The 57,671-nt window shown below is 69.0% G+C and carries 40 protein-coding genes, 3 pseudogenes and 1 riboswitch (1 of these 44 running past the window's edge); of the genes and pseudogenes, 20 read left to right on the forward strand and 23 right to left on the reverse strand.

Annotated elements, in window-relative coordinates:
* Window positions 1–774 (forward strand): carbohydrate-binding protein (locus AB0M73_RS35770; protein ID WP_363900497.1); only part of this gene is annotated, 774 nt, incomplete at its 5' end.
* A gap of 88 nt (window positions 775–862) precedes the next feature.
* Here AB0M73_RS35770 and AB0M73_RS35775 read toward each other — a convergent pair.
* Window positions 863–3,829 carry a discoidin domain-containing protein gene (locus AB0M73_RS35775; protein WP_363900500.1) on the reverse strand — a complete coding sequence of 989 codons (2,967 nt, stop codon included), beginning with the start codon at window positions 3,827–3,829 and terminating at the stop codon, window positions 863–865.
* A gap of 485 nt (window positions 3,830–4,314) precedes the next feature.
* Here AB0M73_RS35775 and AB0M73_RS35780 point away from each other — a divergent pair, with 485 nt between their 5' ends.
* On the forward strand, window positions 4,315–5,103 hold the full coding sequence (locus tag AB0M73_RS35780) for a DUF3592 domain-containing protein (protein ID WP_363900503.1): 789 nt from the start codon (window positions 4,315–4,317) through the stop codon (window positions 5,101–5,103).
* 194 nt (window positions 5,104–5,297) lie between these two features.
* Here the strand turns inward: AB0M73_RS35780 and AB0M73_RS35785 are convergent, their stop codons facing one another.
* Window positions 5,298–6,215 carry a hypothetical protein gene (locus tag AB0M73_RS35785; RefSeq protein ID WP_363900506.1) on the reverse strand — a complete coding sequence of 306 codons (918 nt, stop codon included), beginning with the start codon at window positions 6,213–6,215 and terminating at the stop codon, window positions 5,298–5,300.
* A 579-nt stretch (window positions 6,216–6,794) separates the two neighbouring features.
* Between AB0M73_RS35785 and AB0M73_RS35790 the strand changes: the two genes are divergently transcribed.
* Complete coding sequence (locus tag AB0M73_RS35790) at window positions 6,795–10,610, forward strand: Pls/PosA family non-ribosomal peptide synthetase (RefSeq protein ID WP_363900509.1); 3,816 nt, start codon at window positions 6,795–6,797, stop codon at window positions 10,608–10,610.
* Between the two features lie 66 nt (window positions 10,611–10,676).
* Here the strand turns inward: AB0M73_RS35790 and AB0M73_RS35795 are convergent, their stop codons facing one another.
* A complete protein-coding gene (locus tag AB0M73_RS35795; RefSeq protein WP_363900512.1) occupies window positions 10,677–11,882 on the reverse strand; it encodes an SGNH/GDSL hydrolase family protein in 1,206 nt (401 codons plus the stop codon).
* A 678-nt stretch (window positions 11,883–12,560) separates the two neighbouring features.
* Here AB0M73_RS35795 and AB0M73_RS35800 point away from each other — a divergent pair.
* On the forward strand, window positions 12,561–14,444 hold the full coding sequence (locus tag AB0M73_RS35800; protein ID WP_363900515.1) for a right-handed parallel beta-helix repeat-containing protein: 1,884 nt from the start codon (window positions 12,561–12,563) through the stop codon (window positions 14,442–14,444).
* 147 nt (window positions 14,445–14,591) lie between these two features.
* Here the strand turns inward: AB0M73_RS35800 and AB0M73_RS35805 are convergent, their stop codons facing one another.
* Complete coding sequence (locus tag AB0M73_RS35805) at window positions 14,592–16,157, reverse strand: hypothetical protein (protein ID WP_363900518.1); 1,566 nt, start codon at window positions 16,155–16,157, stop codon at window positions 14,592–14,594.
* Window positions 16,158–16,261: 104 nt separating this feature from the next.
* On the opposite strand from AB0M73_RS35805, the gene AB0M73_RS35810 reads away from it, so the two are divergent.
* A complete protein-coding gene (locus tag AB0M73_RS35810) occupies window positions 16,262–16,900 on the forward strand; it encodes an NAD(P)H-dependent oxidoreductase (protein WP_363900621.1) in 639 nt (212 codons plus the stop codon).
* Between the two features lie 89 nt (window positions 16,901–16,989).
* Here the strand turns inward: AB0M73_RS35810 and AB0M73_RS35815 are convergent, their stop codons facing one another.
* Window positions 16,990–17,661, reverse strand: a complete 672-nt coding sequence (locus tag AB0M73_RS35815) for a hypothetical protein (RefSeq protein WP_363900521.1) — start codon at window positions 17,659–17,661, stop codon at window positions 16,990–16,992.
* A gap of 330 nt (window positions 17,662–17,991) precedes the next feature.
* Window positions 17,992–18,160, reverse strand: a pseudogene (locus AB0M73_RS35820) (IS3 family transposase); the annotation flags it as partial.
* Window positions 18,161–18,573: 413 nt separating this feature from the next.
* Here AB0M73_RS35820 and AB0M73_RS35825 point away from each other — a divergent pair.
* The 3 genes from AB0M73_RS35825 to AB0M73_RS35835 all read left to right on the forward strand — a co-directional run bounded on the left by AB0M73_RS35825 (window position 18,574) and on the right by AB0M73_RS35835 (window position 26,276).
* On the forward strand, window positions 18,574–19,338 hold the full coding sequence (locus tag AB0M73_RS35825; RefSeq protein WP_363900524.1) for a GAF and ANTAR domain-containing protein: 765 nt from the start codon (window positions 18,574–18,576) through the stop codon (window positions 19,336–19,338).
* Window positions 19,339–19,404: 66 nt separating this feature from the next.
* A complete protein-coding gene (locus AB0M73_RS35830; RefSeq protein ID WP_363900527.1) occupies window positions 19,405–23,952 on the forward strand; it encodes a HAMP domain-containing protein in 4,548 nt (1,515 codons plus the stop codon).
* 5 nt (window positions 23,953–23,957) lie between these two features.
* Window positions 23,958–26,276 carry a SpoIIE family protein phosphatase gene (locus AB0M73_RS35835; RefSeq protein ID WP_363900530.1) on the forward strand — a complete coding sequence of 773 codons (2,319 nt, stop codon included), beginning with the start codon at window positions 23,958–23,960 and terminating at the stop codon, window positions 26,274–26,276.
* 391 nt (window positions 26,277–26,667) lie between these two features.
* On the opposite strand, the gene AB0M73_RS35840 is transcribed toward AB0M73_RS35835, so the two are convergent.
* Together AB0M73_RS35840 and AB0M73_RS35845 are read right to left on the reverse strand one after the other, a co-directional pair.
* Entirely contained in the window at window positions 26,668–27,414 is a 747-nt protein-coding gene (locus tag AB0M73_RS35840; RefSeq protein ID WP_363900533.1) for a YcnI family protein, read from the reverse strand.
* The gene (locus AB0M73_RS35845) at window positions 27,384–28,001 is read right to left on the reverse strand and encodes a hypothetical protein (RefSeq protein ID WP_363900536.1); all 618 of its coding nucleotides are present in this window, start codon (window positions 27,999–28,001) and stop codon (window positions 27,384–27,386) included. Before AB0M73_RS35845 ends, AB0M73_RS35840 begins: the two co-directional genes overlap by 31 nt.
* A 127-nt stretch (window positions 28,002–28,128) precedes the next feature.
* On the opposite strand from AB0M73_RS35845, the gene AB0M73_RS35850 reads away from it, so the two are divergent.
* Window positions 28,129–28,752 carry a superoxide dismutase gene (locus AB0M73_RS35850; protein ID WP_363900539.1) on the forward strand — a complete coding sequence of 208 codons (624 nt, stop codon included), beginning with the start codon at window positions 28,129–28,131 and terminating at the stop codon, window positions 28,750–28,752.
* Between the two features lie 128 nt (window positions 28,753–28,880).
* Here the strand turns inward: AB0M73_RS35850 and AB0M73_RS35855 are convergent, their stop codons facing one another.
* Complete coding sequence (locus AB0M73_RS35855) at window positions 28,881–29,852, reverse strand: HoxN/HupN/NixA family nickel/cobalt transporter (protein WP_363900624.1); 972 nt, start codon at window positions 29,850–29,852, stop codon at window positions 28,881–28,883.
* A 225-nt stretch (window positions 29,853–30,077) separates the two neighbouring features.
* Window positions 30,078–30,293, reverse strand: a riboswitch (cobalamin riboswitch).
* A 206-nt stretch (window positions 30,294–30,499) separates the two neighbouring features.
* Between AB0M73_RS35855 and AB0M73_RS35860 the strand changes: the two genes are divergently transcribed.
* The 6 genes from AB0M73_RS35860 to AB0M73_RS35885 all read left to right on the forward strand — a co-directional run bounded on the left by AB0M73_RS35860 (window position 30,500) and on the right by AB0M73_RS35885 (window position 34,079).
* Window positions 30,500–30,781, forward strand: coding sequence for a metal-sensitive transcriptional regulator (locus tag AB0M73_RS35860; RefSeq protein ID WP_363900542.1), 282 nt, complete (start codon window positions 30,500–30,502; stop codon window positions 30,779–30,781).
* Window positions 30,782–30,808: 27 nt separating this feature from the next.
* Window positions 30,809–31,015 (forward strand): heavy metal-associated domain-containing protein, encoded by a 207-nt coding sequence (locus AB0M73_RS35865; protein ID WP_363900627.1) that lies wholly within the window; start codon window positions 30,809–30,811, stop codon window positions 31,013–31,015.
* Between the two features lie 22 nt (window positions 31,016–31,037).
* The gene (locus AB0M73_RS35870; protein WP_363900545.1) at window positions 31,038–31,178 is read left to right on the forward strand and encodes a hypothetical protein; all 141 of its coding nucleotides are present in this window, start codon (window positions 31,038–31,040) and stop codon (window positions 31,176–31,178) included.
* A gap of 460 nt (window positions 31,179–31,638) precedes the next feature.
* Window positions 31,639–32,619: a lytic polysaccharide monooxygenase gene (locus AB0M73_RS35875; protein WP_363900549.1), complete on the forward strand. Its 981-nt coding sequence runs from the start codon at window positions 31,639–31,641 to the stop codon at window positions 32,617–32,619.
* On the forward strand, window positions 32,616–33,533 hold the full coding sequence (locus tag AB0M73_RS35880; RefSeq protein WP_363900552.1) for a hypothetical protein: 918 nt from the start codon (window positions 32,616–32,618) through the stop codon (window positions 33,531–33,533). Before AB0M73_RS35875 ends, AB0M73_RS35880 begins: the two co-directional genes overlap by 4 nt.
* 162 nt (window positions 33,534–33,695) lie before the next feature.
* Window positions 33,696–34,079, forward strand: coding sequence for a hypothetical protein (locus AB0M73_RS35885; RefSeq protein WP_363900555.1), 384 nt, complete (start codon window positions 33,696–33,698; stop codon window positions 34,077–34,079).
* Here the strand turns inward: AB0M73_RS35885 and AB0M73_RS35890 are convergent.
* From AB0M73_RS35890 to AB0M73_RS35925, 8 genes and pseudogenes are all read right to left on the reverse strand, one after another.
* Window positions 34,028–35,680, reverse strand: a complete 1,653-nt coding sequence (locus AB0M73_RS35890) for a hypothetical protein (protein WP_363900558.1) — start codon at window positions 35,678–35,680, stop codon at window positions 34,028–34,030. The two genes, AB0M73_RS35885 and AB0M73_RS35890, sit on opposite strands and share 52 nt — an antisense overlap.
* Window positions 35,677–37,026 (reverse strand): glycosyl hydrolase family 79 C-terminal domain-containing protein, encoded by a 1,350-nt coding sequence (locus tag AB0M73_RS35895; protein ID WP_363900561.1) that lies wholly within the window; start codon window positions 37,024–37,026, stop codon window positions 35,677–35,679. Before AB0M73_RS35895 ends, AB0M73_RS35890 begins: the two co-directional genes overlap by 4 nt.
* A 51-nt stretch (window positions 37,027–37,077) precedes the next feature.
* On the reverse strand, window positions 37,078–38,244 hold the full coding sequence (locus AB0M73_RS35900; protein ID WP_363900564.1) for a glycoside hydrolase family 27 protein: 1,167 nt from the start codon (window positions 38,242–38,244) through the stop codon (window positions 37,078–37,080).
* Window positions 38,245–38,538: 294 nt separating this feature from the next.
* Window positions 38,539–39,330 (reverse strand): annotated as a pseudogene (locus tag AB0M73_RS35905) (PHB depolymerase family esterase); the annotation flags it as partial.
* Between the two features lie 88 nt (window positions 39,331–39,418).
* Entirely contained in the window at window positions 39,419–39,553 is a 135-nt protein-coding gene (locus AB0M73_RS35910; protein WP_363900567.1) for a hypothetical protein, read from the reverse strand.
* Window positions 39,554–39,673: 120 nt separating this feature from the next.
* Entirely contained in the window at window positions 39,674–41,017 is a 1,344-nt protein-coding gene (locus AB0M73_RS35915) for a beta-xylosidase (RefSeq protein ID WP_363900570.1), read from the reverse strand.
* Window positions 41,014–41,913: a PHB depolymerase family esterase gene (locus AB0M73_RS35920; RefSeq protein ID WP_363900573.1), complete on the reverse strand. Its 900-nt coding sequence runs from the start codon at window positions 41,911–41,913 to the stop codon at window positions 41,014–41,016. Before AB0M73_RS35920 ends, AB0M73_RS35915 begins: the two co-directional genes overlap by 4 nt.
* 206 nt (window positions 41,914–42,119) lie before the next feature.
* Complete coding sequence (locus AB0M73_RS35925) at window positions 42,120–43,463, reverse strand: ROK family protein (RefSeq protein WP_363900576.1); 1,344 nt, start codon at window positions 43,461–43,463, stop codon at window positions 42,120–42,122.
* A 330-nt stretch (window positions 43,464–43,793) separates the two neighbouring features.
* Between AB0M73_RS35925 and AB0M73_RS35930 the strand changes: the two genes are divergently transcribed.
* The 5 genes and pseudogenes from AB0M73_RS35930 (at window position 43,794) to AB0M73_RS35950 (ending at window position 51,144) form a co-directional block, all read left to right on the forward strand.
* Window positions 43,794–45,209 (forward strand): glycoside hydrolase family 30 beta sandwich domain-containing protein, encoded by a 1,416-nt coding sequence (locus AB0M73_RS35930; RefSeq protein ID WP_363900579.1) that lies wholly within the window; start codon window positions 43,794–43,796, stop codon window positions 45,207–45,209.
* A 16-nt stretch (window positions 45,210–45,225) separates the two neighbouring features.
* The gene (locus AB0M73_RS35935; RefSeq protein ID WP_363900582.1) at window positions 45,226–46,257 is read left to right on the forward strand and encodes an arabinofuranosidase catalytic domain-containing protein; all 1,032 of its coding nucleotides are present in this window, start codon (window positions 45,226–45,228) and stop codon (window positions 46,255–46,257) included.
* A 70-nt stretch (window positions 46,258–46,327) separates the two neighbouring features.
* Window positions 46,328–47,335, forward strand: a pseudogene (locus tag AB0M73_RS35940) (arabinofuranosidase catalytic domain-containing protein); the annotation flags it as partial.
* 78 nt (window positions 47,336–47,413) lie between these two features.
* Entirely contained in the window at window positions 47,414–48,958 is a 1,545-nt protein-coding gene (locus AB0M73_RS35945; protein ID WP_363900585.1) for an alpha-L-fucosidase, read from the forward strand.
* A gap of 38 nt (window positions 48,959–48,996) precedes the next feature.
* Window positions 48,997–51,144, forward strand: a complete 2,148-nt coding sequence (locus AB0M73_RS35950) for a hypothetical protein (RefSeq protein ID WP_363900588.1) — start codon at window positions 48,997–48,999, stop codon at window positions 51,142–51,144.
* Here the strand turns inward: AB0M73_RS35950 and AB0M73_RS35955 are convergent.
* The 6 genes from AB0M73_RS35955 to AB0M73_RS35980 all read right to left on the reverse strand — a co-directional run.
* Window positions 51,128–51,643: a nuclear transport factor 2 family protein gene (locus AB0M73_RS35955; RefSeq protein WP_363900591.1), complete on the reverse strand. Its 516-nt coding sequence runs from the start codon at window positions 51,641–51,643 to the stop codon at window positions 51,128–51,130. The two genes, AB0M73_RS35950 and AB0M73_RS35955, sit on opposite strands and share 17 nt — an antisense overlap.
* Before the next feature lie 57 nt (window positions 51,644–51,700).
* A complete protein-coding gene (locus AB0M73_RS35960) occupies window positions 51,701–53,452 on the reverse strand; it encodes an RICIN domain-containing protein (RefSeq protein WP_363900594.1) in 1,752 nt (583 codons plus the stop codon).
* 10 nt (window positions 53,453–53,462) lie between these two features.
* The gene (locus AB0M73_RS35965) at window positions 53,463–55,553 is read right to left on the reverse strand and encodes a beta-galactosidase (protein ID WP_363900597.1); all 2,091 of its coding nucleotides are present in this window, start codon (window positions 55,551–55,553) and stop codon (window positions 53,463–53,465) included.
* 23 nt (window positions 55,554–55,576) lie between these two features.
* Window positions 55,577–56,395: a carbohydrate ABC transporter permease gene (locus AB0M73_RS35970; protein WP_363900630.1), complete on the reverse strand. Its 819-nt coding sequence runs from the start codon at window positions 56,393–56,395 to the stop codon at window positions 55,577–55,579.
* 92 nt (window positions 56,396–56,487) lie between these two features.
* Window positions 56,488–57,369 (reverse strand): sugar ABC transporter permease, encoded by an 882-nt coding sequence (locus AB0M73_RS35975; RefSeq protein WP_363900600.1) that lies wholly within the window; start codon window positions 57,367–57,369, stop codon window positions 56,488–56,490.
* Window positions 57,366–57,671 carry the end of an extracellular solute-binding protein gene (locus AB0M73_RS35980; protein ID WP_363900603.1) on the reverse strand. Its footprint extends 1,050 nt past the window's final position, so the window shows 306 of its 1,356 coding nt (coding positions 1,051–1,356); its start codon lies beyond the right edge, outside the window — the gene reads right to left on this strand; the stop codon is at window positions 57,366–57,368. The genes AB0M73_RS35975 and AB0M73_RS35980 overlap by 4 nt, the downstream gene beginning before the upstream one ends.

Below are 57,671 nucleotides of genomic sequence, written 5' to 3' on the forward strand. Positions count from 1 at the left end.
CTGCACGCCATCGACTTCGACCTCGAAGAGCCGGAGTACGAGAACGACGCGGCGGTCAACAACGAGCTCGGCGCGGCCAAGACGTTGCAGGCCAACAACCCCGGCCTGTTCGTCTCCGTGACCATGCCCGGCACCGCGGCCGGCACCGGCTGGTTCGGCACCCAGCTGCTGGACAAGTCCAAGGCGTTGGGCTTCTCCCCCAACAACTTCTCCATCATGCCGTTCGACGGCGGCTTCGCCGGCGGCTCCGCGCAGACCTCCGCGCTGGAGGGCCTGCACGGCCTGCTGATGAGCCACATGGGCTGGGACAGCACGACCGCGTACGCCCACGAGGGCTTCTCGGGCATGAACGGCCACTCGGACAACGGCGAGGTGTTCGCCCAGTCCGACTTCCAGACCGTCTACGACTACGCCACCAGCCACGGGCTGGGCCGGTTCACGTTCTGGTCGGTCAACCGGGACCGCCAGTGCGGCTCCAGCACCGACAACGGGATCTGCAGCAACATCACGCAGAACGACTGGGACTTCACGAAGTTCACCACCCGCTTCGCCGGCGCGACCCCGCCGCAGTCCCCGCCGCCCAGCACCACCACCACGACCACGACTCCGGGCGGCGGCGGAACCTGCTCGGCCGCGGCGTGGAACGCCACCACCCCGTACAACGGCGGGGCGATCGTCTCCTACGGCGGCCACCAGTGGACGGCCAAGTGGTGGACGCAGGGCGACACCCCCGGCGGCTCGTCGGGCGTCTGGAAGGACGGCGACGTGTGCTGACGGCCCACCACTGACGCCGCTAGGGTGAGGGCCTGGCTCAACGCGTTTCCGGTTGAGCCAGGCCCTCACCGCCGGCGGCGTCGCTGGTTCACTCGTGAGCCGAGAGCCGGGTCAGGGTCGCGTCGCCCGGCCGCCAGGTCGGCACGTGGACGGCAATGTAGCGGGCGGGCCCCTGGAGAGGAACAGTCGTCGTGCGGCCGGCCGGGCCGGGGTTCGGGACGGCGGCGTAGGTGCGGCCGTCGATGCTGGTTTCCACGGTGGCAACGGGTATCCGCCCGGCCGTCCACGCAAGCTCGACGAACGACACCGCCCGCGGCACACCGAGGTCTACGACCATACGTCCGCCTGCCCCGGGCCGCCACGACGTGTCGGGGTTGTCGTCGACGGCGGCGTTCGGCGCGGACATGCCCGGCGGTAGCGGATCGGTCGGGAACGTCGGGACGCCGAGCGCGAAGTCGGCGAGCGGGTACGGTCGCACCTCCGGTGTTTCGACGTGGCGTGGCACGCCCGGCGCCAGGTCGATGCCGTGGACACGCCCGCCGCTGGGTTCGAGGATCACCGCCAGCGCTTGGACATCGCGGGGCAGAGTAAGTGTCACGTGGGCGGCGTCGCTGACTGTTGCCCGCAGGCCGGCCGGTACCGGACGACCGTCCCGGCGGCGCAGGGTGAAGCGGGGCGGCTCGACGCGACCCGACGTGGCCTCGACCTGGACCGGATGGTCGATACCGGCCGCGGTCACGGTCTGGTCGCCGCGATAGAGCCGGAGCGCGCTGGTGCTCTGCGGGACCGAGATCGTCCCCTGGGCCGCCGACCCTCCGAGGTTGAGCAACACGAGGTGGCCGTCGATCGCGGTGACGTGCAGGTCGAGGGAGCCGTGGAACGTCGGGGTGGCCGCCGCGGCGAGGACGGCGAGATCATTGGTGTGCGGATAGCCCTCGACGATGAGAGAGGCGGCCGGGCCGTCGGAGAGGACGATCTGGTCACCGGTGACGGTGATCGGGTGCGGACCGCGGACGACCAGGCCGGCGCGGTCGTCGACGCCGAGCCAGCCGCCGGTGCTGTGCACGGCCGGTGTCGGATACGCCGCGACCGGACGCCAGGTCGCGGCGTCGTCGGAGACTTCGATCCGGAAGGCGCGCCCGGCCGCGGCCTCCCAGGCGAGCCGTATCCGGTCGAAGGTGGCCGGCCCGCCGAGGTCGACCGCCAGCCAGCTGTCCGCCCGTGACCGGTCCGCCTTGGACACTGCCCACCGGGTGGTGGCGAGGCCGTCGGTGGCCAGCGGGGCACTGAAGCCGGTGTCGGCCGACGATGCGGTGGTCGGTTCGCCCTGGGCGAGATCCGGACCACTCTGTCCATTGCGGACCTCGAATGCGTACACGGAGTACCCGTAGGCCGGGTCTGGCCGCACGCCCAGCATCCGAACGTGGCGCGCGCTGACCGCGCCGAAGACGAGGTCGTCGGTCCGGGCACCCGATGTCGGCGCTGGCTGCGCGGGCACGGTGACCGTGCCCTCGGCCGTCGTGTACACCCGGGTGCCGTCGAGACCGGGCACGCCAGGCATGTTCAGGTTGTGGACGGTCAGTGCTCCCTCGCCGCTCGCGGTGCCGGAACTGGCGTAGACCACGGACCCGGTCGGCAGCGTGGCGAAGGCCGCGGTGCCGGCGTCGAAGCGCAGCACGGTGACGCTGCCGTCGAAACCGTCGCGCACGCGGGTGTAGGTGGTGGCGACCCGCCCACGCACGGCGCCGGCCGTGGACGGCAGGAACATCGGCGTGCTGCCGCCGAGCGCGAACAGCCAGTCGTCGTGCCGCGGCTGCCAGGCGAACTTCACGAACGCCGGTTTGCTGACGGCCGCCGCCCACGCGGCCACCGACTGATGGGCGAGCAAGCCGGGGCCGTCCCCGAAGTCCGAGACCCCGGATGCCGCGGCGAAGAAGTCCTCTTCGGACACCGCGTGCACCCGTCCACCCGGTTGCCGCGCGCGCCATTCGTGCAGCAGGTAGCTGATCGCTAGTTCGGCGCGAGCTTCGGGCTCGTACTTCGGCTCACCGGAGAACTTCGTGATCCGGTCGACCGGCGGATAGGCCTGGTAGGGCTCGAGCCGTCGCGCCAACATCGCTTCGGCCGCAGCGGCGTTGCGGTCGCCGAGCACCTGCGCGCGGAACGCGAGCGGAAGGACGTCTCGGCCGTAGAGGTGTTCACGGTCGTCCACCATGGGCATCAGCGGCTCGCCCGCGTCGCTGGCGACCAGCAACATTGTGCGCCAGAGGCGTTCGCCGTTGGGTTGCGCGGTCAGGACTTCGGGCAGCGGTCGGCCCGCGGTGAGGAAGTGGATCGCGTTGCGGCCGGACGTGCGCCAGAGCTCCTCCTGGTAGTGCGGGCCGAACGAGCCGTGATTCTCCACCAGAAAGGTGTCGTACAGGTTGTGGGCGGTGTTCGCGGCGATCGGCACGCCGTCCACCGCCCGGGGGTTCGCCAGGTCCGCCGCGGGCAGGCCGGTCTCGTTGCGGCTCCACCGCCCGAACCAGTCCCGCCACACCGCGGCGCGGGAGTCGCTGGAGGCCCATGCGAGGGCCGGCGCGATCGACTGTGCGTAGACCCCCATCTCCTCGAGTTTCGTGTCACCTTGGAAGCCGCCGGCCAGGCCATGGGGCGTCCAGCCGCCGGAACGGGGATCGTCACCGGAGCCCAGCGATGTCGTGTACGCGGCCTGCTCGGTGGCGATGCGGTCGAGGCCGGCCCGGCTGGCGGAGTCGAGATCAGCCCACAAGAGGCGTCCCGCAAGCTGGAAGTAGAGCTGGAACGTGGTGTCGAAGAACAGCGTGCGGCCCCATTCGGTGCCGCCGTTGAGGAAGTTGGACGCGGTGAACCGCCGGATCGTCGCGATGGTGTGCTCATGCAGGACGTCATCGCTGACGCCGGCAATATCGGCGTCGTAACCGCCGCGCGTCAGCAGCAGCGCATTCCCCAGCACGACCGCGAAGCCGAAGTCCTTCGCGGAGTAGGCGCCGATCGTCGCGTCGAACTGCTGCTCCGCCCACCTGGTGTGCCGCAACAGAACCCGATGATAGATCTCGGCGACGTCGTCCGGAGGTCCCACCGCTGGCGCGCCCGTACGGCCCGGAGCGGACGTGAGCAGCGTGATCCCACCGGCGCCGAGCAGCTGAAGGGCACGCCTGCGGTTGAGCCGTAGGTTCATGCGCGAAGCCCTGCCTTCCGGCGTCGACAACCTTGTCATCAGTGGCCGCCATTGTTGGTCTCCGTGAACGCCGCGGGCAAGACACGTCCGCGATCTCGTCCGGTTCCTGTCCGGTCCGGTGACGAGCGACAGCGTCGACCACCGCGCTCGACTGTCCACAACGGACACCGTGCCGATAAATATCGACGCACGGCCTGCTCCTGCGCACGCTCGACCCAGGCCGCACGCCTCCGATGAGAATGGGCTTCCCACTTGGACGCACCGATTCCGCTCGCGGTTGCGATATCGCGCTGTGTCCCAGATCGCGGTTCCAGCCGCTGTTCCGGACCTACGCTGAGCAGATGATCCAGGCGGCGGACCGGTTCGACCTCGACGAGCAGACCGAGCGGCTACGTCGGCTGGGCCTCAGGGCTGCGGGCTTCGGGATGATCTGGCTGGCCTGCTTCGCGGCGGGTGTGTTGGTGCTCATCGCCGCGGACAACGCGGCGCAGCGGCTGCTGGACACGGGAACGCGGGTGCCAGGGCAGGTGGTCAGCGTCCAGCGGGGCAAGAACAACGCGATCCAGGTGCGCTATCGACCCGTCGGGAGCAAGGACGTCCGCGTCGTGCGGATCGCCTGGGACTCGTCCCGTGACTACGCGTCCGGCGACGAGGTGACCGTCGTCTACGATCCGGCCGACCAAGCGCGGATAAGGACCACCGGAGAACGCAACCTGGACGACAGGTCGAGTTGGGCGCCGGCCGTCGTCCTGTTCGTCGCGGCGGTTCTGGGCATGCCATTCGTCGCGATGGCCGCGGCCGGATGGCGCCGCCGTTACCGCGCCGTGCGCGCCACCGGTTGGCGCACGGCGATCGCCACCCGGATGGTCTACGAACGGGAACGTTCCCGGAAGTTGATCGCGGTGATCGAAGTCGAGTATCCAGACGGTGGCACGGCCGAGCTCGAGCCCGTCGCCTCGTTGCACGGCGCGCTCGGTCCTGTCGGGAAGGCGTGGCGGGTGTGGGTCGGCGGCCGCGATACCGACATGGTCGTGCTCTACCCGCGCGGCCGGTGGCGGGACAAACCCCTCGCCGTCCCGGTGACGGAGAAGTCCGCGCGGCGAGCGAGGCCGAGGCACCGCTCATGGTGAGCAGCGCCGTGACCATGCCGTGCTGTCGACACCGGTCCGGCTGCCACTCAACCGCGACCGGCGGCCGGCGGACATAGTCAGCCCGTCCCGGTCGTGGAGGGTCCCGCGTCGACCCGCGTTCCGGCCTGTCCGCAGCCGCCTCATTGATCGCGCCGGGCGCAGCGCCGGGTCGAGGCTGAGGCGGTGCTGCTGCGTCAGCTGAGCCTCACGAGCAACACGTTCGGATCGACACGGGTGAAGTACGCCCCGCTCGCCACATATGCGGTTGAGCCTCGGACGGCGACGGAAGTCGGGTTGGACAGCCCGTCGGCCGCGGTGAGCACAGTCTGGTGGGTGCCGTCCGGCCGGACGATGCTGACCTGGCTCACGTAGTTCTGCGCGGCCAGCACCGTGTCGCCGACGCCGAGGAACGCGAAGTCGTCGATGGCGGTGATGCCTTGCGCGACAGTGGTGACCACGCCTGCCGCACCATGCGCGCCGATGGCGACGCGCAGGAGTGTGCCCTGGTCGGTGTTGCTCACCCAGACCGCGCCGTTGTGGACTTTGACGCCGTTGGCCGCGATCCCGACACCGGCGGTCGACTCGAATTCCCTTCCCTGCGCCCACAGTGCCGCCGTGCGGGTCGTGAGCGACACCTTCCACACCGTGCCACTGCTGGAATCCGTCGCGTACAGGGCGTTCCCGCCCCGGTCGAACGCCAGACCGTTGAGGGCCTTCACGTCGGGCAGCGCGACGACCTGCGTGGGAACGCCACCGTCCGGACCGATGCGCCAGATTCCCGAGCGAGCGCCCGAGTTGTAGTTCACGTAGAGATAGCCGTCCGGGCCGCGCACGATGCCGGCCGCGGACGCGGCGCCCGTCGCCGGCGCGGGAAGAGTGGCCAGGACCGTGACCGAGCCGTCCGGGGCGACCCGCGCGACCTGCCTGGCCCGGTTGAAGGTGACGTCCAGGGCTCCGCCGGGCTCAAGCGCGATGTTCTCCGGCTGTTGTTGGGCGGTGACGTCGAAGTGGGCGATCTCCCGCACATCTTTCAGCGGGGCGGTGGCGGCGCTTGACGGAACCGCGAACTGGGTGGCGACGAATCCAGCAAGTGCTATGACGCTCAGCACCACGCCGTGACGGTATCGCAAATACTTCTCCTGTCGCGCTATGACGCCTCGATGGATCCGCCGCGACGGGCGCGGCGCCCGAATGATGCTACTCGACGATCCGCCGCACAGAAGCTTTCAAGATCCTGTGAAATTGCTGGGGGCGGGCATCGTGCGCCGATTCCGCGCCTGCGGCACAGAAAACGATTGCAATGAGACTCAGGGTTCTTCCGCGGTGCGCCCGCCGGGACCAGTGAGCGGAACAAGCAAGCTGGCATCGATTCAGCTTGGTCCGATTTTCATCGATGTTCACGAACCCGCCAGTTGTCTGGTACGTCACGTTCGAGGTTCTGCTTGGTGCGGCGCGATACGGCCCGGGCTACTCACAGCTGGCGTGAACATGTTATCGGCGTATCGCCAATGAGCCGACCTGCATTAAAGGCGACGTTCACAGGTTACGCCTAGATTTCCCAGGTTACGTCCAGGTTTGGGTGTTAACCATTGGTTGACGGTGTGCCGCTTGCCCCGAGCTGGACGCGGCACTCCCGCCATTCGGCCACAACATTGCGCCGCCACTTCCGTTACGGAGGAATTGTGAGCGACATGCCCTGGGGGGCGAACCAGTTAGTCGTTCAGCCGGACATCGGGCACTCCGCGGTGTATCCGTCCAGGTCACCGGCAGCGCCACGCACGCTGCTGGACATCCTGGACGCGACGACCGCGGCCTGCCCGGACGCGCTGGCCCTGGACGACGGCAGGACCGCGCTGTCCTACACCGAGTTGGCTGCCGAGGTCGCCACCGTCGCCGACCGCCTGCGCGCATCCGGCGTCGGCGTCGGAGACCGCGTCGGCGTGCGCATCAGCTCAGGCACCGCGAAGCTGTACGTCACGATCCTCGCGGTGATCAGCGCCGGCGGCTGCTACGTCCCGGTCGACGTGGACGATCCGCCGGAGCGAGCCGAACTCGTGTGGAGCGAGGCGGACGCGACCTGTGTGATCACCGACCGGGACGATCCGATCCTGCGCGGACAGCCCGCCGGCAACGCCGGTGTGCCGACGCCCGACGACGACGCGTGGATCATCTTCACGTCCGGATCCACCGGCGCGCCCAAGGGTGTTGCGGTGACCCACCGCAGCGCGGCCGCCTTCGTGGATGCCGAGGCCCGGCTGTTCCTGACCCGCGACCCGATCGGGCCGGGCGACCGGGTGCTGGCCGGCCTGTCGGTGGCCTTCGACGCCTCCTGTGAGGAGATGTGGCTGGCCTGGCGCAATGGCGCGTGTCTGGTCCCGGCGCCGCGATCGCTGGTCAAGTCCGGCGCCGAGCTGGGCGGCTGGCTACGCGACCACCGGATCAGCATGGTTTCGACCGTGCCCACCCTGGCCGCGCTGTGGCCGACCGAGGCGCTGGCCGGAATCCGCCTGGTGATCCTCGGCGGTGAGGCATGCTCACCGGATCTGGCGGCTCGGCTCGCCGACGGCACGCGTGAGGTGTGGAACACCTACGGCCCGACCGAGGCGACGGTCGTGGCCTGCGCCGCGCGACTTGTCGCGGGCGAGTTGGTTCGGATCGGCCTGCCGCTGGACGGCTGGCAGCTGGCCGTCATCGATGCGAACGGGCGTGCCGTCGCATGGGGCGAGACCGGCGAACTGGTGATCGGCGGGGTCGGTCTGGCCCGCTATCTCGACCAGGGCAAGGACGCGGAGCGATTCGCGCCGATGCCCGAGCTCGGCTGGGACCGCGCCTACCGCAGCGGTGACATGGTTCGTGCCGAACCGGACGGTCTGGTCTTCGTCGGACGCGATGACGACCAGGTGAAACTGGGCGGGCGGCGCATCGAACTCGGCGAGATCGACGCCGCGTTGGCTTCCCTGCCCGGCGTGGCCGTCGCCGCCTGCGCCGTGCAGCGTTCCGAGGCCGGCAACCCGGTGCTTGTCGGCTACGTGGTGCTGGACGAAGGCGTGCACGAAGTCGATCGCGCGTTGCTCACACAGCGGCTGCCCGCGGCGATGGTGCCGACGATCGTCGTGCTCGACGATCTGCCGACCCGCACGTCCGGCAAGGTCGACCGCAAAGCCCTGCCCTGGCCGGTGGATCTGCCCGAGCAGGCGCCGCTGGACGGAACCGCGGGCTGGGTCGCCGAACAGTGGCGTGCGGTGCTGGGCCTGCCCGTGGGCGAGGACGACGATTTCTTCGCCGCCGGCGGGACCAGTCTGGCGGCGACGAAGCTGGTGTCGTTGCTGCGCAACCGATGCCCAGCGCTGTCGGTGAACGACGTCTACCGCTGTCCGACGCTGGGCGCGATGGCCGAGCGCGTCGACGAACTCACCACGACGACGGAGGCCGGGCGGTCGGTCCGCCCGGTGCCCCGCCGTGCCGGGGTCGTACAGATGCTGATCACCGTTGCGCTCCAGACGTTCATGGCCGCGCGCTGGCTGGTCGTGCTGGCCACGCTCAACGACGTCGCGGCGGCACTGTTCGGCCCGGAACCGTGGGCGCCGCAGCTGGCGTGGCCGTTCGTGGTCGCGGGCTGGCTGGTGCTGATCACCCTGCCCGGCCGTCTGCTCGTCACGGTCGCGGCCGTGCGCCTGCTCACAGCGAAGATCACGCCCGGCCGGTACCGCCGAGGCGGAAGTGTCCACTTGCGACTCTGGACGGCCGAGCGGTTGGCCGTGCTGAACGGGATCACGGTTGTCGCGGGCACCCACTGGAGCGTCCGTCTGGCCAAGGCGCTGGGCTGCGAAGTCGGCAAGAACGTCCTGCTGCACACGATGCCGCCACTGACCGGGTTGGCCAGCTTCGGCGACGGCGCGGTGGTCGAGCCCGAGGCCGACATCGCCGGTGTCTGGGTCGACGGCGACGAGGTGGAAGTCGGACGGGTCACCATCGGGGCAGGTGCCCGGATCGGCACCCGCAGCACGCTACTGCCCGGCGTCGTCGTGCCGGCCGGGGCCGAGGTGGCGGCCGGCACCGCCGCGACCGGCACCGTGCCGGCCGCGCCCGAGCCCGACGGTTGGCCGAAACCCCGGTCGCTGCGGGGTGGTTGGCGAAAGCTGCCGTACACGGCCGCTCTCCTCCTGCTCGGCCTGTTGCCGGTCGTCGCCGTCGTTCCCGGTCTCGTGCTCACTGGTGTTTTCGTCGATGGCGCAGGAACCTTGAGCCAAGTTCTGCGCGACGTCCTCGACGCCGTCGTGCCGGCCACGATCGCGAGTCTGCTGTGCTATTCCCTGCTCGTCGCCGGACTGATCAGGCTCGCCGCGCTCGGGCTACGACCGGGAGTTCACCGCGCTGACGGGGTCCAAGCGTGGTGCGCCTGGTTGACCGGGCAGCTGATGGCGACGGCTCGCGCCACCCTGTTCCCGGTCTACGCGAGTCTGTTGACCCCGTCATGGCTGCGGCTGTTGGGGGCCAAGGTGGGACGACGAGTGGAAGCATCCACGGTGCTCACCACGCCGAGCCTGCTCACCGTTGGTGATGCGGCGTTCCTCGCCGATGACGCGTTGCTCGCCCCGTACGAACTGCGCGGTGGCTGGCTGCGTATCGGCAGGACCTCTGTTGGTGGCCGGGCTTTCGTCGGCAACTCCGGAATCGTCCATGGTGGACGGTCCATCGCGGACTCCACGTTGATCGGCGTGCTGGCGACCGCGCCGAGGGTGTCCGCACCGGAGTCGTCGTGGCTGGGGCGCCCGGCCATCCGGTTGCCGCGCACCGCCGAGCAGGGCGACTCCGCCCGGACCTACCAGCCGCCTCGACGGCTCGTGCTCGCCCGCGCGCTCGTCGAATGTGGTCGCCTGATTCCGGTGCTGCTGACGGCCACTCTGCTCGAGCTTGTCGTGCTGGCGCTGGAGATCATCGACGTGGACGCCGGCCCGTTCTGGGCGTTCGCCCTGGGTGGGGTGGTCCTGCTCGCCGCCGGTGTGGTCGCGTGCGCGGTGACCACGGCGTCGAAATGGCTGCTGGTGGGCCGGTTCCGGCCTGGGCAGCATCCCCTGTGGTGCTCCTTCGTCTGGCGCAACGAGCTGTACGCCTGCTTCGTCGAGGAACTGGCGGTGCCATGGCTGATCCGAATGTCCCACGGGACGCCGGTGTTGACGATCTGGTTGCGGTCACTGGGCGCGCGGATCGGGCGCGGCGTCTGGTGCGAGACGCATTGGCTGCCGGAGACCGATCTCGTCCACCTGGACACGGGCTCGACGGTCAATCGGGGCAGTGTGGTCCAGACACACCTGTTCCACGACCGGCTGATGCGGCTGGACGAGGTACACGTCGGCGCGGGGGCTACGGTCGGCCCGCACAGCATCGTGTTGCCTGGTTCCCGGACCGGCGACCGGGCCACGCTGGGGCCGGCGTCGCTGGTGATGCGGGGCGAAGAGATCCCTGCCGGCACACGCTGGTTGGGCAACCCGGTGAGCACCTGGTGAATACCTGAGACGACCGGAGCCGACCGCCGTTTGGCGGCGGTCGGCTCCGAGCGCTGAGTGATCGGCCTACCCGAACAGGTTGAGGTCAACGGCGTTGGCGATCGCCTGCAGCCCGGCCTCGTTCGGGTGCAGGTGATCGCCGCTGTCGTAGGCGGGCAGGTAGCGGGTCGAATTGGCCGGGTCGTGCGTCGCCTTGTCCTGATCGACCACGCCGTCACAGTCGCTGCCCGAGCCACGCACGAAGGCGTTCAACGATTCCCGCGCCGTCTCCCCCTGTTGAGTCCAGTAGGACGCGCCCTGATACGGCGTCAGGGTCGAGCACAGGAACTTCAGGCCCTTCTGGTGCGCGCGCGAGATCAACTGCTGCAACCCCGTGATCAGCTGGTTCGCGGTTGGCGGCGGGCTGGTCGACCCCAGGTCGTTGATCGGATCGTCGGAGGAGATCACCCACCTGACGCCGGGCTGAGCCAGGACGTCCCGGTCGAAGCGGTTCAGCGCGCTCGGACCGGCCCCGTCGACCAACAGCCTGTTGCCACTGATGCCCTGGTTCAGCACGCCGACGCCGCGCCCCGAGTTCGCCAGCCGGACGGCCAGGTCGTCGGGCCAGCGCCGGTTCGAGTTCGTCGCGGACGCGACGCCGTCGGTGATCGAGGCGCCGAGGGTCGCCACGGCCCCGACCGCGGCGGTGTTCTGCACGTCCAGATTCGTCAGGAAGAAGTAGCTGCCGGTGGTCTGCGCGCCCGACAGGCCGGCGTTGCCGCTGACGTCGCCGGACGCGACGTAGTTCGTCGCCGTGCCCTGCTGGTGAAAGGTCGACGCTCCGGTCGACTGCGGCAGGTAGATGCTGACCGCGACATCGGACAGCGCCGGCACGGCGAACGCGATCGCGTCGCTGACGGCCGTCCCGCCCGCCGGAATCGTGGTCGAGGTCTGCCCGCCGAAGGTGACGGTGTGATCGGTGCCGGAAGTGGTTGTCGACCCGGAGGAGCGCCGGGCGACGTGCACGTCGGCGATCGCCAGCGGCTGCGAGCCGAAGACGTTCGACACCTCCACGCGTGCGGACGTGCCGCCGATGCTCGTGTGCACGATCTGGCGCAGTGTCTGACGGTTGAACGACCCGCCACCGCTCTGCGGCGACACCGACCAGGTGCCGATCCACGAACTGGCCGCGACATCGGCCGCCGGGGCACCGCGACCGAGCGCGAGCGCTGGTTGGCCGCCGGCGGCGATCATCGCCGCGCAGACGGCGGCGAGCAGGAGATGGCTTCTCATCATGACCCCATATCGATCGTGGTTGGGCACCGGCGCAGGCCGAGTCGGCGGCCAACCGTGGACGAGGCGGAATTCGCCCAGGCGCCAACGTGATCACGTGTGGCGACCACGCGCCTGGCAGCCGGCGCCGAACGTCGGCGTCGGTCTGAGGCGACGCAGGTCAGGGTCTGGCGCGTCGGCGAAGCGCGACCGCCGGACTGGACACCGCCGCTGTCCGCCGGCGAACGGCACCGCCACCAAGTGGGTGTCGAGCGGACATGAGCCCTCCGTGGACGCATCGGTCCCGCGACGTCACGCCGAACACATCGGATGTGTTCTAGCGCACCTGTCGACGTGATGTCCAGGGTCGTGCCAGTTCCCGGATCGGTCACGCAGGCCGATCCTGATTCATAGGATCTCTGGTTCGCGGCCATTGCCGCAGGTCACGCACTTTCATCACGATGACGAACATTTTCTTAATCCAGTCACAACCTTGCCGTCTTCCTGTCGTGCTCTGTACGGTGGCGCGGCTCGACCGTGCGCTTGTCAGAGGTGGCACCGCCTCGCTGTCGACGCCGGCCAGGAGATCACCCGCGTGACACCGCCGCCTCGGGACGGGTTCCGGCCGCCGACCACGTGAGGGCCTGACAAACGCGGGCCGTGACGTCGCCTGGCCTGCCCGATCCCGAGGAGCATCCGATGCTTTGGATCTCGAAGAACCCACATCGCGTGACCGTCGTCCGGCGCCGCTTGGCGGTGGCCGTTGTCGCCATGGCCGGCATGCTGTGGATTCCCTGTGTGTCAGCCGGTATCGCCCCCGCGGCGAGCACAGCGGGGGCGACGACCCCGTTCAGCAGTTACGAGGCCGAGGCCGGCACGGTGGGCGGGGGCGCCAGCAAGGTGTCACTGACCTCGGCGCCGACCACGCAGTACTCAAGCCCGGCGCTGGAGGCATCCGGACACGCCTACGTCCAGCTCACCGGCGCCGGGCAGTCGGTGCAGTGGACCAACAACACCGGCCGGCCGATCAGCTTCGTCAACGTGCGCGCCAGCATTCCGGACTCCGCCTCGGGCGGCGGCATCACCGCGACGCTCGACCTGTACGTCAACGGCGCGTTCCGGCAGGCGCTGAACCTCAACTCAAGGCAGACCTGGATCTACGAAGGCAAGACCTACAACAGCAGCGACGACCAGCAGCCGGCCGACGGCCGACCCCGGGTGTTCTACGACGAGTCGCACGCCTTCGTCACCGGCGCCGCCATCGCCCCCGGCAGCACCTTCGCGCTGAAGAAGGACACGGCGAACGCCGCCGCGTTCTACGACATCGACGTGATCGACGTGGAGAATCCGCCGGCGCCGATCGCGCAGCCCGCCAACTCGATCTCCATCACCAGCTGCGGCGCGGTGTCCGACAGCGCCCCGACCAACGGCGCGGCCGACAGCAGGTCCGTGGACAGCCGCGCGGCGATCCAGAACTGCGTCAACCAGGCGCAGTCGCAGAAGAAGATCCTCTGGATCCCGCAGGGCACCTTCTACATGAAGGGAACCAGCGGCCTGACCGCCAAGGGCATCACCATCGCCGGCGCCGGGATGTGGTACAGCACCGTCTACCGGGATGTGCCGCTGCCCAACAGCACGTCGTTGGGCGCGCTGTTCCAGGTGACGTCCTGCACCGTGCAGAACTTCCACATCGACGCCAACGCGCCCAGCCGCAACACCATCCTGGGCGGTGACGGCGGCGCGATGGACACCACCGGCGCCAACTGGGTGGCCAACGGCCTGTGGACGCAGCACACCGAGTCCGGCTTCTGGGCCTCCGGCACCGGTGGCATCGTGGAGAACAACCGCCTGACCGACATCTGGGCCGACGGGATCAACCTGAACAACCAGGCGCTGGGCGGCGGGGTCGGGAACAGCCTGACGGCGACCGACAACTTCATCCGCGGCAGCGGGGACGACTCGATGGCCGTCAACTCGGTCGCCTACAACATCAGCGGCAGCGGCACGAAGACCACCTACCCGCCGATGTCCGGGATCACCTTCAGCCACAACACCGCGATCGCCCCCTGGGGCGGCAAGGGCATCGGCGTCTACGGCGGCGGCGGCCACCACGTCACCGACAACTACGTCAGCGACACCTCACGGTTCATCGGCCTGGCCGCCGGCCGGTTCGGCGTCAACGGCAGCGACCTGACGTCCGCGACGGTGTCGAACAACGTCATCGTCCGGTCCGGCGGCAACGCCTACGGTCAGCGCCAGCCCGCGGTCCACATCGGCAACGCCAGCGACGGCCAGCAGGTCGGCGCCGTCGCCAACGTCACCGTGTCGGGCAACACCGTCGCCACCTCGTTCTACGACGCCGTCGGCTTCTCCACGTCGACCAAAACCCTGGTGCAGAACAACACGATCACCTCTCCCGGCGGCAACGGCGTCGTGGTCGCACCGCCGAACTACCCGGCGCCCAGCGGCTCCGCCACGATCACCGGCAACACCCTCACCGGACTGCGCACCGGGAACTCCGCGTTCGTCAACAACTCCACCGGCTTCACCGCGACGGTGACCAACAACAGCTGGCAGCTCTAGCACGGCGACGGCCGTCCTTGGCCGGGAATCCAGCTTGTCCTTGCGGCGCAAAAGCAAGGCGACCTTCGCGCCGAGTTCGGCCAGCCGGTCGGCGATGGCGGCGCCGACACGGCTGGCCTACTCAACACGTCGGCCGCCTCGCGCCGGTCACGATGCGTGGGAGGGCAGTCTTCCTTCCCACGGGGTGAGGAAGCAGGTCTTCGCGACGCCCGCGATCGGGTCGCCGCCGAACGCCGCGGTGGTGCACGGCGTGCTCGTGGTGAAGGACTTGAACGCGAACTGACCATTCGCGCCGTATGCCACGGTCTGGAAACCGGAGAAAGAGCAGGTTCCGTTTTCCGTCGCGCACGGTGTTCCGTACCCGTTCGGGCCACCGACCCGCGCATAGCACGCCTTGGCGACGGTCGCGATCGGGTCACCGCCGAACCCGCTGTTGGCGCAGGGTATCGAGCCGTTCGCGGTCGCGGTGGCGAAGGCGCCGTTCGCGCCATAAGAAATCGTCTGTGAACCGACGACGGTACAGGTGCCGCCCTCGGTGGCGCACTGGCTGAAGCCGCCGGCGGGCGCGCCGCCTGGCGCCGGGTAACAGGACTTCGTGACACCGAAGAGCGGGTCGCCGCCGAACACTGCTGTCGAGCACTCGGTGGTCGAGGACAAGATCCGGTAGGTGAACGCGCCATTGGCGCCGTAGGCCACCATTCGCGTGGAGCCCACCGCGCAGGCGCCGCCCTCTGACGCGCAGGCGGTGTAGCCGCTTGGCCCACCGGTCGGCGCGACGTAGCACGACTTCACCTTCCCGAATGCCGGGTCGCCGCCGAACTGGGACGGCACACAGGAAATGCCGTTCGTCGCGGCGCGATAGACATAACCGCCGGCGCCGTAGGCCACCATCGCGGTCCCGCTGAACGAACACGCGCCGCCTTCGCCTGCGCAGCGGGAGAATCCGGCGGGAACCTCGGTTGCGGGTAGGACGGCCCGCCCGCTGACGCTCACCGAGAACTTGAGGGACCGGTTGGCTTCGGCGGTGAAGCTGGCGCCGGTGTCGCTGCTGTACGCCTGTCCCCCGCCCGGGTAGGGCGCGGAGTCGTTGTGCAGCATGCCGTAGCAGCCGGTGGTGTTGGCCGAGTGGACCACGATGCCGTAGCGAAGGCCCGCCGTGACCGGAATGTTCGGGTGGACGGTGACGTCGCGAGGTGACCAGCCCACGGTCGAGGACGGCACCCGGTTGGCACTGAGCACGGCACCGACCGGCTGGAACGCGTCATTCGCCTGGTAGACGTCGATCTGCAGGTCGGCATCCGGGTTGCCGCTCTTGAAGGTGGTGTACGTGGCTGCGCTGAGCGTGCCGGTGCGGCCGGCGACAAAGGTCTGGATGCGCTCGATCGAGCGGCCGACATCGCAGTACGAGCTGAACCCGCTGACCCCGTCGGACTGGTCGATGTCGACGGGTTGTTGCTGGCTGCCGGCCGAACCGGTGCTCAACTCCAGCGAGAACGACCGCGGACAGGTGATCGGGGAGATCGCGCCACTGGACGTGAAGCTCAACGGTGCCCAGAAGAAGTTGGCCAGCGCCTCGTTGCTCGCGCCGTTGTTCCACAGATCACTGGCATACAGATACGTCGTGCCGTTCGTGGTGGGGATCGCCGAGACGAACGCGGGCTGCCCGCCACAGGAGGCGGTGGTGAGCTTCGTACCGGCGGACCAGGCGCCCAACGGAGACGAGGCCGTGCGGTAGGACGTGCCGGTGCCACCGCAGTAGCCGCAGTTCGGATCGGAGTAGGTGGTGTAGTAGACGCCGTTGCGCTTGAACAGCCCACCTGCTGCACATCGACTCGAGCATCCAGGGCGACCGTTCCGTCAGCCGCAAGCTCACCGCGCGCGCAGCGGACGTCTGGCGCGCCGCGCACCCCGAAAGCACCGTCACCTACCGGGATCTGGGCAGCCACCCCGTGCCGCACCTCGACGCGATCACCGGCCCGGCCCGGCTGCTGCCCGCCGAGCGGCACACCCCGGTCCAGGCCGCCTCGTGGGCACTCACCGAAGAACTGGTCAACGAGATCAAGGCGGCCGACACGGTCCTGTTGGGACTTCCGCTGTACAACTTCGGGCCGCCCAGCAGCGTCAAGGCGTGGGTGGACCATCTCATCGCCTCCGGACTGTCCATCGACGCCGAGACCCACGCCCCTTTGCTCGGCGGCCGCGAGTTCGTCGTGCTCGCCAGCCGGGGCGGGGGCTACAACGAAGGCACGCCCCGCCACGGATGGGACCACGCGGAACCGTGGCTTCCGCATGCCCTGGCGTCGACCGGCCTGCAACCCCGCTTCATCACCGCCCAGCTCACCCTCGCCCACACCACCCCGGCCATGGCGGAGCTGATCCCGCTGGCCGAGCAGAGCCTGGCCGAGGCCGAGCGCGCCGTCGACGAGCTGTGGACCCCGGCAACCGCACTGGTCTGAGGCATCTCCTCAGGTCACCCGCTCTGACGGCCATCAGCGCACCGGGGCCGAGGGGGCTTGGCGGCAGCCGCCGCCAAGCCCCCTGGCGACTACTCGTAGCCGAGGACCTTGAAGTCCGCGCTGACGAAGACGTGGTGCGGCCAGTTGATGCTGATGTTGTGGACCTCGTACTCGCCGTCGCTCAGCCGGACCACACGGTCGACGATGCCGCCGGGGACAACGGCCTGCGCGGCGGCCGTCGCCTTGTCCGCGGTCGTTCCGCTGACGATGGTCCCGTCTCCCTCGGTGTAGTCCGACGGGATCTGACCGACCGACTTCGGCGGTGAGGGCTGGCCCTGCTGGAACGCGATCACCCCGGCCGCCTCGGCGGCCGCCGCCCCGCCATCGCCGCCGGGTTGCACGACAACCTGCGACGCCGTGATGGCCGCGCTGTCGACCAGCCCGAGAACGAACACGCTCTCACCGGTCTTCACGACATTCACCGAGGCGGGATGATTGCCCACCTTGTACTTGGTCGAGGAATCCTCGGTCACGGTGACCTCGACACCCGTAGCCGTGGCAAAGGTGAAGCCGGTAGCGGACTTCGAGTCGATGATGCCCGTCGCACCACCGTCCGCCGGCCCGGCCGCGGGGCCGCCGCCGACGGGCGGTGCGGCGGCCGCGGAAGCCGTGCCGGCGCCGAGCAGCCCGGCCGCCGCACACGTCAGACCCACCGCCGCGATCAACGCGCCGCTCTTCTTCGACAGCAAGCTGATATTCACAACGTCCCTCCACAGTGGATAACTGCTCGCGATCGAGCAACTACCCAGAGCCTGCCCGTAGTTCGTGGGAGGAGGCTGGGCTCACCCTGTGAAGAACTTTTGACTGCCAACACTCACATTCCCGGACAGCCACAAGGGCGGGGCGTACCCCCGGATGTTGGACACGGGTTATGCGACTTCGGGAAGCGTAGCCGATGTTGAGCCGGGCTGTTCTCGTAGGCGATCGGGGACCGCTGCCTGAGGCGAGACGGGTGTTGAAGCGATGCGCGCAGCCGAACGCCGGCAGCCGTGCTTCTCTTGCGGTGCCCAGCTTCCGGCGCCCTGCTGGGTCTCACGTTTGAACGACGCGTTCAGGCTCCCGGCGGCGGCGTTGTCCGCCGAGCTGCCGACAGCGCCCATCGACTGGGCCACCCCCGCCGCCTGACAGGCCTGCGCGAACGTCCGAGACACATACTGCCCCGTGGTCGGAGTGGAAGACCACCCCGGCCAGATTGCCCCGGACGGGTGACCGCTCGGATGCTGCGGGATGGCGCCCGGGGAACTCCGAGCGCCTGCAAGATCCACGACAACGCAAAGGCTGGTCAGCCGGAAGCCGGGCATGGCGCTGCTGCCGTCGCCGGCGCCGTCGCGAGAGGGCCGGTCTGTCTGACGGAGACGAGGACGGCCCCGCCGGCTGCGGATCTGAACCGGCGGGGCCTGGAGGAACCGATCTCTAGAAACCTGGTCCCTCCGCGAGCAGGGATAGCCCGGTTCTGATCTTCCAAAACCCGTTCCGGCTGGACTGTCGGACTGCCTCGGTACTATTCCCGTTCAGGTGCGTTGAGCAAGCAGCGGCCGTCGTAAGAGTCCTTACGATCACCGCTGGTCATGGTGCGCAGCCTGGGCCGGCCAGACCGAGGGAGACCTCGTCCGATGACGGACCAAGCATTGCCCGCCGCCGCTCAGATCGCCGAGATCGCCAGCGCGGTGCAAGAGCTGACCTCTGTGCTCGCGCGGACCACCAACAAGGAGACAATTCTCCAGGCCGTGGCCGAGCAGGTGGTCAGCGTGGTGCCCGGCGCCGACATGGCCTCCATCACCGTCCTGGGCGAAGCCGGGCCCTACACCAGCGCCTCGACCGACCCACGGGCCTGGCACATCGACGACGCGCAGTACGCCGAGAACGACGGTCCCTGCCTGCGCGCCGCACGAACGGGCGCGCTCGTGCGCATTGAGGTGCCGACGGCCGCCGAGTTGTGGCCGACCTTCACGAGTGTGTCCCAGGAGATCGGGGTCGGCAGTTTCCTGGCGGCGCCGCTGACCGTGGAGCGGCACGCGGCCGGCGCGGTGAACTTGTTCAGTTTCGGCACGCACGGTTTCCACGAGATCGACGCCCAGTTCCTCCGGTTGTACACGGTCGTCGCCCAGGCGGCCATGCACTCGGTCGGGCAGGCGCGGGTGGCCGAGGAGGTCGAGCAGTTGCGCGTGGCGATGGCATCTCGGGCCGTGATCGAGCAGGCCAAGGGGATCTTGATGGCGGTGCGCGGGCTCACCGAGGACCAGGCGTTCCAGGCGTTGGTGTCACAGTCGCAGCGGGACAACGTGAAGCTGCGTGTCCTGGCTCGTCGGTTCGTCGCGATGGCCACCGGCGGCGCTGCCGGGTCCGCTGCGGAGGACGGAGATTCCAGTGCCCGGTAGGCCACGGCTTCTGCGGTCCTGCGGGGGTTGCTGTGTTGTCGGCGAGCGAGTGGAACGGGGTTGGCGATGAGTGACACGGCGACGCTGGAGGTCGAACAGGTCGGCGAGCCGCAATTGCGTCAGCTGCTGGCGGGGTTGACGGCGGTGCGCGACGGCGACTTCGGCACACGGCTGCCGGACGACTCGGAGGGCTTGCTGGGCGAGATCGCCGGCGTGTTCAACGGCATGGTCGACCAGCTGTCGCTGTTCACGTCCGAGGTGACCCGGGTGGCCCGCGAGGTCGGCACCGAGGGCCGGCTCGGCGGGCAGGCCAAGGTGCCGAGCGTGTCGGGCACCTGGAAGGACCTGACCGACTCGGTGAACGCGATGGCCGGCAACCTGACCAGTCAGGTCCGTGACATCGCCCAGGTCGCCACCGCGGTGGCTCGGGGCGACCTGTCGCAGAAGATCGACGTGGACGCGCAGGGCGAGATCCTGGAGCTGAAGGAAACCGTCAACACGATGGTCGACCAGCTCTCGGCCTTCGCCGACGAAGTCACCCGGGTGGCCCGCGAGGTCGGCAGCGAGGGCCAGCTCGGCGGTCAGGCCGACGTCCAGGGCGTGTCGGGGACGTGGCGGGACCTGACGGACTCGGTGAACTTCATGGCCGGCAATCTCACCGACCAGGTCCGCAACATCGCCCAGGTGACCACGGCGGTGGCCAAGGGCGACCTGTCGCAGAAGATCACCGTCACCGCCAAGGGCGAGATCCTGGAGCTCAAGAACACCATCAACACGATGGTCGACCAGCTCTCGGCCTTCGCCGACGAAGTCACCCGGGTCGCCCGCGAGGTCGGCACCGACGGGCGCCTCGGCGGTCAGGCCGACGTGAAGGGCGTGTCGGGGACGTGGCGGGACCTGACGGACTCGGTGAACTTCATGGCCGGCAACCTGACCGACCAGGTGCGATCCATCGCCCAGGTCGCGACCGCGGTCGCGAAGGGCGACCTGTCGCAGAAGATCATCGTGACGGCCCGGGGCGAGATCCTGGAGCTGAAGAACACCATCAACACGATGGTCGACCAGCTGTCGGCCTTCGCCGACGAGGTGACGCGGGTAGCGCGGGAGGTCGGCACCGAGGGGCGTCTCGGCGGCCAGGCCGACGTCAAGGGTGTCTCCGGCACCTGGAAGGCGCTCACCGAGTCGGTGAACGTCATGGGCGACAACCTCACCGCGCAGGTGCGGTCGATCGCCCAGGTGACCACCGCGGTGGCCAAGGGCGACCTGTCACAGAAGATCCGGGTCGACGCCCGCGGCGAGATCCTGGAGCTCAAGGAGACCATCAACACGATGGTCGACCAGCTCTCGGCCTTCGCCGACGAGGTGACGCGGGTGGCCCGTGAGGTCGGCACCGAGGGCAACCTCGGCGGTCAGGCGACCGTGCGGGGCGTGTCGGGCACCTGGAAGGACCTGACCGACAACGTCAACGTGATGGCGTCCAACCTGACCGGCCAGGTCCGCTCGATCGCCCAAGTGGCGACCGCGGTGGCCAAGGGCGACCTGTCGCAGAAGATCACCGTCGAGGCCAAGGGCGAGGTCGCCGCACTGGCCGGCGTGATCAACACGATGGTGGACACGCTGTCGGCGTTCGCCGACGAGGTGACCCGTGTCGCCCGTGAGGTCGGCACCGAGGGCATGCTCGGCGGCCAGGCCCGGGTGCCCAACGTGGCGGGCACCTGGAAGGACCTGACCGACAACGTCAACTCGATGGCCAACAACCTCACCAACCAGGTCCGCAACATCGCCCAGGTGACCACCGCCGTCGCCCAGGGCGATCTGTCCAAGAAGATCGACGTCGACGCGCGGGGCGAGATCCTGGAGCTGAAGACGACCATCAACACGATGGTCAACCAGCTCTCGGCGTTCGCCGACGAGGTGACCCGGGTGGCCCGCGAGGTCGGCACCGAAGGCCGACTGGGCGGCCAGGCCGAGGTCGAGGGCGTCTCCGGCACCTGGAAGCGGCTCACCGAGAACGTCAACGAGCTGGCCGGCAACCTGACCCGACAGGTGCGGGCCATCGCCAAGGTCACCAGCGCCGTCGCCGAAGGCGACCTGACCCGCTCGATCACCGTCGAGGCGTCCGGCGAGGTCGCCGAGCTCAAAGACAACATCAACTCGATGGTGCAGTCGCTGCGTGAGACCACCAGCGCCAACCAGGACCAGGACTGGCTGAAATCCAACCTGGCTGGCATCTCCGAGCTGATGCAGGGCCGCCGGGACCTTGCGGTCGTCGCCGACCTGGTGATGGACCAGTTGACGCCACTGGTCGGCTGCCAGTACGGGGCGTTCTACCTGACCGAGGAGGGCGATCGCGTTCCGCACCTGCGTTTGATCGGCTCCTACGGCCACCCCGACGACCAGGGGAACGGCGGCCAGCCGACGCGGTTCCGCTGGGGACAGTCGCTGGTCGGGCAGGCCGCGCGCGGCAAGCGGACGATCGCGCTGGAGGAGGCGCCCGCTGACTACGTGACGATCTCCTCGGGGCTGGGGCGGACCGCCGCCCGCACGGTGATCGTGCTGCCGATTGTGGTCGAGGGCCAGGTGCTGGGCGCGATCGAGCTGGCCTCGGCCCACCAGTTCACTCTGATCCAGCGGGCCTTCCTGGAACAGCTGATGGGCACCATCGGTGTCAACCTGAACACCATCATGGCCAACGCCCGCACCGACGAGCTGCTGGACCAGTCCCAGCGGCTGACCGCCGAGCTCCAGACGCGCTCGGAGGAACTGCAGGCCCGTCAGGAGGAACTCCAGCTCTCCAACGCCGAACTCGAGGAGAAAGCCGCCCTGCTGGCCACCCAGAACCGCGACATCGAGACCAAGAACCTGGAGATCGAGCAGGCCCGCCAGGAGCTCGAGACCCGCGCTCAGCAGCTTGCGCTGGCCTCCAAGTACAAGTCCGAGTTCCTCGCGAACATGTCCCACGAGCTGCGCACGCCGTTGAACAGCCTGCTTATCCTGGCCCAGCTCTTGGCGCAGAACCCCTCTCGGAACCTGACGCCCAAGCAGGTCGAGTACGCCACCATCATCCACTCCGCCGGCTCGGACCTGCTCCAGCTGATCAACGACATCCTGGACCTGTCCAAGGTGGAGGCCGGCAAGATGGACATCAGTCCCGAACGGATCCCATTGCGGCAGCTGCTGGACTATGTCGACGCCACCTTCCGGCCGCTGACCACGGAGAAGAGCCTCGGCTTCCACATCACCACCGCCCCCGGGCTGCCGGCCGAGGTGCTCACCGACGACTCCCGGTTGCGGCAGATCCTGCGCAACCTGGTGTCCAATGCCGTGAAGTTCACCGAGAACGGCAGCGTCGAGCTGCGCATCGAGCCCGCCGACCAGGGGCAGCTCCCGCCGACCGTTCGCTGGCACGGCGCCGCACTGGCGTTCTATGTGGTCGATACCGGCATCGGAATCGCCGAGCAGCAGCTGGAGACCATCTTCGGCGCCTTCCAGCAGGCCGACGGCACCACCAGTCGCAAGTACGGCGGAACCGGCCTGGGACTGTCGATCAGCCGGGAGATCGCCCAGCTGCTGGGCGGCGCGATCACCGCGTACAGCACGCTGGGCAAGGGCAGCACCTTCACTCTCTATCTGCCGGTCGCGCGGCCCGATTTCCAGACCGCGCCGGCCGAACCCGCCGCCCGGCCGGAACTGGACCGTGCCGTGGCCGTGGCGGAACTCGTGGCATCGACCTCGACGAACTCCGCCCGGCCGACGAAGCGGCTGCTCGTGATCGAGGAGCGCCCGCAGGGCCTGCTGTCGCTGGTGGCGCAGAGCGCGCTGGCCGACCTCGGACAGGGCCAGATCTTGACTCAGGACGCCCCGGTCGAGGTCACCACAGCCATTGGCCCGGAGGAGGCTGCGGCGCAGCTGGCCGCGCAGCCCTACCACTGCGTCGTGCTGCAGCTGGACATGCCCGACAACGGCGGCATCCGCTTTTTGCAAGCCCTCGGCGGAGACCCCGGACTGCGCGCCGTGCCGGTGCTGGCGCACAGCACCCGGCTGGTGTCCCCGGAGCAGGAGCACACAGTCGCCGCGCAGGCCGACGCGCAGCCACTGGAGCTGATCGCGAGCCTGGACGAGCTGCGTGAGCGGATCGCGCTGCATTTGAGCGCCGAGCAACCCGGCGACGTGCTGCCGCTCGTCCGGGCCGACGAGCCTGTGCCGGTCGCGGTGCTGGACGAGGGCGTCGACGAGGGGCTGGCCGGACGGACGGTCTTGGTGGTCGACGACGACGCTCGCAACGTGTTCGCGTTGACCAGCATTCTGGAGCTGCACGGCCTTCGTGTGCTGCACGCCGACAACGGCCGGTCGGGCATCGAGATGCTCGCCGCCCACCCCGAGGTGGAGTTGGTGCTGATGGACGTGATGATGCCGGAGATGGACGGTTACACCGCCACAACCGCGATCCGAGCCATGCCCGAGCACGCCGACCTGCCCATCATCACGGTCACCGCCAAGGCGATGCCCGGCGACGGGGAGAAGAGCCTCGCCTCCGGCGCCAACGACTACGTCACCAAGCCGGTGGACACCAGCGACGTGATCGCGCGCATTCACCGCTGGCTGCAGGACTGACCCGGGTGGACAACAAGACAGGGGGCGGCGCCGGCCGGCTCGCCCACACCGTGGACCGGCTGCGCCAAGAGATCCAGCGGGCCGAGGCGGCCGCGGACGGACGCGCGCTGATCGAGCTGGCCAAAGGCATCCTGGTGGAGCGGCTGCGGTGCGGGCCCCAGCAGGCGGCCGAGCAGCTGGCCGCGCTGGCCGAGGAGTCCGGCCAGTCCCTACTCGAACTGGCCGTGCAGGTGATCAACAAGGCGGCCGACGACCGGTTCAGCGCGACCGTCGTGCAGCTCGTGCAGCCCGAGGACGCCGACGGTCAGGCAGCGGTGCGTCTACGTACGGCCGAAAGCGGCGCCGCGGCGGCGGCCGACGCGCAACGCGTGGCCGAGTCGCTGCTGGTCCATGCCCTGCGGCCGTTGGGCGCCAACACCGTGGCGATCTGGGCCGCGGCGGCGGACGGTTCGTTGACCCTGGCCGGTTACGCCGGTATCGCGGCGGCGGAAGCGCACCGATGGCGTCACGTGCCGCCCGGCATCGCGACGCCGGCCCGGCGGGCCTTGCTGGTCCGGGACATCGTGTGGTTCGGCAACCTCGGCGAGGCGGCGCTGCCCTCGGTGGCCGCGGTGGACAGCCCCGACGGCGGCCGGGTGGTGTGCCCGGTCGGCAACGGCGGGCGCATCATCGGCGTGCTCGAAGTCGGCTGGCCCCGACCGGTTGCGCCCCAGCCGCCGCGCATCGAGCGACAGATCGAGGCGCTGGCCCAGCTGTGCGCGTCCATAGTGGACGTCGAAACGGGCGCGGGGGCGATGGTCGTGGGCCGGCGCGACGCCACCGAACTGATCGACCTCGCCGACGGCATCATGGATCCCGCGCTGGTGCTCGGCGCCCACGTGGACAGCACCGGCGCGCTCGTCGACTTCCGCATCCAGCATGCCAACGGCTCGTTCCTGGATCCGGCCGGCCGGCCCCGCGGGGCCGTGGTCGGCGCGCTGCTGCTGGAGGCATACCCGGTGGCGGCCGGGGAGGAGGGGCTGTTCGACAAAGTCGAGCACGTCTATGCCACAGGCGAGCCGTTCCGGGCCGACACAATGGTCCTGACGACATTGGTGGATCAGGTCAGGCTGACCTCGACGGTCGCCGTCAGCATCACCCGGCAGGGCCATCACGTGCTGCTGATCTGGCGGATCCGGGACGAGACCGCCCGGCTGGCGAGCCTGCTGCACCACGCCCAGCGCCTCGGTCGCGTCGGCGGCTTCGAGGAGAACCTTCTCACCGGAGAAGTCACTTGGCACAGCGAGGTTTTCGTGCTGCACGGCCAGTCGCCGACCGCGCGGCCCGTGCCGTTGAGCGAGCTCGCCCACCACGTGCACCCGGACGACACCGACGATGTCGGCCGCCTGCTGCGCACCGTGCTCCACCACCGCCGGCCCGCCGCGGCCGCGTTCCGACTCCAGCGTCCCGACGGTGTGGCCCGACACATCCGAGTCATCGTGGAGCCAGTACTCGACCAAGACGACCGTCCGGTCGCCGTCCGCGGCGCGTACCAGGATATCTCCGCCCAGCACTGGACGGAGGTGGCTTTGGCGGCGACTCAGGACCAGCTCGCCCACACCGAACAGCAATCGGCGGCGCGCAACCGGCTCGCGTTGCAACTTCAGCGCGCGATCATGCCTGCCGCACAAGGCCCGATCGACGCGTTCGGACTGCGCATCGCGGTGCGGTACCGGCCGGCCGAATCCGAGAACCTCGTCGGCGGCGACTGGTACGACGCCGTCGTGCTGCCGAGCAAGCAGGTGCTGCTGTCCGTCGGTGACATCGCCGGGCACGGGATCACCGCGGCAACCGGAATGGTGATGCTACGCAACGCTTTGCGCGGTCTTGCCGCCACCGGCGCCGGCCCGGCCCAGCTGCTGTCCTGGTTGAATCAGGTCGCGCACCATCTGACCGACCACGTCCTGGCCACTGCCATCTGTGCGCTGTACGACCCGCGTACCCGGGTATTGCGCTGGGCACGGGCCGGTCATCTGCCACCTCTGCTGGTCCGCAGCCAGCAGGCGACCACCCTGCCCACGATCCGGGGCCTGATGCTGGGTGCCCGCGCCGAAGCCGACTATGAAGAGGCGGAGATCCAACTCGAGCTCGATGACGTCCTCGTGCTTTACACCGACGGTCTCATCGAACGGAAGGACCACGTCCTCGACGAGTCGCTCCAACAGCTGCTCGAGATCGCGCGGCGACCGCATGATGCTCTCGAGCAACGTCTCGACCACATGCTCACCCACAGCAACGCCGACACCGACGACGACACCTGCATCGTCGGTGTGCAAGTGCGCTGATCGCTTCCGAGGTTCACCCCTCGACCTCGGAACGCATCGTACCGGCGTGCCGGAGCTCACCGGGTTGGCGACCGTTTCCGAGGCGTACCCCTCGCGGATTTCGGCGATCAGCCGGGTGATGTTGGTGCGGCCATCGGTCCAGCGCTGGTTGACGGTGTCGTCCTCTTCAGCCTCATGACAGCGCAACTGTCGTTCGGGCAGCGACTGGCCCGTGCTCGGCGCTGCGGTCGCGTCGATCCCCGGCAACCTGATCCAGTTGCCGGCGCAGGCGATCATCCCGATCCTGCTGACCTACGTTCTTGTGCTGGCCAACAGCCGCACGCCGCTGGAAACCACGCCGTGGTGCGGGGAAGCCGGCACCGCCTTCCCCGCACCACACGCCATCGATGGCCTACTCTGTGGGGTTCTCGGTCGTGGGAGCGGCAGAACGCCTGCCCTGCATCGCGATGACGATCCCCAGGCCGAGCCCGAGGACGCCGATCACTATGCCGATGCCGCCGAGCCACCGAGCGGTGCCGTCCGAATCGGTCGCCGCAGCGGCCGCGGGGGCGGCCGGCTTGGCCGCGTTGTCACCGGTGTCGGCCGACACCAGGGTGAGCGTGGGCGCGGGGTGCTCGGGCTCAGCCGCGCCATCGGCCGCCGGCGGGTCGATCCACCGCACCACGTCGCCGTTGCTGTAGGTCTGCAACGCCTTGAAGGTCAGCTTGTCGGCGTTGTCGGGCAGCGCCTCGGCCAGCACCGGGAACCTCAGGAACTCGCCGGGCTTGATCTGGTTGCCGGGATCGGCGGTCCAGGTGACGGTCTGCACCGCGGTCTTGACGTCGGAGTTGTTCTGGTGCACCGGCTTGGGCAGCGTGGTCATGGTGACGTTCGCCGTCCAGCCCGGGATCGACGTCGTGCTGGCGTTCGGCACGGGGTGGTCGAGCGGGAAGGTGACCTCCAGCTTGACCGTGCCGGCGTTGTCCTCCTCGTTGGGCACGCGGAAGGTGACGACCGCGTCGTCGCCCTTGTTGGCCTGGCCGGGATCGGTTTCCACGTGTGCGGCGGCGAAGCCGGCACCCAGCATGGTGATAGCGAGCGGGACGGTGGCGACGGCGCCGATGCGGGTCAGCGCGCGCGAGGGTGAACGAAGTGACATTGGGTCCTGACTCCTGTCAGTACGGTGGGGTGTAAGGGATTCAGGAGCCGCTCGGAGGACCACGGCGGGGTCGGGCCCGCCGCCACAGCAGCATCTCGCCGTTCACGTGCCCGACGGCGATGCACGCGCCGACTGGCGCCCACGCCGGGGAGCACGAACGGTCGGGCCGGCAGTGCGGTGGACACCGCGGCGACGATGGCCATCAGCACGGTGTCGAGGCGGCTGAGCATCACCCCGAGCAGCAGCGTCGCCAGGGCATGCCCCAACACCATGGGCAGTGGTCCCGCCACGGCGTGGCCGGCAAAGAGCAACTCGTGGCTGGCCGCGTTCATCGACAGCAGCAGGTGCACATCGAGTTGCATGCCGCCGAGCACCATGATCATCACGCCGCGAAGGCGTATCCGCTCAGCGACCGCGGTGCCCGCTCCGGCGAGCAGCACGGTCGGCACCAGGAACAGCCCCAGGTCGGGCACACCACCGCCGGCGGCGCTGTGCACCGTGACGGTCAAGGCAGCCGACGTGCCGGTCAGCAGGCAGCCCCGGAGCACGCGCAGTGCTCGATCGGCAGCGTGCGGGGCTGCGGGCACCGGCGCAGCCTAGCCGTCCCTGCTCAGCTGCCCGACTCGATCCGGCGATGGACCCGACATGCTATAGCCAGTAGGTTGCAACTAGGATCAATGTGCAACAAGATCCGAGGGAGCTTGGGAGGCCACGATGGGCCAGTACGCACTGCCGGACCTGCCGTACGACTACGGCGCGCTGGCACCGGCGATCACCGGCGAGATCCTGGAGCTGCACCACAGCAAGCACCACGCCGCCTACGTCAAGGGCGCCAACGACACCCTGGAGCGCATCGCCGAGGCCCGCGACAAGCGCGAGTTCGGCGGCCTGGTCGGCCTGGAGAAGACCTACGCGTTCAACCTGTCCGGCCACGTGCTGCACACCGTGTTCTGGGAGAACCTCTCCCCCGACGGCGGCGACAAGCCCGACGGCGAGCTGGCCGCGGCGATCGACGAGCACTTCGGCTCGTTCGACGCCTTCGCCGCCCAGCTGTCCTCGGCCACGACCCTCGTGCAGGGCTCCGGCTGGGGCGTGCTGGCCTGGGAGCCGCTGGGTGAGCGTCTGGTCGTCGAGCAGGTCTACGACCACCACGGCAACGTCGGCATGAACACCCGCCCGCTGCTGGTGTTCGACGCCTGGGAACACGCCTACTACCTGCAGTACCGCAACGTGCGCCCGGACTACGTGCAGAAGCTGTGGTCGCTGGTCAACTGGTCGGACGTGACGCGGCGGTTCGACATCGCCCGCGCCGGCGGCAGCACGCTGCCGACGACCTGAACCGACAGCCCCACCACGGCACACAGACTCGGCAGTGGATGCTCCGACAAAGCCCCTCTGCCGTGAGAGCGGCCCCGGCCAAGCCGGGGCCGCTCGCCCTTGGGGGCTGGCAGCCGTCCCTCTGACGGTCAGTCCCGCACCCGCCAGCGCCGTTCCACGCCGGCCAGACGCCAGTAGGCGATCGCCACCGCCCAGACCACCACGAACAGCCCGACGATGAGGAAGCCGACGTTGTTCAGGTCGAGATCGGCGATCCAGCCGCTGAACGGGTCGGTCAGGCCCAGCTTGTCCTGCAGCAGGCCGACCAGTTCGATGCTGCCGATCAGCAGAGCCACGGCCACGGACAGGCCGGTGATCACGATGTTGTAGTAGACCTTCCGAACCGGGTTGGCGAACGCCCACTGGTAGGCGAAGTTCATGAACGTGCCGTCCACCGTGTCCAAAAGGGACATGCCCGCCGCGAACAGCAGCGGCAGCACCACGATCGCGTACCACGGCAGACCGCTGGCCGCGCCGGTGCCGGCCAGCACCAGCAGCGTCACCTCGGTCGCGGTGTCGAACCCGATGCCGAACAGCAGGCCCACCGGGTACATCTGGCCGGGACGGCTGATCGACCGGGTCATGCCGCCCAGGAAGCGGTTGAAGAAGCCGCGCTCGTTCAGCCTGGCCTCCAACTCGTCCTCGTCGAACGCACCGGCACGCATCGACCGCCACACCCGGACGATGCCGACCAGCGCGAGCAGGTTGAGGATGCCGATCAGGTAGAGGAACAGCCCCGACACGCTGGTGCCGATCAGGCCCAGGGTCTGGTGGGCGCCGGAGTCCTCAGTGGTCAGCGCTCCCACCACCTGTGCGCCGGCGGCGATCAGCACCGCCAACACCAGCACCACCGTCGAGTGGCCCAGCGCGAACCAGAACCCGACCGACACCGGACGTTTGCCGTCGGACATCAGCTTCCGGGTGGTGTTGTCGATGGCGGCGATGTGGTCGCCGTCGAACGCGTGCCGCAGGCCCAGGGTGTACGCGGTGACGCCGAGGCCGACACCGAAAACCTGGGTCCCCATCGAGTAGTGGCCGGGAACCACGGCCAGCAACAGCATTCCCCAGGCGACCAGATGGAGCACCGCGATCACGCCGAGCACGCCGGCGATGCGCAGCCAGTCGTGTCTGTGCCCCAGCACAGCGTTGCGGAACGGGACAGGTGACGCCGGTTCGGTCACGCCAGACTCCTCGCGAGCGTGCGGAAGGGTCCCCACACCACCAGGCAGACCACGGCCGTGACCGTCCGTGGCCCGCCCGAGAGGCCCAGGAACCCGCGCGTGCCGGGTGGCACGCGCGCCGGCGGCAGGTCTTCGGACTCGTGGGCACCCGATCGCTCGGTCCTACTGGCCGTCGCTTCCCAGGCGCCGTGCGCGCCCAGTGCTCGATGACGGCGGTCGTTCCCACTCACCGCTGCGGGGCAGTCCCGGATTCACACCGGGTTCCCTCTTGCCTCGACCGTCCCACATCGGGGCGGCCGAACCGTCGACGGACACACCGTAGTTCACGACGGCAGTCGCGCGGCGGAAAAGGATTCAGCGGCTGACGTTGAACCATTCACACCGCCGGCGCGAATTCCCGTACGGGACGTTCGCCGCCCCTGTCGACGTACGCCTACCCCCTACGGGTATAAAGGGCTTGGCCCGCGGTTCCCTCGGCCACCAGCAGCCGGCCGCGCCGCGGGGCGCCGATCCCCAGGAGGACGACGATGCACGGCTACGCCCACAGCAAAGAGGCGCACCTGCGTCGCCTGCGCCGGATCGAGGGACAGGTCCGCGGGCTTCAGCGCATGATCGACGAGGACAAGTACTGCATCGACATCCTGACGCAGATCTCCGCCGCGACCAGGGCGTTGCAGGCGGTGTCCCTGTCGCTGCTCGACGAGCACCTCCGACACTGCGTCACCGACGCCATCGCCGAAGGCGGTACGAGCGCCGACGAGAAGATCAAGGAGGCGGGCGACGCGATCGCCCGCCTGGTCCGGTCCTGACAACACTTTTCGAGGAGAGAACGACTGATCGCCGAGAACACCTACACCGTCCAGGGCATGACCTGCGGGCACTGCGTCAGCTCGGTGACCGAGGAGGTCAGCGAGGTGACGGGCGTGCAGCAGGTGGACGTCGACCTGGCCACCGGCCGGCTCACCGTGACCAGCGACGGCGACGTGCCGGCGGCCGACATCCGCGCCGCCGTCGAAGAGGCCGGCTACCAGCTGGTCGGCTGACGCACTTCTCGAAGGAGTTGCGATGACCTCCGCGACGCGCCCGGCCACCATCGCGCCCGAGTACCTGGTGGCGGTCGTCGAGTCCGCCGGCTACACCGCCGCGCTGCCCGCGCCCGTGGACACCGCGCCCGAGCCGACCGATCCGACGCGTGCGCTCAGGTAGCGGCTGATCGTGCCGGCCGCGCTGACCGCGCCGGTGATCCTGCTGGCACGCTGATCTCGGTCGGCGTGAGCGCGGCGTACTGGCGGCGGGCGGGCGTGAATCAGCGGTGGGCGGAGCCACGGTGACCACGGCGCGCGCGAACCGCCACCAACTCGCCGACCCGACCGAAAACGGCTCCCACGCGCCATGGTCCACACCGGTGAGCCAGACCACTGCTGATCATGGTCTCTGAAACTTACACCGACGGGGCCGGCCGGGCGAACTGCGAGGTCCAAGCGTCCGACCAGCGCAGACACGGGGACGACCCTCGACGCTGCGGTCGCACGAAGGTGCACGCCCGCGTCCGGCGTCCCTACGATCGCGCCCACCGATCGTCCAGCCGACCCGAGGAGGGCCGTCAAGGGTGACGAGACGACATGGAACCCGAGCAATCCTCGCAGTCCTGGCGACACTGGGCGCGATGCTGCTGACGGTAGCACCCGCGCAGGCGCACGGCGCGCTGCTGGTCGCCGGCAGCCGAACCTTCCTCTGCTACCGGGACGGAATCACCTCGACCGGCCAAGTCATCCCGCAGAACTCCGCATGCCAGGCGGCGGTCGCGCAGAGCGGCACCACCCCGCTGTACAACTGGTTCGCGGTGGGCAACCGCAGCGGCGCCACCAGCGGAGGCACGGTCGGCTTCATCCCGGACGGAAAGCTGTGCAGCGGCAACAGCAACTACTACGACTTCTCCGGGTTCGACCTGGTCAGCGACAACTGGCCCAAGACGCACCTGACCTCGGGGGCCACCATCCAGTTCCGGTACAACAAGTGGGCGGCCCACCCGGGCACCTTCCGGCTGTACACCACCAAGGACGGCTGGGATCCGAGCAAGCCGTTGACCTGGGCCGACATGAACACCACGCCGTTCTTCTCGGCCACCGACCCGCCTTCGGTCGGCAACCCGGGCAGCGTCGACAGCTACTACTACTGGAACGCCCCGTTGCCGGCCAACAAGTCCGGCTATCACGTCATCTACTCCGTGTGGGCGCGGTCGGACAGCCCGGAGACCTTCTACGGCTGCTCCGATGTCGTGTTCGACGGCGGCAACGGTGAGGTGACCGGCATCGGCGCGAGCGGGCCGCCGCCGACCAGCACGCCGTGCACCGCGACCTACGCGATCACCAGCACCTGGCCGGGCGGCGGCCAGGCCCAGGTCACCGTGACCAACCCGACCGCGTCCACCCAGCACGGCTGGACGGTCAGCTGGGTGCTGGCCAACGGCGACACCATCAACAGCGCCTGGAACGGAACGCTGACCCAGGCCGGATCGCTCGCAACGGTCAGATCCGCGGACTGGAACCGGGTCCTGCCCGCCGGCGGCAGCACCACGTTCGGCCTCACCACGAGTTCCTCGGCCGGCGCCACGGTACCCACCAGCATCTCGTGCCAGAGCCCATGACCGCGAGCGAACCCATCGGCGGCGCGGTCCACCGGCCGCGCCGCCGCCGCGCCGCCGCCCTGGCACTGGCCGCCGCGGTCGCGTCGCTGGCCGCCTGCACCACCTCACCGGGCACCGACGCCGGCCGCGGGGCGTCGGACATGGCGGACATGCCCGGGATGACGGGAATGGCCAGTGCCCCGACCGCGCCCGCGATCGCCGACGCCGCACCGGCCGGCACCGGCCTGTCCGACAGCCAGGGCGGGTACTCGTTCGTGCCGGCCGACGTGACCGCTGACACCTTCACGTTCCGTGTCAACGGGCCCGATCGCCGGGCGGTCACCCGCTACCAGCCGTACGAGAGCAGGCTCGTCGTCGGCTACCTGATCCGCTCGGACCTTTCCGGCTACCAACTGCTTGATCCGGCCATGCAGCAGGACGGAACCTGGCAGGCGCGCCTGCCGGCCCTACACCCCGGCTCCTACCGGGCATTCGTGACGTTCGCCGCACCCGACTCCGGGCATGGCACGCCGTTGCGCTACACGCTCTCGAAGACGTTCGCGATCCCGGGCAACGAACCGGAGATCCCGCTGCCACCCACGACAACCAGCACCACCACGGACGGATTCACGGTGTCCTTGGCCGGAAAGCCGACGACCGGCGTGCCCTCGCCCCTGCGAATCAGCATCGCCAGCGGCGGCAAACCGGTCCAGCACGTCGATCGTTTCCTCGACGGCTACGTGCATCTGACCGCCTTCCGTGCCGGCGACCTCGCCTCCGCGCACCTCTTCTCGACCGGCAGAGACGACACGGGGACGCTGACGGCGAACGCACTGTTTCCCGAGAGCGGCACCTGGAGACTGTTCGCGCAGTTCCAACTGAATAGTCAACTCCACACCGCCGCGTTCACCGTCGTCGTCTCCGGGCCGTCATGAACCGACGGCCGCGAAGCGAAGCCTGACGCGTTCCTCGCGGTCGGTCTCGGCGTCGCCTTGGGGCCCGATCACCGAGTACGAGCGTGTGGGTTCCAGAAGTTGGTCCACGCATCCGACCTGCGGCGACGGGCCCGTTCGACGGGCGCGGCATGATCGGCAGCCATGTCGCTGCGTCTGCTCTACCTGATCTTCCTCCGGTTGGCGGGCCTGCTGGTGCTGCTCGGCCGCTCGTCGGCGTCCAAGGACGCCGAGGTGCTCGTGCTACGCCACGAGGTCGCCGTGCTGCGCGGAAACAATCCGAAACCGCACCTGGACCGAGCCGACCGGGCTGTGATCGCCGCGTTGGTCCGCCTGCTGCCCACGGGGCTCCGGCTACACCGATCGGTCACCCCGAGCACCCGGCACCGCAGAACCAGCGTTCGCCGGAACGGCGGTGGCCACCACGAGCAGCGCGCAAGCCAGCGCGAGAACAACGGAACGCCTTCGCTTTCCGGTCATTCGTCGACTCCTTGCCCGACCTTGGTCAGGTCGAAAGCCCGCTCATGACCGGCACCACTCGGGTCGGTCCCGGCCACGACGAATTTCAGCGTGTGCTCGCCCGCCGACAACGCCAGCGTGCCGTAGTCGGCCGGATCACCATCCCCGCCTTGCGGTGCCCCGACCATGACGACGTCGACATAGAGGACGTCGAGCGCGCCGACCGCAGCCGCGCGCACGTCGAAGACGCCGGACTTGTTCACCGCAAACGAGTATTCGGTGGACCGGCCAGGCGTGCTCCGCAGCGACTCGGAGGTGTAGTGAGTGACTGGCGCACCGGCCGTGGCCGGTGTGACGAGAACCTTGTACGCCGCATTGCCCGGCAACGCACTGAGCGACACCGTCGCACTGCCCGACGACAGCCGAACGTCCGAGTCGAGCACCACCTTGGTCGCGGTGACCGTCGCCGCGTTGTCGATCCGTTCCGCCCGCACATGGACCGCGCCGGACGACGACAGGCCGGGCACATCCCCGATCGACTTCAGGGTGAGCGCCACCGGCTGGCCGGTGGCCGTCTGATTCCCGATGAGCAGCACGCTGCGATGCGCGCCGGTGTCGGCCGAGCCGAGCGCGTCGACGATCGTCGGGGACGGCGAGGCGACCTTCACCATCCGGCCGGTCATCGACTTGTAGGCGTTGTAGTTCCACCACACGCCCTTCGGCTGGGTGCCGCTGTGGTCGACGGCATTGCCGAGCGTCCCCTTGAAGGAGGTGTTGCTGCCGTTGTACTCCCAGTCCGAGTACAACGCGTCCTGTAGGCCGTTGGGCACGCTGCGCTCGAACTGCGCCAGCCACCGGACGTTCGCGCCGACCGTCCACGCGTTGGCGTTGCCGTAGCCGGTGCCCTGGTATTCCGTGATCGCGATCGGCATCGGGGTGATGCCGTTGGCGCGCATCCAGTTCGTGATCTGCGCCGTGTGGCCGGGCACGTCCGACGGCGTGGCGGTGAGTTCGTGCCAGGAAAGGACGTCGGGCAGGCAGTGGTTGTCGCGGCAGTATGTAAGGAACTGCTGTAGCTTGGTGAAGTTGTAGATCCCCAACTCGGGCGCTTCGACCTGGTAGGACGGGTTGCGTGCCTTGACCGTGTCGTACGCCTTCTTGTGGGCCTGTATGTAGGTGGTCGTGTAGCGGCTGCCCCACTGGATGTCCGGCTCGTTCCAGGTGATCCAGGCGCCGACGTTGTACTTCTTCTGCGCCGCTTCGGTCAGCACGCCGTTGACGATGCTGGTCCAGGTGGTGAAGTCGCCGTTGTCCCCCGGACGGTAGTTGTGATGTGGGTTGGCGGGATCCGCGCTGTAGTAGTACAGGCCGACCCGCAGGCGCGCGCCCGTGGCCGACACGCGCGCATAGGTCGCCGGGTCGAACAGACTCGGCAGGTTCGGGCTGTGGTCGGCGCCGCGCTGAGACTTCACCTTCACACCGTCCACGAGGTACTGCGCGGGCGAGTCCACCGAAACGCCATGCAGGAACCCGCTGGCGACCTGGGTGGCCGCGCCGGCGTCGGAGCCGTAGTCGGCGGTGATCGTGGTCGTCTGAGCCACCACCGGCGCTGCGCCGCCGACTACCACCACGGCCGCGAGCACGGCGACGACGAGTTTGCGAAGTGTCATGTCGTCACGACCAGGACGGCGCTGCCGGCCGGCACCGCGACCGTCACGGCGCCGCCGGACACGGTCAGCTGCTGCGGCATCGGGTGGAACGCCGCACTCGCGGTCACCCCGGAACCGGCGATGGTGATGGCCTTGGACGTGAGTGACGGCGCGGTCAGCGGATACGCGCTCACCTTCGATGCCGGTGTCGCGAGTCGGACGGTCGCGGTCAGCGGCGACGAACCCTTGTTGTTCACGATGACGTTGCCCCCGATCCCCCACGAAGAGACGCTCGACGCGCCGGACACCGTCGCGGCACGGACCGGGCCGGCGCCGGCGAGGCTCCACAGGAGCTCGGCGTAGTACACCGCCTGCACACCGGTCGGATTCAGGCCGGCGAACACGATCGGCGAGTAGTGCAGCGGAAACTGGGTCGACGTGCCGCCGTGGAAGTTCACCCCGGCCCCGTCGTGGGAGGCGATCCCGTACATGAAGTCCAGTGCCCACAGCGCCGCGGCCTGGACGTCGCTCACCCCCGCCGCGCCGCCGTGGAAGTAGGAGTTCGCCTCAGTCATCCGCCATTGCCCGATGCCACCCGCCGCCTTGGCGGCGGCCAATGCGCTCCACTGGCGCGACAAGGTGCCGCCGGGGGCGGTCGAGGCCAGCATCCCGGAGATCGACGCGCCGGTGTCGGGACCGATGTAGGTGTGCATCGACAGCACGGCGAGGCTGTTGGCGCGCTCGTGGGTGGCGAACGGGGTCAGCCACGAGGTGTCGCTGGCCGAGCCGGGGCCGTCGAACAGGGCGGTGGGCACCTTCGCGTGGATCGCCTTGACGTAGCTGCCGTACGACGTCTCGTACGCGGGTTCGCTGCGGTAGTAGTTCGGCTCGTTGCCGATCTCGAAGGCGGCAAGGCCGGACCCCAGCGCCTTGGCCGCATACGCTGCCTCGTCCGCCGCGCCGGACGGGGTGTTCGTCTTGAGGTTGATGCCGTAGAGGACCTTCCACCCCGTCGCCTTCACGAACCCGGCCAGCTTGTCCACATCGGACGGTGCGATCTCCTTGGCCGAACCGCCCGTCCCGTTGGAATTCCAGGCCACCATGTCGACGAGGTTGCCGCCCAGTCGCAGGGTGCTCGGGCCGAGCAACCGGAACAGGTTGACCAGGTTGGTGTCCCGCGCGTCGAACATGCCGGCGCCGATGCGGTCCTTCTCGTAGCTGAAACCGGCGAATCCCGGGCCTGACTGCCCGGTGACGGCCTGACCGACGGTGATCGTGACCGGCGTCGTCGCCTGGGCGGCCGGGCCGAACCCGACCGCCGCGACGACGACCACCGCGGACAGCACGGACCAGCGAAGTCGGATCATCACACTTCCTCCCGTACCTTGTGTCTGGCGTCGCGTCCGCGGGCCCACGCGTCAATGGCCGCCGGAAACCCGATACATCACGACGCCATGGCCGGGCACGCTCGCGCTGATCGCGCCGGTCGTGGAACGCACGGTGCCGGTCCACAGGTCGGTCAGCGTGTAGGCGGCCGCCGCGGACTTGCCGATCGCGGACGCTGTCGTGCTGATCGTGGCCGCCGCACTGTTCTCGTTGAACAGAACCACGGACACGTCGCCGTCGGCGAGTGGTTTGGCCAGCACGTCGAGGCCGCCTGTGGAGCTCACCATCCGGCCCTGCTTGCCGAGCGAATCCTGGTCGACCGCGACGACTGCCTTGTTGCCCAAAGTGGACAGTGTGGCGGCGCTCGCGCCCACCAGGTTGTTCCCGGCCAGCAGCGGGGCGGCCATCTCGGCCCACAGGCTGAACTCCGCACGGTCCTCGGTGGCCGTCATACCGTTGCCGACCTGGAGCATGTCCGGGTCGTTCCACTGCCCCGGCCCCGCGGTCGCGTACAGTCCCACGTTCTTGTGGAAGATCGACAGCATGCTCGTGAAGCTCGGCTGGATGTCGGGCGTCGTGCGCCAGAGGTTGCCGAGGGCGGGCGCCCAGGTCCACGGGTCGTGCACGCCCCACTCACAGATGCTGTAGACGATCTTCCGTCCGCTCGCCGCCAGCGCGTCGCGCATCGCGGTGTAGCGGGTTATGTACTGCTGGACGGTGCCGCCTGCGTAGCAGTTGTCGTACTTCAGGTAGTCCACACCCCAGGACGCGAAGAGCTTGGCGTCCTGCTTCTCGTGTCCCAGACTGCCCGGCCGCCCCTTGCACGTCTTCGTGCCGGCGTCCTCGTAGATGCCGAACTTCAGGCCTTTCGAGTGCACGTACTGCGCCGTGCCCGAGATCCCGTCCGGGAACTTGCCGTAGTCGGGCTGCAGGTTGCCCGACGCGTCGCGGCTGTTCGCCATCCAGCAGTCGTCGACGTTCACGTACTGATACCCGGCCGCGGCCAGGCCCGAGGAGACGATCTTGTCGGTGGTCTGCTTGACGAGCGCCTCGGAGACGGTGCACTTGTAGGCGTTCCAGTCGTTCCATCCCATCGGCGGGGTCAGGGCGAGCCCGTTGCCGAGCGCCAGGGCCCGCGTGGGAACGGCCAGGAGGCCGGCGAAGATCATGACTGCGAACAGCACGGCTCTCAACCGCATCAGGTAGTCCTCTCAGCACGGGATCAGAACTGTCGTCGGCAATCTTTCGGTAGGCGCCGGGCTTGATCTCCTCGTCGCGTTCGCACCGCTCCCCCTTCGCCGGACCGGCGTGGAGACCGGTTCCGCTTCAGCGTCGACGTCGTTCGACGAGCCTTGGACGGACAGGATCCGTTGGCCTGCTGGTCAACGGATCCTGTCCGCCAGGCTCGATCAGAACTGCGTGAAGAACTTCCAGGTCTCCTTGGGAAGCCAGGTGGTGCGGCCCTTCACCGGCGCCGGCGCGGTGGCGTTGGCGCCGTCGGCCGGGCTGGCGTCATGCCCGCCGTCGAAGGCGACCCACTCCACCGGGTGCCCGGCCGAGCAGCCCGAGTAGGTGGTGGCGATGTGCGTGCGGCTGCCCTTGGCCGGCTCCGGCGGATTCTGGGGTGTGCACTGGTTGTTCTTGACGAAGCGGTCCCGCAGCGACCGCCCGCCGGAGATGCTGAGCACGGGGTCGCTCACGCCGTGCGAAGCCAGATAGGCGACCGGCTGCGTGCCGCCGCTGCACCCGCTGAGCAGGCCGCCGGAGTAGAGCGCGACCGCCCGGAACACCGTCGGGCGGGCGCAGGCCAGCGCGTAGGTCATGGCCGCCCCGTAGCTGAAGCCGACCGAGAAGACCCGTGTGGTGTCGACGCACAGGCCGCCCTCGATCTGCTTGAGCACGTCATCGATGAGCGTGACGTCCTGTCCGCCGGAGTTGGCCCAGCCGTTGTTCAGGCCCTGCGGTGCGACGAAGATGGTGCTGTTGTCGGAAAGTTGCTGGAGGCCGTAGTAGGCCCACACGCCGGCCAGCACTGTGCGCCCGGTCGCGACGTCCTCGGCGTTGCCGCCGAGCCAGTGCAGCCCGAAGATCAGCCGGTACGGGTGGTTGCGGTCGTAGTTGGCGGGCAGGGTCAGGATGTAGCTGCGGGCCTTGCCGCTGCTGGTGATCGTGTGGGTGCCGCTGCTCAGGGTGGGGGCCTTGGCGCAGCCGGCGGTCGACGCCGCCGGTGTGGCAGCTGACGGAGTCGGGGCGGCGGTGGCCTGCGTGGCCGCCGTGGCGAGCATGGCGACGGCGGCCGCGATCACGGCCGACACCCGCCACAACCGCCCGGATGGACTGAGTTTCACGTGCTCTCCTTGCTATCGGGGAGGTTCACCGGACGCTGGAGATCCGGTACACGACAACACCGTGTCCGGGCGTGCCGGCACTGATCACGCCGGTGGTGATGCGCGTGCCGCCGGCCCACAGGTCGGTCAGTGTGTGACTGGCCGCGTCGGTTGGTCTCACCGACGACCGAGGTCGTCGTGCTGATCGTCGCAATGGCCGCGTTCTCGTTGGACAGCACCACTGAGACGTCCCCATTGGACAGTGGCTTGGCCAGCACGCCGCTTCGCGGAGTCCGTTGCCTCAGGGCAAAATCGTGATGGTGTAGCCGTCGTGGGCGTTGGTCCACGGCACTGACACCGTCGTGGAGTTCCCGCTGACCGCCACGGTGTGGTCGACGATCGTGACCGGGCCGGAGCTCGCGGCCGCGCCGCTGTCCGGCACCCGTTGCACGATCACCCGCACCTGCCCGCCGGTGACCAGTCCCGGCACCGCGTCCAGCCGACCTACGTTCACCGTCATCGTTCCGGTCGTGCCGCGGTTGCCCAGCAGAACCTTGGCGCTGCCGGTGGCCTTGGTGGCGACCGCCTCGATGTCGCTGCTCGGTGTGGTGGCGGTCAAGCTCCCGGTCATGCCGCCGTAGAACTGGTACATCCACCACTCGCCGCGCGGCTGGTACTGTCCGGCGGCGTTCTTGACGAGGAGGTTGGCCTCCAGGTTGTGGAGGTTCGACCCACTGCCCCAGTTTCCGCGCAGCCCGTCCGCGCCGGCGCGTTCCAGCCGGCCGATGAACCATCCGCCGTAGCCGGAGTTCTGCTGGCCCAACGTGCCGTACTCGTTGATCTGGTACGGCTGGCTGTTCGTGAGGCCGTGCGCCCGCAGCAGCGCGTCGGCGCTGGCCTTCTCCGGCACCGGATCGCCCGGTTCGTCGTGCCAGCTGTAGGTGTTCGGCAGCACGTTGTTCGTCTTGGCGTAGTTGAGGAACGCCGTCCACCAGCCGCTGCCTGTGGACGGTTTGCCGGCCGTGCTCGGTCCGACGATGACGGCGTTCGGGAATGCGGCGCGGATCCGCCGGTAGGCGCGCGACCACATGGCGAGGTACTGGGACTGCGGCCGGCCCCAGAAGATGCTCAGATCCGGCTCGTTCCAGGTGTCCCACTCGACGCTGATCCCGGCCGTCTTCACGTCGGTGATCAGTGTGCCGAGGAAGTCGTCGAAGTCCGACCAGTCGCCGTTGTCGCCGGGGAAGCGCAGGCCGGACGTGCCGTCGGCACCCCACAGGTCGTGCGGCAGGATCACGAACGTGCCGCCGAGCGCGGCGGTGCGGCGGGCCTGGGCCAGGGTCGAGTTCCAGCGCCGGGCGAGCTTGCCGGACACCCAGCCACCGGGTCGGTCGAGCTGCGCGCCGCCGGCCCGTTCGAAGCGCCAGCCGATGTCCCGGTAGAAGTGGTCGGGCGGGTTCTGACCGTTCTCGGTCATTCCGTACAGCGTGCCCGATGCGCGGTGCTGCGGAGCGCCGAGCGTGGTCGACAGATCCACCGTCACCGTCTCGCCGGCGGCGTCCGCCGGCACGCTGTGCTGCATCGCCGCCAGCAGACCACAGGCGCCGGCGATCGCGACGAGCCGACGCGCGCGGAACCCGCTCATCGCTGCCCCGCCGGCGGCGTGTACGGGCACTTGGGCCGGTAGAGCGAGATCCCGCTGGAGTCGGGAAGCTTCGGGCACAGGAACTGGGTGTAGCGGCCGTCGCCGTCCACAAAGGTCTTCAGCCACGGAATGAGGACCTTCGTCTCGACGTTGTTGGGATGCGTGTAGTACACGTGGTCGGCCCCGGCGATCTGGACGAAGTCGCTCGGCGTGGCCGCGGGCGTCGTCGCGTAGAGGGTGTTCAGATAGGATGGCGTGACCACCGGGTCCCGCTGGCCGCCGATGATCATCGTGGGTACGTGGTCGCTTGCCATGGACAGGTTGCCGACGGGCGAGCCCGGCGCCAGGCCCACCGCCGCCCGCAGCGACGGCTGGCGTTCGGCGGCGAGCAATGCGCCGGCGCCGCCGGCCGAGTGCCCGACGACCGCGAGCCTTGCGGGATCCACGCGGGTGTGCACGACGCTGCGTTGGGTAAGATAGTTCAGTGCTGCCAACAGTTCTGTGCCACGTGCGTCGGCGCTGTCGGTCCGGCTGAGTGTCTCGACTCCGATCACCACGAAGCCGAAGGAGGCCAGCCACGGCCCCATCCAGGCTTCCTCGTTGCGGAACAGCGCGGTGTAGCCGGGCACGATCGCGACCGCACCCCACGTGCCGAGGCTCGTGTCGGTCGGATAGTAGATCGTGCCGCCGTTGAAGCCGTTGCCCGGAGTGACACTCACCTGGGCGGTCGCGAAGGGACCGTGGCTGGCCTCGATCATCGCGACGGTCGGGTTCGGGCCGCGGGTGGCGCCCGCCGGCCGCGCGGCGGTCGCCGGCGCGGCGGTGGCCACGGTGAGGACGGCCGCGGCCGCGATCGCGGCAAGCCCGGCAATTCGTCGCCGAAACTCGGATAGCATGCGCGTTCCTCCTTGTCACAGCAGGGAGTGATGGGGAAGCGAGTGCTCATCGCTTTTGCGAGCACACCGTCGCGCTGACGATGAGCAGATGCTGGGACCGACGCCGCCGACATGTCAACAGGCTGAACAAATTCGTTCGAAAAGTTGGGCCACCCCGGTGAACGGCCGCCGTATTTGCCGGCCGCGCCAGCGTGTTCGACGCCGTATCACCGCGCCGAGCTGGCCTTGCTTCGTGACGGCATTTTGTTCATGTGCAGCACGGTGGCGACGGAACCGAGCGCGACCGCTCGCTCCCCGAGCTGTCCACGGCAGACAGTGACATGCGAGCCGGCGAAGGGCAGCGCGTCGCGTTCAAGCGCGGCCCGCAGTGGCGGGAGCAGGATGTCGTACGCGGCCGACAACTCGCCACCGATGATCACGCGGTCCGGATTGAGCAGGTTGCAGATGATGGCGACGGCGGCGCCGACACGCCGGCCGGCGTCGGTGAGGACCCGTAGGCAGGCTCGATTTCCGTCCGTTGCCGACTTGACCACGTCCGCCGCACTGGCGGCGTCGTCGTGCGGGCGCAACTGGTCGAGCAGCGCCGGCACGCTCACATACGTCTCCAGGCAGCCTCGGTTGCCACAGCGGCAGATCGGACCCGAGGGGTCGACGGTCATGTGCCCGAACTCGGCGGCCGTCCCACACGCGCCCCGGAAGAGCCGGCCGCCCAACACGAATCCGGCCCCCACGCCCGCATCCAGCTTGATGTAGACGGCGACCTGCGCGCCCCGGCCCGCGCCCCAGGTGACCTCGGCCAGCGCCCCGAGGTTGCCCACGTTCTCGACGATCACCGGCAGCCCGAGCAGCGCCGCGAGGTCGTCGGCGGGATGCAGGCCCACCCAGCTCGGGCCGATGCTGGACGAGCCGACCGCGCCCGTGAGCGTGTTGACCGGTCCGGGCAGGCCCACGCCGGCGCCGATCACCTTGGCCCGGTCGACCTCGGCCGCGGCCAGCGCTTGCTCGGTGAGGGACACGGCGGTCCGCAGCGCGTGCCGCGCGTCGTGATCCCGTTCCAGCACCTGGATCTGTTCGGTGAGCACCTGGTGCGCCAGGTCGGCGACGATGACCCGCACGTGGGTGTGCCCGAAGTCGATGCCGACCACCGCGCCGGCCGCGGGGTTGAGCGTGAGCAGGCTACCCGGGCGCCCCCGCCGTTGGTGCACCCCGCCGGTGGCACGGTCGCTCTCCACCAGTAGGCCATCCGAGTGCAATCCAGAGACCACAGTGGACACTGTGGCCCGGGATATGTTCAGCAGGCGTGCGAGGTCCGCTCGAGTCAGCGCGCCGCGCGTGCGCAGCAACTCGACCACCCGTTCGCGATTTCCCGGCCGCGGCGCCGGGATCTCCCTGTGCACCACTGAGATGTACACCCCTTGCTGGTGAAACGACAAGCAGTGAACAAATTCGCGCCCGTCCGGCCGTATTCGACAGGTATTCGACGCCGAAGCGAGATTGTCGGGCCGAATTTGTTCACCCTGTTGACATCGCCGACAGCCAGGTCCCAGCATCGGAATGCGGTTCGCGACACATCAGTCGCGGACCGTGACGGGCCTACCGGCCTGCCGCCGCGCCCCCACACTCGCCCGAGGACGTGCGAACGTGACCGAACACCGATGCCCCAAGGGCTTCGAGCAGCGCCGCCGGCCAACCGCCGGCCGCAGACGCGCCGATCCCCTCCCGCTCGACGAGGGCGCGACCGCCTCTGCCTGACTGTCCCACCCCATCGCTTCTCGCACCCCTGTCCCGCTGCGACCGAGTTCGCCGGCACCGCCGGAATGTTAGCGCTAACACCTCACCCTGCCCGGTCCCGGACTCCGGTGGCCGATACGGAGGTCCGCATGCTCCGAACCACACGGCGAACCCGGCTGCTGGCCGCGGCGATCGCCGGCCTGGCCACGATGTTCACGCTCCCGGCCACGGCGAACGCCGCAACCGCGGTGTCCGTCAACGGTGCCACGACCTACCAGCGCATCGACGGCTTCGGCGTCTCCGAGTCGTTCAACATGGCCAACGCCATCCGCGGCCTGAGCGGCTCGGCCCAGAAGCAGGCGCTGGATCTGTTGTTCAGCACCAGCAACGGGGCCGGCTTCAGCATCGTCCGCAACGACATCCCCTCGGGCAGCGACTCCATCGAGCCCCGCAGCCCGGGCAGCCCGTCGGCGACGCCGCAGTACGTCTGGAACCCGAGCAACGGCGGGACCGAGGACGGGCAGCTGTGGCTGGCCCAGCAGGCCAAGAACAGCTACGGCGTCACGAACTTCTACAACAACGCCTGGGAGCCGCCGAGCTTCATGACCAACAGCGCTCAACGCGGCGGCCTCTGCGGCGTGCCGGGCGTGTCGTGCTCCTCCGGCGACTGGCGCCAGGCCTACGCCAACTACCTGGTGCAGGACGCGAAGTTCTGGGCGTCGGCCGGGATCACGCCCTCGACACTCGGCTTCGTCAACGAGCCGGCGACCGGCACCGGCGGCTTCGGCAGCATGCTGTTCACCCCGGCCCAGGCCGCCAACTTCCTGTCGGTGCTCGGCCCGACCCTGCGCTCGTCCGGGCTCTCCACCAAAATCACTTGCTGCGACACGCTGGGCTTCAACCAGCTCCCGAGCTACGTGAGCGCGGTGCAGGGCAACTCGGCCGCCAACTCGGCGGTCGGCGTGTTCACCAGCCACGGCTACTCCGGCGCGCCAACCACGCCCGTCAGCACGGGCGGCCGGCCGGTGTGGGAGTCGGAGTGGTCGATCAACGGCAACCAGTGGGACGGCGCCTGGGACGACGGCAACCAGGCCGACGGCTTCAACTGGGCGCAGCACGTCCAAACCGGCCTGACGGACGCCAACCTCAACGCGTTCTTCTACTTCTGGGGCATCAGCACCACCAGTCACGACAGCTCGCTGATCGGCCTGCGCGGCTCGACGCTGACCCCGGCCAAGCGCTACTACTCGCTGGCCAACTACAGCCGGTTCATCCGCCCCGGCGCGACCCGGATCGGGGCCACCAGCGGTGGCGGCGGCCTCGAGGTCTCGGCCTACAAGAACCCGGACGGCTCGGTCATCGTGGTGGCGCTCAACTCCGGCACGAGCAGCACGTCGGCGGCCTACACGGTGGCCAACGCCGGCCTGACCGGCGGCACGGTGACGCCGTTCCTGACCAACGGCAGCAGCAATATCGCTGCCCAGTCATCGATTCCGCTCAGCAACGGCGCGTTCACCGCCACCGTGCCCGGGCGGTCTCTCGTGACGTACCGCATCACGCCCTGAGCGAAAGGCGGAATCCATGCTTGGCAAGCGAATCTGGCTGCTGGTCGTGGCCGCGGCCCTCACGTTGGTCGGTGCGCCGACGGCGTCGGCGGCGACCAGTCTGCCCTGCGACATCTACGCGGCCGGCGGCACACCCTGCGTGGCCGCGCACAGCACCACCCGGGCCCTCTACACCGCCTACAACGGCCCCCTCTACCAGGTCCGACGCGCCTCGGACAGCCACACCGCGAGCATCGGCGTGCTGACCCGGGGCGGTTACGCCGATGCCGCGGCCCAGGACTCCTTCTGCGCCAACACCTCCTGCGTGATCACCGTCCTGTATGACCAGTCCGGCCACGGCAACGACCTGGCCTACCAAGGCCCAGGTGGCGCCGGTGGTCACGACACTCCGGCGGCCGCGGCCCGCGAGTCGCTCACCGCCGGCGGCCACAAGGTCTACTCGCTGTACATCAATCCCGGAAACAGCTACTGGCGCAACGGTTCCAGCACCGGCGTGCCGAAGGGAAGCGCCCCCGAGGGCGAGTACATGGTCACCAGCGGCACGCACGTCAACCACGGCTGCTGCTTCGACTACGGCAACAGCGAGACCGACCGCCGGGCCGACGGCGCCGGCGCGATGGACGCCATCAACTTCAGCACCAGCTGCTGGTTCGGCGGCTGCACCGGCGCCGGCCCCTGGGTGCAGGCCGACCTGGAGTACGGCCTGTTCCCGGGCGGCAGCTCGAAGTGGAACCCGAACCAGCGGGCCTTCACCGACCGGTACGTCACGGCGATGCTGAAGAACAACGGCACCACAAGGTTCGCGCTCAAGGGCAGCAGCGCGCAGGCCGGCGCACCCACCACGCTGTGGGACGGCGCGCTTCCCCATGGCTACAACCCCATGCGCAAGCAGGGGGCGATCGTGCTGGGCAGCGGCGGCGACTGCTGCGCCCAGAACACCAACCTGAGCCAGGGAACGTTCTACGAGGGGGCCATGGTGTCCGGCTATCCGTCGGACGCGACCGACAACGCGGTGCAGGCGAGCATCGTGGCCGCCGGCTACCGCTGACGGACAGCACAGTAGAGAAGGGAGCACATCCGTGCGAAAGTTCGGAAGGCTGGCGGTCACCTCCGCGGCCATCGGCCTCGCCCTCACCGGCGTGGGTGTAGTGGGCACGCAGACCGCGGCCGCGGCCGGCAGCGGCCCGTGCGACATCTACGCGGCCGGCGGAACACCATGCGTGGCCGCGCACAGCACCACCAGGGCCCTCTACTCCGCCTACAACGGTCCGCTGTACCAGGTCCGGCGCAGTTCGGACAGCCACACCAGCAACATCGGCCTGCTGTCGGCCGGCGGCTACGCGAACGTGGCCGCCCAGGATTCGTTCTGCGCCAACACGGCCTGCCTGATCACTGTGATATACGACCAGTCCGGTAAGGGCAACAACCTCACCCAGGCGCCGCCCGGCGGGTTCCAGGGCCCGGCGGCCGGCGGCTACGACAACCTCGCGAACGCCACCGCGGCACCGACCACGGTCGGCGGTCACAAGGCCTACGGCGTCTTCGTCGCCCCGGGCACCGGCTACCGCGACAACAAGACCACCGGCATCGCCACCGGCGACCAGCCCGAGGGGATGTACGCCGTCCTGGACGGCACGCACTCCAACGGCGGCTGCTGCTTCGACTACGGCAACGCCGAGACCAACTCCCATGACGACGGCAACGGCACCATGGAGGCGATCTACTTCGGGAAGATCAAGGTCTGGGGCTACGGCGCCGGCAACGGCCCGTGGATCATGGCCGACCTGGAGAACGGCCTGTTCTCCGGCGTGAACCAGCACTACAACGCCAACGACCCGACGATAAGCAACCGCTACCTGACCGCCATCGTCAAGGGCGGCGCCAACCACTGGGCGATCCGCGGCGGCAATGCGCAGTCCGGCGGCGTGTCGACGTTCTACGACGGCAAGCGCCCCAACGTCTCGGGCTACAACCCGATGCGCAAGCAGGGCGCGATCATCCTCGGTATCGGCGGCGACAACAGCCACGGCGCCGCCGGCACCTTCTACGAGGGCGTGATGACGTCGGGCTACCCGTCGGACGCGACCGAGAACGCGGTGCAGGCCAACATCACCGCCGCCGGATACCGCTGACCGAACGCGGCACGGCCGTCGTCCTCCCCACCGACGGCGGCCGCGCCGCGTCCTCCCGAAAGGTGCCCTGCCATGCCCTCCCGCCCGCTCAGCCGCCGCACCCTGCTCGCCGCCGCCGGCACGGCGACCGCGTTCAGCCTGCTCCGGTTCGCCCCCGAGGCCGGCGCCACCACCGGCCCCAGCAGCTACTCCCCGACCTGGGCCTCGGTCGACCAGCACCCGCCGGCGCCCACCTGGTTCCAGGACGCCAAGTTCGGCATCTACTACCACTGGGGCGCCTTCAGCGTCCCGGCCTACGGCAACGAGTGGTACCCGCGCCGGATGTACATCTCCGGTGACAGCTGCAACACCCACCACACCGCCACCTACGGCAGCCCGACCAGCTGGCCGTACCACAACTTCATCAACGGGGCCAACGACAAGTCCGGCCACTTCACGCAGTTCGCGCCCAAGCTCGTGTCGGCCGGCGGCAAGTTCGACCCGGTGGCGTGGGCCCAGCTGTTCAAAGCGGCCGGCGCGAAGTTCGCCGGTCCCGTCGCCGAGCACCACGACGGCTTCTCCATGTGGAACAGCACCGCCAACGAGTGGAACTCGGTGGCCAAGGGCCCGAAGCTGGACCTCGTCGGCCTGCACGGGCAGGCGATCCGCGGGCAGGGCCTGAAGTTCATGTGCGCCCTGCACCACGCCTACCACTTCAACGGCTACTACGACCACGTGCCCGCCCAGTCGACGACCACGCTCAAGAAGCTGTACGGCCAACTCGGCGCCACCGCGGAGAACCAGCTCTGGTACGACAAGCTCCGGGAGGTCATCGACGGCTACCAGCCCGACCTGATCTACCAGGACTTCGACCTGACCAAGGTCCAGGAGTCACAGCGGCTGAACTTCCTGTCGTACTACTACAACAAGGCCGTCTCCTGGAACAAGGACGTGGTGGCCACCTACAAGGACGGCCTGAACAATCGCGGCGAGATGTTCGACTACGAGCGCGGCGGCCCGGCCGGGCTCCTGACACCGTACTGGGAGACCGACGACAGCATCTCCAGCTCCAGCTGGTGCTACACCAACGGCATCGGCTACTACTCCGCCAAGGCGATCCTGCACTCGATCATCGACCGGGTCAGCAAGGGCGGCACGACGATCCTGAACATCGCGCCGATGGCCGACGGCACCATCCCGGCCGGACAACAGAGCATCCTGCTCACCGTCGGCGACTACCTCGGCCGGTTCGGCGAGTCGATCTACGGCACGCGGGCCTGGTCCTCGTTCGGCGAGGGCCCGACCAAGATGGGCGGCGGCTCGTTCACCGGCCCGAAACCCGGCACGCCACAGGACATCCGGTTCACCCGCAGCACCGACAACAAGGTGCTGTACGCGACCGCGTTGGGCTGGCAGGGCGCCACCACGACCATCAGCACACTCACATCCAGCCGCCTCAACCTCAACACGCTGGTCTCGGCCCAGCTGCTGAACAACGTCACCGGCAGCTATCTCACACTGCCGAGGCCGACGCAGGACGGCGCGGGACTGCACCTCAAGATGCCGTCCGCGACCGCGCCCTTCAGCGCCCTCGCCTACGTCGTGAAGCTCACCTTCTCCGGCCCGATCCCGGGTTGATCCGCCGCCACCCATCACACTGTTCGGAGACGCCCCTGATGAACAAGCGAACACCGCCGCGGATCGCCATTCCAATGGCCGCGTTACTCGTCACCGGCATCGCGTGGACCGGCGGCACCGCCAGCGCGCAGACAGCGCCGGCCACGATCGCCGCCTCCGGGATCACCGCGACCGTCGCCGCCGACGGCAGCTACCAGATCCACACCACCCAGCCCGCCGCGTGGACGTTCACCGGCAGCGTCGGCCACCCGGTCACCAGCCAGAGCAGCGCCTCCGGCAGCGACGCCGTCGGGGCGTACCAGGAGGTGGACTTCGCCTACACCGACAGCGTGCGCCGCACGGCGAGCATCCGCGTCTACCAGAACACGCCGGTGGTGCTGTTCAGCTCGACCAACCAGTCCTCGACCGCGAACACCGGCACCGCGTTCCCGACGCTGAACGCGCCGGCGCTGTCCTACCACGAGTCCTTCCAGGACGCGGCCTGGGCGCCGTACCAGTTCAACGGCTCGGTGGCCCACGACAGCCCGCTGCTGACCTTCGACACCCAGAACCACGGCTACCTGATGTCCGCGGCCGACAACTTCGCGGTCGCCAACCTGACCCGCAGCAGCAGCAACACCCTGGCCGCCGGCATCGTGTCCGGCGTGTCGACGCTGCCGGCAAACTTCACCCACCGCACGGTGCTCACCTTCGGCAACGGCGTCAACGACACCTACACCAACTGGGGCTCGGCGCTGATGGCGCTGGGCGGCAAGCACCCGATCCCCAATGACGCCAACGCGACGCTCAACAAGCTCGGCTACTGGACCGACAACGGCGCCACCTACTACTACAAGTACGACACGTCCAAGGGGTATGCCGGCACGCTGACCTCGGTCGCCCAGGACTTCGCCGCACGCGGGATTCCACTGGGCTACATGCAGTTGGACAGCTGGTGGTATCCGAAGGGATCGTCGAACAGCTGGCAGGGCAACGGAACCAACCGGGGCGGCGAGTACACCTACCGCGCGGCTTCGGACCTGTTCCCGGGCGGGCTCGCCGCGTTCCAGCACCAGCTCAACCTGCCGCTGATCACGCACGCCCGCTGGATCGACCCGTCCAGCCCCTACCGCCAGCAGTACTCGATGTCCGGCGACGTGGTCACGGACTCGTCCTTCTGGAACAGCACCATGAGCTACCTGGCCAGCTCCGGCGTCGTCACCTACGAGCAGGACTGGCTGTCCGCCAACGCCCAGCCGCACTACAACCTCAACGACCCCAACGCCTTCCTCGGCAACATGGCGCACTCGGCCGCCGCGGACAACATCACCCTCCAGTACTGCATGGCCCTGCCGTGGAACGAGCTCCAGGGCACGCAGTACCAGAACCTCCAGACCACCCGGGTCAACCTGGACCGCTTCGACCGCAGCAAGTGGGACACGTTCCTGTTCGACTCGCGGATGGCCAGCGCGCTCGGCGAATGGCCGTGGACCGACGTGTTCATGAGCACCGAGACCAACAACCTCGTGCTGTCCACGCTGTCCGGCGGCATGGTCGGCGTGGGCGACGCGATCGGCAAGGAGAGCGTGTCGAACCTGGCCAAGTCGGTTCGCGGCGACGGCGTCATCGTCAAACCAGACGCCTCGCTGGTGCCGCTGGACTCCGTTTACCCGGCGGTGGCCCACAACTCCAGCGCGCCGATGGTGGCCGGCACCTACTCCGACCACAATGGACTGCGCGACGGCTACGTCTTCGCCTACGCCCGCAACAACGGCTCCCAGTCGGTCAGCTTCAGCCCGAACAGCCAGGGTGTCGGCGGCGCGACCTACGTGTACAACTACTTCACCGGCGCCGGCAAGGTCGTGCCGGCCGGCGGCACCTTCACCGACACGGTCAGCTCCGGCTCGTACTACGTGGTCGCGCCGGTCGGCCAGTCCGGGATCGCCTTCCTCGGCGACGCCGGCAAGTTCGTGTCGCTGGGCGGCAAGCGCGTCTCGCAGCTGTCCGACAACGGCACGGTGCACGCCACCGTGACGTTCGCGGCCAGCGAGAAGTCGGTCACTCTACACGGTTATGCCCCGTCGGCCCCGCAGGTGACCGCGACCGACGGCACCGCCGGCGCGGTGTCCTACAACGCGTCCACCCATCTGTTCACAGTCAGCGTCTCGCCCGGCGGCGACCACAACGCGGTCATCGCCGTGTCATGACTCGTCGGCCCAGCGGCGGTCGGGTCGGCGAACAGGGGGTCGGGAATCTGGTGCAGGGTTCCCGGCCCCCGCCACATCTAGTCGCGGCCGGCCATGGCCGCTCGCACCAGTGCGGTGTCGACGAACTGCTCGAACCGGACGATGAGCCCGCCGCGAGCGACGAAGTGATGGGCCACCCGGACGTGTTCGGCGGCTTTCCGGTGGCCTTGTGCACGGCGGTGTAGCGGGCCAGCACGACGACGTTCTCGCCGTCGACGACGTAGGCGTCGTCGTGCGCGGTCCAGTCTTCCCATTTCTGCGCCAGTGTCGCCATCACGTTGGCCGTGATGCCCTCGGGCGTGCGGTAGGTGCCGGCCGGCGGGAACCCGACGTGCGTGACGATCAACCGGTCCAGCGGCTTACCAAGGCTGTGCGCGTACGACACGACCTCGTCGGCGCAACCCTGCACGAACTGCCCGTCGACCGCGATGATCCGGTTCGGGGCCGATTTCCACACCATAGGCCGCAGAAGAAGTCCGGATGGCGGCACATGGACGCGCCGCCACCCGAGTGCTGCTCAGTTGTTGATCCGTCGGACCGTCCAGTACTGGTCCGGTGTGTCGATCTCGTTCCAGGACAACGCCTTGGCCAGATCGGTCGGCACGCTCTGGGTGATGGTCAGGAACCGTCCGGTGCTGACGTTCTTGACCAGGTACCGGTTGCCGTGCGGCACCAGCGTCCAGACCTGGTTGTCGCCCCCGACCGCCGTCTGCGTGATCGAGCCGTTGTCGGTGAGCGCGAGCCCGGACTGGGCGTTGACGATCCGGTAGCCGCCGGTCGCGGTGGCGAAGTGCCACAGGTGCCAGGGCTGGTTGGCGTACCACCACTGGTCGGCCTGTGTGCCGGCCGCGGTGGAGCCGGCCGGGATCTCCAGGTACTTGCCGAAGTCGTTCTGCAGGGTGAAATCACCGGTGGTGAGGTCGGGCAGCGCGGTCTGGGTGAGTGTCCACTGTGGGGAACTGTCCCCGTTGCGGCGGCTGGTCAGCGTGTAGCTGCCGTCGGTCTGCTGGACGATCGACCACTCCTGCGAGTCCTTCAGCCGGAAGTAGCCGTCGGGCTGGCGGGTGATCGGCGAGGTCAGGGTGGTGCGGCCGTTGGTCAGCGTGTAGGTCGCGCCGGAGGAGATGCCCGGCGCGATGTGGTCGAACGCGTACTGCACCTGGTTGAGGTAGTTGCTGTCGTGGAAGCCGCCGGTCAGCGTCATGACGGTGTTGCCGTCGGGCATGAGCATCAGCGAGCGGCTGTAGCCGCCGGGGGCGTTGGAGGCCTGCGCGCGCCAGGCGGTGGGATCGCCGCCGGCCGTGTTGATCGCCAGCACGGTCTGGCCGCCGGTGGTGACCACGATGGTGCCGTTCGGGCCGCCGCTGGGTGTCCAGACCACGTACGGCTGGCAGCACGGCTTCGTGCCGTCGTTGAGCACGATCTGGTGGTCGTCGGCGGCGGCGAACTTCTCCGGATCGGTGGCGATCCGGTAGTACGCCGGACAACTGCCGGCCGGGGCGCCGCAGTACTCGTAGGTCATGATCCAGCGGCCGCCACCGATCGGCGCGACCGTGGCCATGCCGGGGCGGGCACTCTGCGCGGCGTAAGCGACATCGTCGACCACCGGCCGCCAGTGCACGCCGTCCGTGCTGGTCTGGTGCACGAGTTTCTGCGAGTGCACGGAGTTCTGCCGCTGGTCGGAGTAGTAGACGATGAGCTTGCCGTTGTTCATCAGCAGGAACGGCTCCCAGATCGGCGTGTTGGGGTCGTCCACCCACGCCGGGCCGCCCTTGGCCACCGAGCTCAGCAGCTTCCAGGACTTCCCCCGGTCCGTGCTGGCGTACAACAGGATCTCGGTCGACGAGCGGTCAGCCGGCACCGACAGCCCGGACTCCAGCAGCGTGCCGGCCGGCAGCTTGCCCAGCGCCGCCGGCAGTTCGTAGATCTGCGGGTTCCACCGCATGCCGAAGCCGTTCACGGTGTCGGTGACCCTGGACAGGTAGGACCAGCTGTGTCCGCCGTCGGTGCTCTGGTACACCGGGAAGTACGGCGTCGAGTTGGTATACACCTCGAACGTGCTCAGCATGGTTCCGTTGGCCGAGCCGTTGTGCTGCAAGGTGAGCGCCCGCGCATACATCACGCCCGGGTTGACGTAGCCAGCGGCCGCGGTTGGCGTGAACACGGTCTGCACGGAACTGGTCTGGGCCTGCGCGGGGGCGCAGACCGCCAGCACCAGGGCGACGGCGATCAGCAGCGCCACCCGGGCGGATCTGTTGGCAGGGAACATCGATGCCTCTCTACTTCGTCGTAGGGGCCGCGCCGACGAGAACACGAACGTCCCACGCGCCGAGGCGTAATGCCTGGCCGGTGCGGAAAACGGTGCCGTCGAAGGCATCCGCCAGGTCGATGGGCACACTGACGCCGGCCGGTGACCAGCTCCAGTTGTGCACCACGTGGACGCGTCGGCCGTCCGGGGAGGTTCCGGTCGACACCGTCACGGATTCGGGGAGCGTCGGCCAGCCGCTGCGCGGCGCCGGCGCCAGCCAGGCCGCCAGCGCGCGGGCCAGCTTGCGATCGGGCACGGTGCCGACGTAGGTGACCTGCCCTTTGCCGTGACGGCGGGTCGTCACCGCCGGCCACCGCCCGAAGTGCGGATGGTCGTACTCGACGAGGACGTAGGCGTCGGTGACGTTGAGACCATCGATCCAGCGGGTGGCGGCCGCACCGTCGGGCAGGGCCATCCCGGTGCCACGCACGGGAATGTCGCGGGCCAGGTTGCTGAACTCGTCGTAGTGCACTCCCGCCGCCTCGACCAGACGGGCCGGCGCGACCTCGTTGCGTGCTCGCGCCTCGTGGTCGGCGTAGGCCGTCCGCGCACCGAGCACGAGGTGTCCACCCGCGTGGGCGTACGACTCGAGCCAGTCGATGGTGGCGTCATCGACGACGTACAGCGCGGGGACGATCAGCACGGGATGCTGTTCCGGGGTGAGGTCAGGCAACTGCCGGGCATGCACGATGCGCACCTGTAGGCCGGCGTCGAACGCGCCGCGGTAGAACGGGTCGAAGAACCGGTGGTACGCAGTCGAATCCAGACCACCGTCCGCTGTGGACAGTGGAGGGTACTTCTCCATGAGCCATTTGCTGGCCGTGGAGTAGACCATCGTGATGTCGGCGTCCGGCTCGATGCCGGCCATCAGCGGGCCGGCTGTCTCGAACTCAGCACCCAGCCGGGCCAGCTCCGCGTAGGTGCGGCCGGGCACGCCGCTGTGCGGCAGGACACCACCCCAGTAGGTCTCGGTGCCGAAGTGCAGCGTGTGCCAGTGCCAGTACTCGATCATCCGCGCGCCGCGGGAAACAAGTGCCCAAGCGGCTTGCCGCCACTGGCCGTCATAGCCGGGGCGGTTGTCCCACGGAAAGCCGATGCTGCCGGCGTTGGTCTCGGTGACCAGGAACGGCTCCTGGCGCGAGGAGTACATCTGGTCGGCGGTCTCGTACAGCGACCAGACCCCGGTGGTCTTCCATTTCTGCTCGTGCCCGTCCGGCGTGGAATCGGGCAGCTCCAGGCCGTCCTGCATGTCGTAGTACGGGTTGCCGGCCGCGATGTCGAGGCAGTCCGTGAGCTGGTCGTCCTCGATCGCCCGCCGGGTGTAGGAGATGCAGGTGGTGACGAACTGCTCAGGGCGCGCGTACTCACGGACGATGTCCGCCTGCCAGGCGATGAACTCGTTGACCTGACGGGCCTGGAACGCCCGCCAGGCCACGTCGTACTGCGGCTGGGCATTGTTGTCGGGCGTCCACAGGTCGGCCCAGGTGGACAGGCGGTGCGACCAGTAGACCAGGCCCCACTCGCGGTTCAGGGTCTCGACGTCGCCGTAGGTGTCCCGCAGGTGGTCGACGAACCGCTGGAACACGCCGTGGTTGTGCAGCAGCTCCGGGCCGGGCTCGTTGTCCACCTGGAATCCGATCACTGCCGGGTGCGCGGCGTGCCGGCCGAGGATCTGGCGGACCACCCGCTCGGCGTGAAACCGGAACGCCGGGTGGGTGAAATCCACCTCCTGCCGGGCGCCCCAGCCGATGCGCTGCCCGGTGGCCCGCTCCCCCGCGATCTCCGGGTACTGGCGGGCCAGCCACGGCGGTACGGCGTAGGTCGGCGTGCCGAGGATGACGGAGATCCTGCGTTCGTGGGCGCCGTCCAGCACCGGCTGCAGCCAGTCGAGGTCGAACCGGCCGTTCTCCGGCTCCCACGTCGACCAGACCGACTCGCCGACCCTGATCACGCTGAACCGGGCCTCGACCATCAGGTCGAGATCGGTCTTGAGCCGGTCGGACGGCTGGTACTCGTGGTAGTACGCGGCGCCGAACAGGACGCGGTCGGGTAGCACCGCCATGGCTGAGCCTCCCAGTGGGTGAGTCACTGCTTCACGCTGCCGGCGGCCAGGCCGCTCTGCCAGTACCGTTGCAGCAGCAGGAAAGCGACGACGAGGGGCACGATCGACAGCAGAGATCCGGTGACGACCAGCGGCAGCATCTCGCCGCTGGCGCCGGCCCCGCCGTTCTGCGCCTGGGCCGCCCAGGAGGCCAGCCCCACCGTCACCGGATACAGCTTCGGGTCGTTGAGCATGATCAGCGGCAGGAAGTAGTTGTTCCAGGTGGCGACGAGCGTGAACAGCACGACCGTCACCAACCCGGGCGCCAGCAGCCGCAACGCGATCTGCCCGAAGATCCGCCACTCCCCCGCGCCGTCGATGCGAGCCGCCTCGATCACGTGGTCGGGCACGGCATCCTGGGCGTAGACCCGCATCAGGAACAAGCCGAACGGGTTGACCAGCGACGGCAGGATCACCGCCCATGGCGTGTCGACCAGGCCCACCTGCGCGAACAGCAGGTACGTGGGGATGGCCAGCGCGGTGGTCGGCACCATGACCGCGCCGACCACGAGGTTGAACCACGCGCTGTCGCCACGGAACCGGAACTTGGCGAAGCCGTAGCCCGCCGCCGCGGCCAGCAGCGCGGCACCGATCGCGCTCACGGCCGCGTACAGCACGGTGTTGAGCAGCCAGCGCAGGAACACGCCGCCGTCGTGGGTCACGGTCGCCTCGACGTTGGCCAGCAGCTGCGGGGAACGCGAGAACCAGAGCCCGAAGGTGGTGAACAGGTCCTGGGTGTTCTTCGTCGACGAGATGAGCAGCCAGACCAGCGGCAGCAGGAAGTAGGCCAGCGCCGCGAACATCGCGATGGTCAGCGGGGTGCTGCGACGGTTACGGCCGCGCGCGGGCACCGGGATGTCGACCGAGGTGCGCGGCGGGGCGGAGATCGTGGCGGTCACACTGCCCTCCTACGGTTCGAGGCGAGTAGGAAGCCGTACGACACCGCCACGATCACCAGGCCCAGCAGGAACGACACGGTGGCCGCGTAGTTGACCTGCTGCCCGGTGAAGGCGAGCGAGTAGGCGTAGAGGTTGGCCGTGTAGCCGCTGTCGATCACCGAGGGAGCCAGTGGCTGCAACAGTTTCGGCTCGTTGAACAGCTGGAAGCTGCCGATCACCGAGAACAGCAGCGTCAGCACCAGCGCCGGTCGCAGCGCCGGTAGCTTGACCGACCAAGCGATCCGCCAGGCCCCCGCGCCGTCCACCGCGGCCGCCTCGTACAGGTCGGGCGAGATAGTGCGCAGCGCCGCGTACAGGATGATCATGTTGTAGCCGACGAACTCCCACGTCACGACGTTGGCCAGGCTGCCCAGCAACCAGCTGCCACCGAGGAAGTCCGGCGCCGGCAGGCGCAGCAGCCGGCCCAGTTGGGCGAACGGCCCGTAGTCCGGGCCGTAGAGGTAGCCCCACATCAGCGCGGCGACCACGCTCGGCACCGCGTACGGCACGAAAATGCCGAGCCGCACCACCCGCGCCAGCCGCAGCAGGCCGCTGTCCAGAGCCAGCGCGAACACCAGGGCCAGCACGAGCATCACCGGCACCTGGATCACGAAGAACGTGGCGACGCGGGCGATGCCGCGCAGGAACACCGGATCGGTGACGGCTTTGAGGTAGTTGTCCAGCCCGACGAACACCGTGCCGCCGATCAGCCGGTGCTGGAACAGGCTGAGGTAGGCGGCGTAGCCGAGCGGGGCGAGGAACAGCAACAGGAACAGCGCCAGGAACGGGGCGACGAACATCGCTCCGGCCCGGCGCGGTCCCATGGTGACCGCCCTCATTTCCCACCGACCGTGAAACCCTGGTTCTTGGCGAATGCCGTGATCCGCGACTGCCACTGGTCGAGCGCGGCCACGGTGTCGGTCTTGTCGGCCAACGACTTGCCGACCGTCTCCGTCCAGTCGGTGACCACCTGGTCCAGGAACGGCGGCCACTGGAACGAGGAGCTGACGGTGTTGCCGATATCGGCGAACACCTGGTTGACGGTCTGGCCGCCGTAGAAGGCGGGCTTGTCGCCGGCGACGGCCGGGTCGGCCAGCACCGCCTTGGTCGCAGGAAAGAGGAACTGCTCGGTGGCGAACAT

Origin of the sequence: Kutzneria sp. NPDC051319 (genome assembly GCF_040682195.1) — a bacterium.
GTDB lineage: Bacteria > Actinomycetota > Actinomycetes > Mycobacteriales > Pseudonocardiaceae > Kutzneria.

Coding starts and splice junctions, on each gene's coding strand:
- AB0M73_RS35780 (WP_363900503.1), top strand. CDS start 4,315: ATGATCCAGGCGGCGGACCGGTTCGACCTCGACGAGCAGACCGAGCGG.
- AB0M73_RS35790 (WP_363900509.1), top strand. CDS start 6,795: ATGCCCTGGGGGGCGAACCAGTTAGTCGTTCAGCCGGACATCGGGCAC.
- AB0M73_RS35795 (WP_363900512.1), bottom strand. CDS start 11,882: ATGAGAAGCCATCTCCTGCTCGCCGCCGTCTGCGCGGCGATGATCGCC.
- AB0M73_RS35800 (WP_363900515.1), top strand. CDS start 12,561: ATGCTTTGGATCTCGAAGAACCCACATCGCGTGACCGTCGTCCGGCGC.
- AB0M73_RS35825 (WP_363900524.1), top strand. CDS start 18,574: ATGACGGACCAAGCATTGCCCGCCGCCGCTCAGATCGCCGAGATCGCC.
- AB0M73_RS35830 (WP_363900527.1), top strand. CDS start 19,405: ATGAGTGACACGGCGACGCTGGAGGTCGAACAGGTCGGCGAGCCGCAA.
- AB0M73_RS35840 (WP_363900533.1), bottom strand. CDS start 27,414: ATGTCACTTCGTTCACCCTCGCGCGCGCTGACCCGCATCGGCGCCGTC.
- AB0M73_RS35850 (WP_363900539.1), top strand. CDS start 28,129: ATGGGCCAGTACGCACTGCCGGACCTGCCGTACGACTACGGCGCGCTG.
- AB0M73_RS35855 (WP_363900624.1), bottom strand. CDS start 29,852: ATGCTGTTGCTGGCCGTGGTTCCCGGCCACTACTCGATGGGGACCCAG.
- AB0M73_RS35860 (WP_363900542.1), top strand. CDS start 30,500: ATGCACGGCTACGCCCACAGCAAAGAGGCGCACCTGCGTCGCCTGCGC.
- AB0M73_RS35870 (WP_363900545.1), top strand. CDS start 31,038: ATGACCTCCGCGACGCGCCCGGCCACCATCGCGCCCGAGTACCTGGTG.
- AB0M73_RS35875 (WP_363900549.1), top strand. CDS start 31,639: ATGCTGCTGACGGTAGCACCCGCGCAGGCGCACGGCGCGCTGCTGGTC.
- AB0M73_RS35880 (WP_363900552.1), top strand. CDS start 32,616: ATGACCGCGAGCGAACCCATCGGCGGCGCGGTCCACCGGCCGCGCCGC.
- AB0M73_RS35885 (WP_363900555.1), top strand. CDS start 33,696: ATGTCGCTGCGTCTGCTCTACCTGATCTTCCTCCGGTTGGCGGGCCTG.
- AB0M73_RS35890 (WP_363900558.1), bottom strand. CDS start 35,680: ATGACACTTCGCAAACTCGTCGTCGCCGTGCTCGCGGCCGTGGTGGTA.
- AB0M73_RS35895 (WP_363900561.1), bottom strand. CDS start 37,026: ATGATCCGACTTCGCTGGTCCGTGCTGTCCGCGGTGGTCGTCGTCGCG.
- AB0M73_RS35900 (WP_363900564.1), bottom strand. CDS start 38,244: ATGCGGTTGAGAGCCGTGCTGTTCGCAGTCATGATCTTCGCCGGCCTC.
- AB0M73_RS35915 (WP_363900570.1), bottom strand. CDS start 41,017: ATGAGCGGGTTCCGCGCGCGTCGGCTCGTCGCGATCGCCGGCGCCTGT.
- AB0M73_RS35920 (WP_363900573.1), bottom strand. CDS start 41,913: ATGCTATCCGAGTTTCGGCGACGAATTGCCGGGCTTGCCGCGATCGCG.
- AB0M73_RS35925 (WP_363900576.1), bottom strand. CDS start 43,463: ATGCTGGGACCTGGCTGTCGGCGATGTCAACAGGGTGAACAAATTCGG.
- AB0M73_RS35930 (WP_363900579.1), top strand. CDS start 43,794: ATGCTCCGAACCACACGGCGAACCCGGCTGCTGGCCGCGGCGATCGCC.
- AB0M73_RS35935 (WP_363900582.1), top strand. CDS start 45,226: ATGCTTGGCAAGCGAATCTGGCTGCTGGTCGTGGCCGCGGCCCTCACG.
- AB0M73_RS35945 (WP_363900585.1), top strand. CDS start 47,414: ATGCCCTCCCGCCCGCTCAGCCGCCGCACCCTGCTCGCCGCCGCCGGC.
- AB0M73_RS35950 (WP_363900588.1), top strand. CDS start 48,997: ATGAACAAGCGAACACCGCCGCGGATCGCCATTCCAATGGCCGCGTTA.
- AB0M73_RS35955 (WP_363900591.1), bottom strand. CDS start 51,643: ATGGTGTGGAAATCGGCCCCGAACCGGATCATCGCGGTCGACGGGCAG.
- AB0M73_RS35960 (WP_363900594.1), bottom strand. CDS start 53,452: ATGTTCCCTGCCAACAGATCCGCCCGGGTGGCGCTGCTGATCGCCGTC.
- AB0M73_RS35965 (WP_363900597.1), bottom strand. CDS start 55,553: ATGGCGGTGCTACCCGACCGCGTCCTGTTCGGCGCCGCGTACTACCAC.
- AB0M73_RS35970 (WP_363900630.1), bottom strand. CDS start 56,395: ATGTTCGCGGCGCTGGCCTACTTCCTGCTGCCGCTGGTCTGGCTGCTC.
- AB0M73_RS35975 (WP_363900600.1), bottom strand. CDS start 57,369: ATGAGGGCGGTCACCATGGGACCGCGCCGGGCCGGAGCGATGTTCGTC.